Annotated in this window: 53 protein-coding genes and 1 other RNA gene (2 of these 54 running past the window's edge); 25 read left to right on the forward strand and 29 right to left on the reverse strand. The window is 60.2% G+C overall.

Annotated features, from left to right (window positions below):
- On the forward strand, positions 1–42 hold the end of the coding sequence (locus tag CCGE525_RS12465; RefSeq protein WP_120704534.1) for an anti-sigma factor family protein. Its footprint begins 756 nt before the window's first position; the window shows 42 of its 798 coding nt (coding positions 757–798); its start codon lies beyond the left edge, outside the window; its stop codon occupies positions 40–42.
- Between the two features lie 5 nt (positions 43–47).
- Here the strand turns inward: CCGE525_RS12465 and CCGE525_RS12470 are convergent, their stop codons facing one another.
- The 3 genes from CCGE525_RS12470 to nthA are packed head-to-tail and all read right to left on the reverse strand — an operon-like array spanning position 48 to position 1,691.
- Positions 48–404, reverse strand: coding sequence for a nitrile hydratase accessory protein (locus tag CCGE525_RS12470; protein WP_120704535.1), 357 nt, complete (start codon positions 402–404; stop codon positions 48–50).
- A 1-nt stretch (position 405) separates the two neighbouring features.
- A complete protein-coding gene (nthB, locus tag CCGE525_RS12475) occupies positions 406–1,065 on the reverse strand; it encodes a nitrile hydratase subunit beta (protein ID WP_120704536.1) in 660 nt (219 codons plus the stop codon).
- Positions 1,062–1,691 (reverse strand): nitrile hydratase subunit alpha, encoded by a 630-nt coding sequence (nthA, locus tag CCGE525_RS12480; RefSeq protein ID WP_120704537.1) that lies wholly within the window; start codon positions 1,689–1,691, stop codon positions 1,062–1,064. Before nthA ends, nthB begins: the two co-directional genes overlap by 4 nt.
- A gap of 137 nt (positions 1,692–1,828) precedes the next feature.
- Here nthA and CCGE525_RS12485 point away from each other — a divergent pair, with 137 nt between their 5' ends.
- Positions 1,829–3,118 carry an SDR family oxidoreductase gene (locus CCGE525_RS12485; protein ID WP_120704538.1) on the forward strand — a complete coding sequence of 430 codons (1,290 nt, stop codon included), beginning with the start codon at positions 1,829–1,831 and terminating at the stop codon, positions 3,116–3,118.
- Positions 3,118–3,597 carry a DUF2269 family protein gene (locus CCGE525_RS12490; protein WP_120704539.1) on the forward strand — a complete coding sequence of 160 codons (480 nt, stop codon included), beginning with the start codon at positions 3,118–3,120 and terminating at the stop codon, positions 3,595–3,597. The genes CCGE525_RS12485 and CCGE525_RS12490 overlap by 1 nt, the downstream gene beginning before the upstream one ends.
- Here the strand turns inward: CCGE525_RS12490 and CCGE525_RS12495 are convergent.
- Positions 3,589–4,182 (reverse strand): LysE family translocator, encoded by a 594-nt coding sequence (locus tag CCGE525_RS12495; RefSeq protein ID WP_120704540.1) that lies wholly within the window; start codon positions 4,180–4,182, stop codon positions 3,589–3,591. The two genes, CCGE525_RS12490 and CCGE525_RS12495, sit on opposite strands and share 9 nt — an antisense overlap.
- A gap of 207 nt (positions 4,183–4,389) precedes the next feature.
- On the opposite strand from CCGE525_RS12495, the gene CCGE525_RS12500 reads away from it, so the two are divergent.
- Entirely contained in the window at positions 4,390–5,235 is an 846-nt protein-coding gene (locus tag CCGE525_RS12500) for an aldo/keto reductase (RefSeq protein WP_120704541.1), read from the forward strand.
- On the opposite strand, the gene CCGE525_RS12505 is transcribed toward CCGE525_RS12500, so the two are convergent.
- The 3 genes from CCGE525_RS12505 to CCGE525_RS12515 all read right to left on the reverse strand — a co-directional run bounded on the left by CCGE525_RS12505 (position 5,232) and on the right by CCGE525_RS12515 (position 8,953).
- Entirely contained in the window at positions 5,232–6,206 is a 975-nt protein-coding gene (locus CCGE525_RS12505) for a capsular polysaccharide export protein, LipB/KpsS family (RefSeq protein WP_120704542.1), read from the reverse strand. The genes CCGE525_RS12500 and CCGE525_RS12505 overlap by 4 nt on opposite strands.
- A 263-nt stretch (positions 6,207–6,469) precedes the next feature.
- Entirely contained in the window at positions 6,470–7,042 is a 573-nt protein-coding gene (ilvN, locus tag CCGE525_RS12510) for an acetolactate synthase small subunit (RefSeq protein ID WP_120704543.1), read from the reverse strand.
- A 117-nt stretch (positions 7,043–7,159) separates the two neighbouring features.
- Positions 7,160–8,953: an acetolactate synthase 3 large subunit gene (locus tag CCGE525_RS12515; RefSeq protein WP_120704544.1), complete on the reverse strand. Its 1,794-nt coding sequence runs from the start codon at positions 8,951–8,953 to the stop codon at positions 7,160–7,162.
- A gap of 327 nt (positions 8,954–9,280) precedes the next feature.
- Between CCGE525_RS12515 and CCGE525_RS12520 the strand changes: the two genes are divergently transcribed.
- The gene (locus CCGE525_RS12520; RefSeq protein WP_120704545.1) at positions 9,281–11,323 is read left to right on the forward strand and encodes an ATP-binding protein; all 2,043 of its coding nucleotides are present in this window, start codon (positions 9,281–9,283) and stop codon (positions 11,321–11,323) included.
- Positions 11,324–11,329: 6 nt separating this feature from the next.
- Here CCGE525_RS12520 and miaA read toward each other — a convergent pair whose 3' ends face one another.
- Entirely contained in the window at positions 11,330–12,226 is an 897-nt protein-coding gene (gene miaA / locus CCGE525_RS12525) for a tRNA (adenosine(37)-N6)-dimethylallyltransferase MiaA (RefSeq protein ID WP_120704546.1), read from the reverse strand.
- On the opposite strand from miaA, the gene serB reads away from it, so the two are divergent.
- Genes serB through CCGE525_RS12540 form a run of 3 tightly spaced genes read left to right on the forward strand, consistent with a single transcriptional unit; the run spans position 12,225 to position 14,293 of the window.
- Positions 12,225–13,115: a phosphoserine phosphatase SerB gene (serB, locus tag CCGE525_RS12530; protein ID WP_120704547.1), complete on the forward strand. Its 891-nt coding sequence runs from the start codon at positions 12,225–12,227 to the stop codon at positions 13,113–13,115. The genes miaA and serB overlap by 2 nt on opposite strands.
- A gap of 36 nt (positions 13,116–13,151) precedes the next feature.
- Positions 13,152–13,718 (forward strand): GNAT family N-acetyltransferase, encoded by a 567-nt coding sequence (locus tag CCGE525_RS12535; RefSeq protein WP_120704548.1) that lies wholly within the window; start codon positions 13,152–13,154, stop codon positions 13,716–13,718.
- Complete coding sequence (locus tag CCGE525_RS12540; protein WP_120704549.1) at positions 13,715–14,293, forward strand: GNAT family N-acetyltransferase; 579 nt, start codon at positions 13,715–13,717, stop codon at positions 14,291–14,293. The genes CCGE525_RS12535 and CCGE525_RS12540 overlap by 4 nt, the downstream gene beginning before the upstream one ends.
- A 6-nt stretch (positions 14,294–14,299) precedes the next feature.
- Here the strand turns inward: CCGE525_RS12540 and CCGE525_RS12545 are convergent, their stop codons facing one another.
- From CCGE525_RS12545 to CCGE525_RS12575, 7 genes are all read right to left on the reverse strand, one after another.
- A complete protein-coding gene (locus CCGE525_RS12545) occupies positions 14,300–16,390 on the reverse strand; it encodes a DegQ family serine endoprotease (RefSeq protein ID WP_245472010.1) in 2,091 nt (696 codons plus the stop codon).
- A 215-nt stretch (positions 16,391–16,605) separates the two neighbouring features.
- On the reverse strand, positions 16,606–17,040 hold the full coding sequence (tnpA, locus tag CCGE525_RS12550) for an IS200/IS605 family transposase (protein WP_120663694.1): 435 nt from the start codon (positions 17,038–17,040) through the stop codon (positions 16,606–16,608).
- Positions 17,041–17,209: 169 nt separating this feature from the next.
- Positions 17,210–18,154 (reverse strand): protease modulator HflC, encoded by a 945-nt coding sequence (gene hflC, locus CCGE525_RS12555; RefSeq protein ID WP_120704550.1) that lies wholly within the window; start codon positions 18,152–18,154, stop codon positions 17,210–17,212.
- Positions 18,154–19,287 (reverse strand): FtsH protease activity modulator HflK, encoded by a 1,134-nt coding sequence (gene hflK, locus CCGE525_RS12560; protein WP_120704551.1) that lies wholly within the window; start codon positions 19,285–19,287, stop codon positions 18,154–18,156. The genes hflC and hflK overlap by 1 nt, the downstream gene beginning before the upstream one ends.
- Before the next feature lie 161 nt (positions 19,288–19,448).
- Entirely contained in the window at positions 19,449–19,967 is a 519-nt protein-coding gene (locus tag CCGE525_RS12565) for a dihydrofolate reductase (RefSeq protein ID WP_120704552.1), read from the reverse strand.
- 103 nt (positions 19,968–20,070) lie between these two features.
- Complete coding sequence (locus tag CCGE525_RS12570; RefSeq protein WP_120706390.1) at positions 20,071–20,907, reverse strand: NAD(P)-dependent oxidoreductase; 837 nt, start codon at positions 20,905–20,907, stop codon at positions 20,071–20,073.
- A 100-nt stretch (positions 20,908–21,007) separates the two neighbouring features.
- Positions 21,008–21,574: a helix-turn-helix domain-containing protein gene (locus CCGE525_RS12575; RefSeq protein ID WP_120704553.1), complete on the reverse strand. Its 567-nt coding sequence runs from the start codon at positions 21,572–21,574 to the stop codon at positions 21,008–21,010.
- Between the two features lie 283 nt (positions 21,575–21,857).
- On the opposite strand from CCGE525_RS12575, the gene CCGE525_RS12580 reads away from it, so the two are divergent.
- On the forward strand, positions 21,858–22,385 hold the full coding sequence (locus tag CCGE525_RS12580; protein WP_120704554.1) for a GNAT family N-acetyltransferase: 528 nt from the start codon (positions 21,858–21,860) through the stop codon (positions 22,383–22,385).
- Between the two features lie 13 nt (positions 22,386–22,398).
- Positions 22,399–22,845, forward strand: coding sequence for a DMT family transporter (locus CCGE525_RS12585; protein WP_120704555.1), 447 nt, complete (start codon positions 22,399–22,401; stop codon positions 22,843–22,845).
- Here CCGE525_RS12585 and CCGE525_RS12590 read toward each other — a convergent pair.
- The gene (locus CCGE525_RS12590) at positions 22,842–23,762 is read right to left on the reverse strand and encodes a thymidylate synthase (RefSeq protein ID WP_120704556.1); all 921 of its coding nucleotides are present in this window, start codon (positions 23,760–23,762) and stop codon (positions 22,842–22,844) included. The genes CCGE525_RS12585 and CCGE525_RS12590 overlap by 4 nt on opposite strands.
- Positions 23,763–23,953: 191 nt before the next feature.
- Between CCGE525_RS12590 and ssrA the strand changes: the two genes are divergently transcribed.
- From ssrA to CCGE525_RS12610, 4 genes are all read left to right on the forward strand, one after another.
- Positions 23,954–24,325: a transfer-messenger RNA gene (ssrA, locus tag CCGE525_RS12595) on the forward strand.
- 119 nt (positions 24,326–24,444) lie between these two features.
- Positions 24,445–24,951 carry an SspB family protein gene (locus CCGE525_RS12600; RefSeq protein WP_120704557.1) on the forward strand — a complete coding sequence of 169 codons (507 nt, stop codon included), beginning with the start codon at positions 24,445–24,447 and terminating at the stop codon, positions 24,949–24,951.
- Between the two features lie 51 nt (positions 24,952–25,002).
- On the forward strand, positions 25,003–25,197 hold the full coding sequence (locus CCGE525_RS12605; protein WP_120704558.1) for a DUF4169 family protein: 195 nt from the start codon (positions 25,003–25,005) through the stop codon (positions 25,195–25,197).
- A 108-nt stretch (positions 25,198–25,305) separates the two neighbouring features.
- Entirely contained in the window at positions 25,306–25,518 is a 213-nt protein-coding gene (locus CCGE525_RS12610; RefSeq protein WP_120706391.1) for a ribbon-helix-helix domain-containing protein, read from the forward strand.
- 117 nt (positions 25,519–25,635) lie between these two features.
- Here CCGE525_RS12610 and CCGE525_RS12615 read toward each other — a convergent pair whose 3' ends face one another.
- The 4 genes from CCGE525_RS12615 to CCGE525_RS12630 all read right to left on the reverse strand — a co-directional run bounded on the left by CCGE525_RS12615 (position 25,636) and on the right by CCGE525_RS12630 (position 32,995).
- Entirely contained in the window at positions 25,636–29,343 is a 3,708-nt protein-coding gene (locus tag CCGE525_RS12615) for an AsmA family protein (protein ID WP_120704559.1), read from the reverse strand.
- A 253-nt stretch (positions 29,344–29,596) separates the two neighbouring features.
- Positions 29,597–31,009 (reverse strand): FAD-binding oxidoreductase, encoded by a 1,413-nt coding sequence (locus CCGE525_RS12620; RefSeq protein ID WP_120704560.1) that lies wholly within the window; start codon positions 31,007–31,009, stop codon positions 29,597–29,599.
- A 145-nt stretch (positions 31,010–31,154) separates the two neighbouring features.
- On the reverse strand, positions 31,155–31,934 hold the full coding sequence (locus CCGE525_RS12625) for a hypothetical protein (protein WP_162950161.1): 780 nt from the start codon (positions 31,932–31,934) through the stop codon (positions 31,155–31,157).
- Positions 31,935–32,092: 158 nt separating this feature from the next.
- Positions 32,093–32,995: an AraC family transcriptional regulator gene (locus CCGE525_RS12630; protein ID WP_414128820.1), complete on the reverse strand. Its 903-nt coding sequence runs from the start codon at positions 32,993–32,995 to the stop codon at positions 32,093–32,095.
- Between the two features lie 14 nt (positions 32,996–33,009).
- Between CCGE525_RS12630 and CCGE525_RS12635 the strand changes: the two genes are divergently transcribed.
- Positions 33,010–33,417 carry a DUF2000 family protein gene (locus tag CCGE525_RS12635; protein WP_120704563.1) on the forward strand — a complete coding sequence of 136 codons (408 nt, stop codon included), beginning with the start codon at positions 33,010–33,012 and terminating at the stop codon, positions 33,415–33,417.
- A gap of 69 nt (positions 33,418–33,486) precedes the next feature.
- Here the strand turns inward: CCGE525_RS12635 and CCGE525_RS12640 are convergent, their stop codons facing one another.
- The 4 genes from CCGE525_RS12640 to CCGE525_RS12655 all read right to left on the reverse strand — a co-directional run bounded on the left by CCGE525_RS12640 (position 33,487) and on the right by CCGE525_RS12655 (position 39,944).
- On the reverse strand, positions 33,487–34,155 hold the full coding sequence (locus CCGE525_RS12640; RefSeq protein WP_120706392.1) for a YiaD family glycine zipper/OmpA-like lipoprotein: 669 nt from the start codon (positions 34,153–34,155) through the stop codon (positions 33,487–33,489).
- 202 nt (positions 34,156–34,357) lie between these two features.
- On the reverse strand, positions 34,358–35,371 hold the full coding sequence (locus CCGE525_RS12645) for a flagellin N-terminal helical domain-containing protein (RefSeq protein WP_245472011.1): 1,014 nt from the start codon (positions 35,369–35,371) through the stop codon (positions 34,358–34,360).
- 248 nt (positions 35,372–35,619) lie between these two features.
- A complete protein-coding gene (locus tag CCGE525_RS12650; RefSeq protein ID WP_120704565.1) occupies positions 35,620–38,778 on the reverse strand; it encodes an efflux RND transporter permease subunit in 3,159 nt (1,052 codons plus the stop codon).
- Positions 38,775–39,944 (reverse strand): efflux RND transporter periplasmic adaptor subunit, encoded by a 1,170-nt coding sequence (locus tag CCGE525_RS12655; RefSeq protein ID WP_120704566.1) that lies wholly within the window; start codon positions 39,942–39,944, stop codon positions 38,775–38,777. Before CCGE525_RS12655 ends, CCGE525_RS12650 begins: the two co-directional genes overlap by 4 nt.
- A gap of 367 nt (positions 39,945–40,311) precedes the next feature.
- On the opposite strand from CCGE525_RS12655, the gene CCGE525_RS12660 reads away from it, so the two are divergent.
- Positions 40,312–42,789, forward strand: a complete 2,478-nt coding sequence (locus CCGE525_RS12660; protein WP_120704567.1) for an ATP-dependent helicase — start codon at positions 40,312–40,314, stop codon at positions 42,787–42,789.
- Positions 42,790–42,940: 151 nt separating this feature from the next.
- A complete protein-coding gene (locus CCGE525_RS12665) occupies positions 42,941–43,414 on the forward strand; it encodes a VOC family protein (RefSeq protein WP_120704568.1) in 474 nt (157 codons plus the stop codon).
- Between the two features lie 24 nt (positions 43,415–43,438).
- Here CCGE525_RS12665 and CCGE525_RS12670 read toward each other — a convergent pair whose 3' ends face one another.
- A complete protein-coding gene (locus tag CCGE525_RS12670; protein WP_120704569.1) occupies positions 43,439–44,320 on the reverse strand; it encodes an amino acid ABC transporter substrate-binding protein in 882 nt (293 codons plus the stop codon).
- A gap of 194 nt (positions 44,321–44,514) precedes the next feature.
- Positions 44,515–44,712, reverse strand: coding sequence for a hypothetical protein (locus CCGE525_RS12675; protein ID WP_162950162.1), 198 nt, complete (start codon positions 44,710–44,712; stop codon positions 44,515–44,517).
- A gap of 224 nt (positions 44,713–44,936) precedes the next feature.
- On the opposite strand from CCGE525_RS12675, the gene CCGE525_RS12680 reads away from it, so the two are divergent.
- On the forward strand, positions 44,937–46,730 hold the full coding sequence (locus CCGE525_RS12680; RefSeq protein WP_120704571.1) for a hypothetical protein: 1,794 nt from the start codon (positions 44,937–44,939) through the stop codon (positions 46,728–46,730).
- A gap of 232 nt (positions 46,731–46,962) precedes the next feature.
- Here the strand turns inward: CCGE525_RS12680 and CCGE525_RS12685 are convergent, their stop codons facing one another.
- Complete coding sequence (locus CCGE525_RS12685; protein WP_205587466.1) at positions 46,963–47,451, reverse strand: SRPBCC family protein; 489 nt, start codon at positions 47,449–47,451, stop codon at positions 46,963–46,965.
- Complete coding sequence (locus tag CCGE525_RS12690; protein ID WP_120704573.1) at positions 47,426–47,782, reverse strand: ArsR/SmtB family transcription factor; 357 nt, start codon at positions 47,780–47,782, stop codon at positions 47,426–47,428. The genes CCGE525_RS12685 and CCGE525_RS12690 overlap by 26 nt, the downstream gene beginning before the upstream one ends.
- Before the next feature lie 266 nt (positions 47,783–48,048).
- Here CCGE525_RS12690 and istA point away from each other — a divergent pair, with 266 nt between their 5' ends.
- The 6 genes from istA (at position 48,049) to CCGE525_RS12720 (ending at position 54,697) form a co-directional block, all read left to right on the forward strand.
- Positions 48,049–49,578: an IS21 family transposase gene (gene istA / locus CCGE525_RS12695; RefSeq protein WP_120703235.1), complete on the forward strand. Its 1,530-nt coding sequence runs from the start codon at positions 48,049–48,051 to the stop codon at positions 49,576–49,578.
- A 12-nt stretch (positions 49,579–49,590) separates the two neighbouring features.
- Complete coding sequence (istB, locus tag CCGE525_RS12700; RefSeq protein WP_120702904.1) at positions 49,591–50,328, forward strand: IS21-like element helper ATPase IstB; 738 nt, start codon at positions 49,591–49,593, stop codon at positions 50,326–50,328.
- A gap of 172 nt (positions 50,329–50,500) precedes the next feature.
- Positions 50,501–51,142, forward strand: coding sequence for a dihydrofolate reductase family protein (locus CCGE525_RS12705; protein WP_120704574.1), 642 nt, complete (start codon positions 50,501–50,503; stop codon positions 51,140–51,142).
- A gap of 369 nt (positions 51,143–51,511) precedes the next feature.
- Positions 51,512–52,795 (forward strand): L-fucose:H+ symporter permease, encoded by a 1,284-nt coding sequence (fucP, locus tag CCGE525_RS12710; protein ID WP_120704575.1) that lies wholly within the window; start codon positions 51,512–51,514, stop codon positions 52,793–52,795.
- A gap of 111 nt (positions 52,796–52,906) precedes the next feature.
- Positions 52,907–53,530, forward strand: coding sequence for a bifunctional nicotinamidase/pyrazinamidase (gene pncA / locus CCGE525_RS12715; protein WP_120704576.1), 624 nt, complete (start codon positions 52,907–52,909; stop codon positions 53,528–53,530).
- Positions 53,531–53,611: 81 nt separating this feature from the next.
- Entirely contained in the window at positions 53,612–54,697 is a 1,086-nt protein-coding gene (locus CCGE525_RS12720) for a glycosyltransferase family 4 protein (RefSeq protein ID WP_120704577.1), read from the forward strand.
- A gap of 1 nt (position 54,698) precedes the next feature.
- Here CCGE525_RS12720 and CCGE525_RS12725 read toward each other — a convergent pair whose 3' ends face one another.
- Complete coding sequence (locus CCGE525_RS12725; protein ID WP_120704578.1) at positions 54,699–56,096, reverse strand: hypothetical protein; 1,398 nt, start codon at positions 56,094–56,096, stop codon at positions 54,699–54,701.
- Between the two features lie 187 nt (positions 56,097–56,283).
- On the opposite strand from CCGE525_RS12725, the gene panC reads away from it, so the two are divergent.
- On the forward strand, positions 56,284–56,982 hold the 5' portion of the coding sequence (gene panC, locus CCGE525_RS12730) for a pantoate--beta-alanine ligase (RefSeq protein ID WP_120704579.1). The gene runs 177 nt beyond the window's last position; 699 of the gene's 876 nt are visible here — the first part of the coding sequence; its start codon is at positions 56,284–56,286; its stop codon lies off the right edge, out of view.

The following is a 56,982-nucleotide window of genomic DNA, read 5'->3' on the forward strand; positions in this document are numbered from 1 at the left end:
AGGCAGGTGGCAGACGAATGCTACAAGCAGTTTTCGTCCTAACCCCCTCAGCGTTCCGGATCGTTCTCCAGCAAGATCGGCTTGCCGTGCGGCGTCGCTTCCGCCGCGCGCTGCCAGCTTCTTTGCACGTCGAGGATCGCACCGGCATCGGCGATGCCGCGGCTGATCAGCAGGCCGGACAATGCCGCCACCCAGCAGTCAAAATAATCGCTGCCGTCTTCAGCCCGGCCGGGCCTGTGCAATTCGACAGAAAGCTGCTCCGCCCATTCGCCCCAGCTGAACAAGCCCTTCTCGTGCAAATGCACAGTCATGGCGAAAGCCTCCGCCGCCCAAGGTTCGGGGAAGACCGGTTCGCCATCGGCGGATCTTGGCAGTTGCGGCGATTGCGCCAGCGGCGATACCATCTCAGACGCGCTCAAGATAGCTCTCCCAGGCATCGATAGAGACGGTCAGCGCCGAATCGGCGCCCTCGCCCCAGATCTCCGGTGCGCCGAAGACGACCGTATAGATCCATTGCGGGTTCTCGCCCTTGCCATGGGCATTGTCGTCCGGGAAGACGAACGAGCCCTGCACGGCTTCCACCACGCCCGTCTTGGCTCGCGCGTAGCGTGGCAGACGGGTATGTCCGGTCGGATTGATATTCTTCGTGCGCACCCAATCGCCGACGGCAAAAAGCGGCGCAGCATCGACCGGCCGATCACAGGGGCCGCCCTTGGCGAGAGCGCCGGCAACCATATCGGCCTTCAGGACCCGCTTCGGCACGGATCCTTGCTGTAGCGAATGGCCGGATCGCAGCTCCTCGTCCGTCGCAAAACCATGCCGTTCCAGCAGCATCTCGAGCCCGCGCGTCCAGATCTCATAGTAGCTGGCGGCAAGGTAGTCGGCCGGGGCGATGTTTTCGCGCGCATGCCGGCTCTCATCGATGCTCCAGGCGCCGAACGCGCCGCAGGAGAGCGTGATGCCGAGCGCCCGCTTTTCCCATTCTGCATGAAAGACCGGTTCGTTCGGTTCCGGCGCCACCGGCCCAAAGCCCATCTGCCCGCCGAGATCGTGCGGCCCATTCATATCGCCTCCTCCGGAGCCCTGGCGATCGCGGTGCCGATCATAGCGTCACGGCTGACGAGATCGGCAAGAGCCGTCTCATTCATGCCTTCCGTGCCAACCGGACGTTCTGGGATGACGAGATAGCGCAGCTCCGCCGTCGAATCCCAGACGCGAATCTTCTTCTCCTCAGGCAGCGTCAGGCCGAACTCGGCTAGCACGCCGCGTGGATCGATGACGGCACGGGAACGATAGGCCGGCGCCTTGTACCAGACCGGCGGCAGGCCGAGCACCGACCAAGGATAGCAGGAGCAGAGCGTGCAAACGATCAGATTATGCGTCTCCGGCGTATTGAATACCGCCCGCATATGTTCGCCTTGCCGCCCGGTGAAGCCGAGGCTGGCAATCGCCGCAGTCGCATCACGCTTCAACCATTCGGCAAATTCCGGATCGCTCCAGGCTTTCGCCACCACTTGCGCGCCGTTGCGCGGCCCGACTTTCGTCTCATAAGTCTCGACAATGACATCGATCGCCGCCGGATCGATCAGGCCCTTTTCCGTCAGCAGCGTTTCCAGCGCTTTCACGCGAGCCTGCATATCGGAATAGTGGTTGTCTGGATCATGGTGATGATGGTCGTCATGATCGTCCATAATGTATCTCCCCGCCGGACAAGCCTCAAATCTAAGCTTTTGCCATATTGCAGCCAAGTGCCTTCTTCAACGGTTGCAACCCGATCAGATGCTGCAACCCCCTGCCATTCTTAGCGCTTTTGGGTAGTCTGCCCAGCATGAAGATTTTGATTCTCGGCGCAACTGGTTTCATTGGCTCTGTGATCGCGGCGCGACTATGCAAAGACGGGCACATGGTCACCGGCCTTGCCCGCAATCCTGATCGGGTGCGCGTAAAACACCTTTCGATTCACTGGATCAAAGCGGATCTAGCCGAAATGACCCATCCATCAAACTGGGATGCGGTGCTAAGCGGCTATCAGATCGTCATCAACTGTGCTGGTGCCCTTCAAGACGGACTTTCCGACGATCTTGCCGCAATACAGGAAAAAGCGATGCTGGCGCTCTATGCCGCAGCCGCGCAGTCGGCAATCGAGTTCGTCGTGCAGATTTCCGCGCGCACGAAAGGTGCGGGCCAAGATCAGCCGTTCCTGGCAACAAAGCGTCATGCTGACAAGGCACTGGTGGCAAGCGGTCTCAACCATATCATCCTGAGGCCGGCGCTCGTCCTTGGCCGCAACGCGCATGGCGGTACGGCATTGTTGCGTGCGCTCGCCGCCTTACCTTATCTCCTGCCTCTCATCCATGCGCAAAGCCCTGTCGAAACTGTCTCGGTCGATGATGTCGCTTCGATCGTTTCGGCGGCAGTTGCCGGCGAACTCCAATCCGGCACCGACATCGATCTTGCCGCGAGCGAGATACTGACACTCCGGGAACTGGTGATACTTCATCGAAGTTGGCTCGGCCTCCCGCCGGCGCGGGTCGTGCCGATGCCGGCCGGCTTGGCAAAGCCGGTGACATGGGCCGCGGATATCGCCGGCAGGCTCGGATGGCGTTCGCCGCTCCGGTCGACTGCGATGGCCGTGATGTCCGAAGGCGTTCTCAGCCGAAGGGATGCGCAATACCTCCGAGGCGAATGCTTGGCAACGGCCGTCGAAACGCTGGGTGCCAACCCTTCCGGTGTTCAGGATCTGTGGTTTGCCCGCCTCTACTTGTTAAAGCCCTTGATGATCGGCGGGCTGGCGCTCTTCTGGATGCTGTCGGGCATCATCCCGATGCTGGCTCCAATGGCCGCAAGCCGGCACTTCCTGCCTTTTATGTCCGGCGGTATGGCAATGGCTTTGACCCTGACCACCTGTTTCCTTGACATAGCCCTTGGCGCCTTCGTTGTTGTGCGGCCTTTTGCGCGGTCGGCATTGTTCGGAATGCTCGCAGTCACCCTCGCTTATCTTGTCGGTGGCACGTTGCTCGAACCATCGCTTTGGCTCGATCCTCTCGGGCCGCTCGTCAAAGTGCTGCCGTCGATGCTGTTGACACTTGCCGCGCTCGCGGTGTTGGAGGAACGCTGATGCTAACAGAGGAGTTTCTTCGCCTCGTTCATGTTATCGGCGCCACGGTGCTTTTCGGTACCGGCGCAGGCATCGCTTTCTTCATGGTCATGGCGCATCGCACGGGTGATCCCAAGCTGATCGCACATGTTGCCGGCACGGTCGTCATCGCCGATACGATCTTTACGGCAACGGCCGTCATCCTACAGCCGGTCACCGGCTATCTGCTCGCACGATCGATCGGCTGGTCGCTTGATGAAGGATGGATCGCTCTGTCCTTGCTGCTCTATGTGTTGACCGGTGTTTTCTGGCTGCCGGTCGTCTGGATACAACTCCGCCTGCGCGATCTCGCCCGCATAGCATCCGAGACCGAAGCGCCGCTGCCGGCAGCCTACCACCATCTCTATCGCATCTGGTTTGCTTGCGGATTCCCCGCTTTTTTCGCGGTGATCGGCATCCTCTGGCTGATGCTCAACAAGCCATCCATACCGCTATTTTAACATCGGCCAGAGGCTGAGCACCAGCAGAACGGCCATGGTGATGTTGAACCATTTGAGGCGAACGGGATCGGAAAGCCAGTCGCGCAGGGCCGAGCCGAAGCCCGCCCAGGTCGAAACGCTGGGAATGTTGACCGCCGCAAAGGCAAGGCCGACCAACAGCACGCTGACCAGATACAGCTGCGGATTGGTGTAGGTCGCCATGGCGGTGACCGCCATGACCCAGGCCTTGGGATTGACCCATTGAAAGGCCGCAGCGCTCAGGAAACTCATCGGCTCCACGCCGCTTTCTTTCTCGCTGAGACTGCGGGAGGTGGCGATCTTCCAGGCGATCCAGACAAGATAGGCCCCACCAGCGAACTTCAGCGCAGTGTAGAGCAGCGGCACAGTATGCAGCAGCGCGCCAAGCCCTAGGCCGACGCCGAGCAACAACGACAGAAAACCGGCGCCAATGCCGAACATATGCGGGATCGTGCGGCGGAAACCGAAATTCACGCCAGATGCGAACAGCATCATATTGTTAGGCCCCGGCGTGATCGATGTCGTGAACGCAAATAATAATAGAGCCAGGAATGTATTCAGCGCCATAAAATCTCTCCGGACGCCGTTCTTTGAGAGAACGCAGGCGTCTATTCCTCGTGACGCGCATCTCTTGAAGCGGCACCGGTGTAACACAACCCTAATTCGCCTTAGATTTTAGTGCCATAACATGATTGTCACGGTGACATGAAAGGCGTCGATTGAAATCGCCATGAATGCACTTATCCTTCGCCTCTCCAGCAGCGAGGACAGGCCATGCACGACCCCATTCCGACCGTCACTCTTCCCTCCGGCATCACGGTTCCCGCGCTCGGCCAAGGTACATGGAACATGGGCGAAAAGGCCACCCGCGCCAAGGAAGAGATCGCCAGCCTGAAGGCCGGGCTCGATCTCGGCATGACGCTGATTGACACCGCCGAAATGTACGGTGAAGGCGGTGCGGAGGAAATCGTCGGCAAGGCGATCGCGGGACGGCGCGACGAGGTGTTCCTCGTCAGCAAGGTCTATCCTCATAACGCAAGCAGCAAGGGCGCGATCGAGGCCTGCGACCGCAGCCTGAAACGGCTGAAAATCGACTGCATCGACCTCTATCTGCTGCACTGGCGCGGAGAATATCCGCTGGCGGAAACGGTGGCTGCCTTCGAAGCCCTGAAAGCCGCAGGCAAGATCGGCGCTTGGGGTGTTTCGAATTTCGATCTGGACGACATGGAGGAACTGCTCGCCGTTCCCGACGGGGGAAAGGTGGCCGCCAACCAGGTGCTTTACAATCTCGGCCGGCGCGGCATCGAATATGATTTGCTGCCTTGGTGCCAGGAACGCAATATCCCGATCATGGCCTATTCGCCGATCGAGCAGGGCCAGCTGGCGCATCATCCGGAGCTGATCCACATCGCCAAGACCTATCAGGCAACGCCGGCGCAGGTGGCGCTTGCCTTTCTGCTGGAACGCGATGGCGTGATCGCTATTCCTAAGACCTCCAATCTGCAACGTGTCGCTGAAAATCGCGACGCCGTCTCACTCGACATCACCGATGAGGATTGGGCCACCCTCGATGCCGCATTTCCACCGCCCGCTCGAGAAAAGCCGCTGGAGATGCTCTAACTGCGGGTCTCCGCGCGCTGCTGCGCAACGATAAGTTCGATCGCTCGGAAGATATCGATTTGCCGCCAGCCCGCCGGATCGCGATAGGTCGGATAAAGCGACAAGGCAGCGGCCGCAATTTGATCGACAGTCCGCCGCTTCGTTCGACGCCCGGCGAGCGAGGCCTTTGCATAGACACCGAATTGATCTTCCGTCACACCCCAGCCGGCATAGAAAGGCGCAGCATAACAACGGACAGGAATGCCGCGCAGCAGTGCATCGAAGCCGAACTGGCTGGAGACGGTCCAGACCTCATCCACGACATCAAGAACCGATGCTACTGATATCGCATCGTTGAGGAATATGACGTCGCTCTTACCGGCAATTTCCTTGGTCAAATATCCCTTCCGGTGGCCGGCCATGACATCCGGATGTGTCCGGATCACACATTGCGCGCCGCTCGCCAACGCGTCGCTTAGCATCCGCTCAAACGAGGCGTGCGAGCCGAGCGCCTTGCCGACGGAGACATCACCGACAACCTGATCGACCAGCAGGATGCGGCGCTTCGTCGTCCGCTCGATCACGGGCGCCCTATGCGGCAGGTGATTGTACTTGGAGAGCCGATTGCGCACGATCTGTTCGCGGATGGCCTTGCCCAGATCTCCGGCATCCTCCGCGCCGGCGATCAGGCGTTCGAGGCGCGAGGGCCGGCTTGCATCCACGGGCAGGCCCAGATCGTCGACCACGATGGAAAGAGGGACGGCGCCGGCCTTCCCGAGGCCGACCGAACGCAGAAAACCGTCTTCGAGATTCCAGCGCGGCAATCCACGCAACCGCGAGATCGCCGCAGCCGTCTTTGCGGGCATGCGGCCACCCCAGGAAAGCACGCCGCCGATGCCGGGCGACAGCGTAGATGCAATCTTCTGCCCGCCGAAATGTTGGCCAAGCCAGGGAAAGGCATTGCGAACATAAAACGTAGCGCCGAGACGCATTCCTGCGGGAGGATGCCAGCTCTTCCCGCCGATATCAGTCGCAGCCTCTCCGGTCGAAAACCCCAATTTGCCACCCTGCGTGAAACGGGGTGCGCCCTGCGCGTTCCCCGAGAGCGCCGTGCGTTCATTTGAACGCACAAAGGTCGCTCTAGTCTTTTGAATCTAGAGCATCTTATCCGCTTCAGGTGGCTCCACCTGAAGCGGGATGCTCTAGCGCCGCGAACCTACGCGAGGCCCGAAAACCGGTCAACGGAGGAGGTTCGTCACATCCCCTGCGGGCCGCGGTTCATCGCGGCGATGCCGGTGCGGCAGACTTCGATCAGGCCGAGCGGCTTGATGATGGCGATGAACTGATCGATCTTCGATGACTTCCCGGTGATCTCGAGAATGAAATGCTCGACGGTCGCATCGACCACTTTGGCATGGAAGGCATCGGCCAGCCGCAGTGTTTCGGCGCGGGTCTCGCCGCTTCCGGCAACCTTCAGCAGCGCCACTTCGCGCTCGATCGGCCGCTCCTGGCCGAGATCGCGGGCGCGCACCGTCAGGTCGACGACGCGATGAACCGGCACGATGCGCTCAAGCTGCGCCTTGATCTGCTCCAACACCTGCGGCGTGCCGCGCGTGACGATCGTAATGCGCGAGAGATGCGCCTGATGCTCAGTCTCGGAAACGGTCAGACTTTCGATATTATAGCCCCGACCTGAAAAGAGGCCGATGACGCGGGCGAGAACGCCGGGCTCGTTGTCGACCAGCACCGAAAGCGTATGGCTCTCGGCTGCTGCGGTTTCCGGCGAAATGAAATAGGCGGAGCCCGTGGGTTGAAGGTGTGCGGTCATTGTCCTTGTTCCGTTTCCTCGGTTCTTATGCTCAGGATGCCAGCGCGATCCTGATTTGAATGGTGATTGGTCCAGCGGCCCGGGACACGGCAAGCCTACCGTGTCCCGGCGTCCCGATCAAACGAGCTGCCGGCCCTTGGCGTCGATGGCGTTGGCGACGGCTTCGTCGGTGGCTTCGTCCGGCAGCAGCATCTCGTTATGCGCCTTGCCCGAGGGGATCATCGGGAAGCAGTTGGCGAGATTGGCAACGCGGCAATCGAAAATGACGGGCTTCTTCACGTCGATCATTTCCTGGATCGCGGCATCGAGATTGCCAGGCTTTTCACAACGCAGGCCGACGGCGCCATAGGCTTCCGCCAGCTTGACGAAATCAGGCATTGCCTCGGTATAGGAGTGCGACAGGCGGTTGCCGTGCAGCAACTGCTGCCATTGGCGCACCATGCCCATATATTGGTTATTCAGGATGAAAATCTTGATCGGCGCATTGTGCTGGATCGCCGCCGACATTTCCTGAATGCACATCTGGATCGAGGCATCGCCGGCAATGTCGATGACCAGGCTTTCCGGATGGGCGATCTGTACGCCGAGAGCAGCCGGCAGGCCGTAACCCATGGTGCCGAGGCCGCCCGAGGTCATCCAGCGGTTCGGTTGCTCGAAGCCGTAGAACTGCGCCGCCCACATCTGGTGCTGACCGACTTCGGTGGTGATGTAGGTGTCGCGGTCCTTGGTCAGCTCGTAGAGACGCTGGATCGCATATTGCGGCATGATGACATCGTCATGCGGCCTGTAGGCGAAGGAATTGCGTGCACGCCAATGGGCGATATTCGTCCACCAATCGCCAAGACGATCCGCCGCCGGCTTGTGCGGCAGGGCCCGCCACAGGCGAACCATGTCTTCGAGAACATTGCCGACATCACCGAGGATGCCGATATCGACGTGAACGTTCTTGTTGATAGAGGACGGATCGATGTCGATGTGGATCTTCTTCGAATTCGGCGAAAAAGCATTCAGGCGGCCGGTAATGCGATCGTCGAAGCGCGCGCCGATGCAGACCATGACGTCGCAATCATGCATGGCCATATTGGCTTCGTAGGAACCGTGCATGCCGAGCATGCCGAGCCAGTTCTTGCCGGATGCGGGATAGGCGCCGAGACCCATCAGCGTCGAGGTGATCGGGAAGCTCGTCAGCTCGACGAGCTCACGCAGCAGTTTCGAGGCTTCCGGACCGGAGTTGACGACGCCGCCACCGGAATAGATGATCGGCCGCTGCGCGCTGGCCATCAGTTCGATAGCCTGTTTGATCCTGTTGAGATCACCCTGAACCTTCGGCTGGTAGCTCTTCTGGACATCGTGCGCTTCCGGCGGCGTATAGGTGCCGGTGGCGAACTGAACATCCTTCGGAATATCGACGACGACGGGACCCGGACGACCAGACTGGGCGATGCGGAAGGCCTCATGAATGACCGCGGCAAGTTTGTTGACGTCCTTGACCAGCCAATTGTGTTTGGTGCAGGGCCGCGTGATGCCGACCGTATCGCATTCCTGGAATGCGTCCGAGCCGATCAGCGTCGTCGGAACCTGGCCGCTCAAGCAGACCAGCGGGATCGAATCCATCAGCGCATCCTGCAGCGGCGTAACGGCATTGGTTGCGCCCGGACCGGAGGTGACCAGCATGACGCCGACCTTGCCGGTCGAGCGGGCGTAGCCTTCCGCCGCATGGCCGGCGCCCTGTTCGTGGCGCACGAGGATGTGCTGGATGTCGTCCTGCTGGAAAATTTCGTCATAGATCGGCAAAACCGCGCCGCCCGGATAACCGAAAATGTGCTCGACGCCATTGTCCCTGAGCGCCTGCAGCACGATCTCCGCGCCTGTCATCTGATTGCTGCTCGCCTGATTGTCTGTGCCGGTCATACGTTTGTTCCGCTATCTGCTGAGGGTTTGGAAAGATGAAATCTCGATTTCGGGCATAAAAAAAGGCTCCCTGGGAGCCTGTCGTCTAGCGCATGGGTGGCTATCGCCGGATGGTTACACCATCCTGCCCATGCGCCGTCCCACCACGATAAGAACCATCGATTTTTTCATGGGGCGAAGTGATAGACAGAAAATTTTAAAGCGTCAACGCATTCCGCAATAAAAAATCGCGGCCTTTCTCGATCCTCTTAAAATGTTGAGGGTCTCGAAAGGGTTTTGTTAAGGCGCCCTCCCTATGCTCCACCTCCTAACGCTGGGAGTAGCCGTTTGCTCAACAATGATTTGCAGACGTCCAGCAAAGCTGGGGACCTTGATCGTCGTGACAATCTGAAGCCGGGAAATCGCTTCCTCGGCCGCGTTGTTGCGTGCGGCGGTTCCCGGGCAACCATCGCTGCGGTCGCCGAGGACGGCGGCACCGATCTGACGGAGCTTTGGTCCGTCGGCAAATTGATCTCGATCAGCGTCGGCACCAATCGCGTTGCCGCCCTCGTCTACGCCATGAACACAGGCAACACCGGCTGGGGCGAAGGGCAGGACAATCTTTTCCGCATCGAGGTGGAATTGCTGGGCGAAGTCCGCGTCGGACCAAACGGCCGCGAGGAATTTTCGAGCGGCATCTCCACCTATCCCTATCTGGGCGCCATCGCTCACCGCATCCGCGCCACCGACCTGATGCGCATTTTCGATGCGGGCAAGGACAGTAGCTGCGTCATCGGCAAGCTGACGCAGGATGAGAGCATCGACGCCGCCATTCATATCCCTTCGATGCTGGCGAAGCATTTCGCCGTGGTCGGCTCCACCGGCGTCGGCAAATCCACCGCCGTCTCGTTGCTACTGCACAAGGCGATCGTCTCCGATCCCAAGCTGCGCGTGCTGATCCTCGATCCGCATAATGAGTTCGCCGCCGCCTTTCCCAAACATTCAGTCGTCGTCGATACCGATACGCTCGACCTGCCCTTCTGGTTGATGCGCCTCGACGAATTCGCCGAAGTCATCTTCCGCGGTCGGACGCCGATCCCCGACGAACTGGACATGCTACGCGACATTATTCCCGAGGCGAAACGGGCTTTTCGCGGCAGCGACTCGCCGCTGATGCGCCGCCAGACGGAAAAGAGCTCGGTGACTGCAGATACGCCGGTTCCCTACCGCATGGCCGATCTGTTGGCCCTGATCGACGAGCGCATCGGCCGGCTCGAAGGGCGGCAGGAAAAGCCGCATCTGCGTTCGCTCAAAATGCGCGTCATCTCGGCAATCAACGATCCGCGTTATCATTTCATGTTCTCCAACAACACGATCAGCGACACGATCATGGAGACAATCGCGCAGATCTTCCGTATTCCGGGCGACGACAAACCGATCTGCACCTTCCAGCTTGCCGGCATCCCTTCCGAAGTCGTCAATTCCGTCGCCTCCGTCCTTTGTCGCATGGCCTTTGAACTGGCGCTCTGGAGCGAGGGCGCGATCCATATGCTTGTCGTCTGCGAGGAGGCGCACCGTTATATCCCCGCCGACTCGACCCTCGGCTTCTTCCCGACCCGGCAGGCGATTGCCCGAATCGCCAAGGAGGGCCGCAAATACGGCGTGTCGCTTGGCATCATCACGCAGCGTCCGGGCGAACTCGACCAGACAATCCTGTCGCAATGCTCGACGCTATTTGCCATGCGCCTTGCCAACGACCGCGACCAGGAGATCATCCGTTCGGCAATCCCGAATTCCTCGATTTCGACGACGAGCTTCCTGTCGTCGATCGGCAACGGCGAAGCCATTGCTTTCGGTGAAGCCATCGCAGTCCCCATGCGCATGCGCTTTTCCCGCGTCGAAGAACACCTGCTGCCGAAGGCCAGCGGCAGCATCGCAAGAACCAGCGAGGATTCGCCCGATACCGTTGATCTGCGCACCATCGTCAGCCGCATGCGCTCGGTCTCCGGTCCCGATATCTCCGCCTTCCAACAGAGCTACGCGGCTTTGAGCGATGCGGCGAAAGCTTTCGACGAAGATATCGGCGATGACGATATCGATCAGCCTGGCTCAATATCCGAGCCGCAACCGGCGCGAATGGACGCGCCGCCGATAGAGCCTTATCGGCCCGACATGCTGCCGCGCGCGACGGCGGCTTCAGCTTTTGGCGCAGCGCCCCAGACGTCGATCGATAGCCGGCTTGCCGAGCTGCGTCGCGAGTTCCGAGGCGGCGACGACGCAAGCAGTCAATCCCCAATGACGAAGGAGCCGTCTGCGCGGCGCGAAGCCGGCCTCTCCTTGCGCGACAGCATCCTGAAGAAACCGCTGAGCAGCCTCTACAACAAGGACTGACGCTGGCTATGGGCTGATGCGCTCCCAGCTTTCGTCCATCTGGTTGCGAAACCAGGTCATCTGCCGTTTGGCATATTGCCGCGTCGCGGCTGCACCGGTTTCGAGAACCTCCTCGCGCGTCATTTCGCCCCGCAGCATCGCGGCAATTTGCGATACTCCAATCGCCTTCATGACCGGCATCGCTTCCGGCAGTTTCAATGCCAGCAGAGCCCGCACTTCATCTTCAGCGCCCATGGCGAGCATCTTCTCGAAACGGCCGTTGATGCGCTGATGCAAAACGGCGCGATCGGGCAGCACGACGATCTTTCGCGCGCGATCGGCATCGACGATGACAGGCCCGTTCCTGCCCTGAAAAGCGGCTATGGACTGCCCCGTCGCTTCGATCACTTCGAGCGCACGCACGGTACGCTGGCCGTCCTGAGGATTGAGGCTTTCCGCCACGGCGGGATCGCGAATGACCAGGTCCCGGTGCAGTGCCTCCGCGCCCTCCGTGAGCAGCCGCCCCCGCAAACGGTTACGGATCTCCGTGGGAATATCAGGCATGTCGGAAAGTCCGCCGGTTAGAGCCTTGAAATAGAGCCCGGTTCCCCCGACAAAAACGGGCATTCGTCCTTCACTGCCCAATTGCGCCGCCAACGCTGCTGCCTCGCGCAGCCATGCGCCGGTGGAATAGGCTTGCCTCGCCGGCACATGACCGTAAAGATGATGTGGGATGCCCTGCATATCCTCTTCGGATGGCCGAGCCGTCAGCACGCGCAGCGTGTCGTAGACCTGCATGCTGTCGGCGTTGACGACCACACCGCCATGCGCGCGCGCCAATTCTACCGCAAGCCCGGACTTGCCGCTGGCGGTCGGCCCGGTTATCAGGATCGCGTCGATGTCGCTTATAGGATTTCCGATCATGGCCTTCGTTGCCACGCTTATTGCCAATCCGTCAAACCCTGTTCTCGTTCCGGCAATCGCCGAGCAAGCGGCTGATGTCGTCAAGGCGGCGGGACTCTATTGGCTGGCCGACGGCATCGCCTGCGATATTGCGCTGCGCGACGGCACCGACCTGCAGGCGGCAGAAGCCAACATTCTCGCCATCATTGCCGGCGCTCCGATCGATCTGGTCATCCAGGAAGCGGAGACACGCCGAAAGAAATTGCTGATCGCCGACATGGATTCCACGATGATCGGCCAGGAATGCATCGACGAACTGGCGGCCGAGGTCGGACTGAAGGAAAAGGTCGCCGACATCACCGCCCGCGCCATGAACGGTGAGATCTCTTTCGAGCCCGCCTTGCGCGAGCGCGTGGCGCTGTTGAAGGGCTTGCCGATCGCCGTTGTCGATGACGTCATCGCCAAACGCATCACCCTGACCCCCGGCGGGCCGGAACTGATCGCCACCATGAAAGCCAAGGGCTACTACACCGCCCTCGTCTCCGGCGGTTTCACCGTCTTTACGAGCCGCATCGCGGCCACACTGGATTTCGACGAGAACCGCGCCAACATCCTGCTGGAAGACAACGGCATCCTGACCGGCCTTGTTGCTGAACCCATTCTCGGCATGCAAGCCAAGGTCGATGCGCTCACCGACATTGCGGAAAAGCTCGGCATTTCCACCGATGACGCGATTGCCGTTGGCGATGGCGCCAACGATCTTGGCATGCTTCAACTCGCTGGCTCCGGAGTCGCCCTGCATGCCAAACCAACCGTGTCCGCTCAGGCAAAAATGCGCATCGACCATGGCGACCTGACTGCGCTGCTTTACATCCAGGGCTATCGCAAGACGGATTTCATCAGAGCGTAGTATCAACCGCAAAACGCAGACGATTGGATGTCATCGATGATCATTGCCGAAACCGAACGTCTAATCATCCGCAACTGGCGCGATGCGGATCGTGATCTGGTCTTCGAGATCAATTCCGACGATGCAGTTATGAAGTTCTTTCCCTTTCGCCGCAGTCGGGCGGAAGCGGATGCGTTTTTCGATCGGGTCCAAGCCATGATCGCCGAGACCGGGCTTGGCTTCTATGCGTTGGAACTCAGAGGCAGCGGCGAGGCGATCGGCTTTTGCGGGCTGGCGCGGACGGATCATCTGGAGCCGTTCGTACCGGCAGGCACCGTCGAAATCGGATGGCGGCTGGCGACGCGGCACTGGGGCAAGGGGCTGGTCAGCGAGGCGGCGCGAGCACTCCTTGCCTACGGTTTCGAAACGCTCGATCTTGACCAGATCGTTTCCTTCGCAGTTCATAACAATGTCAGGTCGACGTCGGTGATGGAGCGGATCGGCATGCATAGGGTGGACGGCGGGGATTTCGATCATCCGGGTGTCCCCGATACCTACCCTCACCTGCAGCGCCACGTGCTCTATCGTCTAACGGCGGCCGCGTGGCGCGCCGCCCGTCAATGACGATCATCGAGACACAGCGGCTAATCCTGCGCCCATGCGAGGAGAGCGATCGCGATCTCTTCTGTGAACTCAGTTCCGACCCTGTCGTCCTCGAATTCTTTCCTTTTAGCCGTAGCCGTGAAGACGCCGATGCCGTCTTCGACATCATCATCAGACTCATGCCGGAAAACGGTTTCGATCTTCTTGTGCTGGTGCTGAAACAGAGCGGTGAGCCGATCGGTTTCTCCGGACTTTCGAAGCCGAAGCTCGCACCGTTCCTGCCCCAAAATGCTGTCGAAATCGGCTGGCGACTTTCAGCCCGCCATTGGCGTCAGGGCTATGCGAGCGAGGCCGGTGCCGCCTTGTTGCGCCATGGTTTCGAGAGGCTGGAACTCGACGAAATCGTGTCCCTTGCCGTATACAACAACCATCGTGCTTTTGCTGTCATGCAAAGGATCGGCATGCGCCCGGATCCAGCCGGCGATTTCGATCATCCGGATATTCCCGCCACCCATCCGCAGCTAAGGCGCCATTTGCTCTATCGCCTGAGCGCCGCAGAATGGCGCCGGCAACAGATGCAAGCGGCAAAGAGTTGAAGCAGCTTACTCCAGCGCCACGGCGATGAAACGCAGATCGCCATTCGGAGAGGCGATCATCATCTGCGCATTGCGGCGGCCTTCCCGCTTCAGCGATGCAACCTTTTCCGCGGCTGCGGTCGGCGTCTGCACGAATTCCTGCGCCACTTCGACGACGACTTCACCGGGCTTCAGTCCCTTGTCCGCCGCGGCCGAACCAGGTGAGACTTGCGTGATCACCACACCGTCGACGCTATCGGCAATGCCGAAGCTCTTGCGGTTTTCGGCGTTCAGCGTCGCGAGTTTCATACCGAGCACGTCCTGGCTGGCCTGCGGCTGCGGCGCTTGCTGTTGCTGACCGTCGTCCGGTTCCTGCCCATCCGCTCCATCATCGTTACCATCTCCCTCATCGGGATTGATGACGCCGTCGCGTCCGCCATTGTTGCCGCCGTCGTTGTTATGGTCGTGGGGCGCGAGCTGCGGCGGCTTATCTTTGTCGCCGCCGCCCTTATCGCCCTGATTGCTGTCGCCGCCGCTTGCTACGGCGGCAGCCTGATCGCTATCCTCGAGTCGACCGAGCGTGACCTTGACCGTCTGCTGCTTGCCGTCGCGCATGATCACGACGTCGACTTCCTTGCCGACAGGGCTCTCGGCCACGACGCGCGGCAGGTCGCGCATCTCGTCAACGTCCTTGCCATCGAATTTCAAGATGACATCGCCGGCCTTGATCGAACCGTTATCCACCGGCCCGCCCTTGATGACGCCGGCCACCAGCGCGCCTTTGGCGCTGTCGAGGCCGAGGCTGTTGGCAACGTCGTCGGTTACCGGCTGGATGCGGACGCCGAGCCAGCCGCGACGGGTCTCGCCGAAGTCCATGAGCTGCTTGACGACACCTTCGGCCAGTTCAGAAGGCACCGCGAAGCCAATGCCGATGGAGCCGCCGCTCGGCGATATGATGGCCGTGTTAATGCCGATCACCTCGCCCTTCATATTGAAGAGCGGCCCGCCGGAATTGCCTTTGTTGATCGCCGCGTCGGTCTGGATGAAATTGTCATACGGACCGGCATTGATGTTGCGGCCACGGGCCGAGACGATGCCGACAGTCACCGAGCCGCCCAGGCCGAAGGGATTGCCGATCGCCATGACCCAGTCGCCAATTCGCATTCTGGAGGAATCGCCAAATTTCACCGCTATCAACGGATGCTTCGGCTCCACCTTGAGCACGGAAAGGTCGGTCTTGGTGTCGGTGCCGATCAACCTTGCCTTCAGCTTGGTGCCGTTCGGGAAGATCGCCTCGATATCGTCAGCACCTTCGATGACGTGATTGTTGGTGACGATATAACCGGATGGATCGATGACGAAGCCAGAGCCAAGCGAGCTGACCTTGCGGTTGCTGTTGTCGCTGTTCCGGTTCTTGAAGAAGTCGTTGAAGAACTCCTGGAATGGCGAATTGTCCGGGACCTTGGGGGTCGCCGGGCCATCGCCTTCATCCTTGACCTTTTGGGAGGTGGAAATGTTGACCACCGCGTCCAGCAAACCGGATGCGAGATCGGCAACCGAGGCCGGACCGGCATTCATTGCCGGGTTGCCTGTGACCGGCGGCAGCGTGTTGGGCACCACGGCCGGATTCTCGCTCGGCGCTGTAAGCGTGCCGCCCAGCGGAGCCTGGGCCGGATTGGTCGCTGTGGCTGGGGTCTGGCTGTTGGATGCTGCAGGCGCAGGTGTGCCTGACGCGGCATTGCCGTTGGGTGCACTCGTCGAGCTCGCTGCAGGAGCTTGACCCGTTTCGCCGGCCGCTGCAGGCGCTGTTGTTCCGGAGGTGGCGGGCGCCTGTGTCCCTGTCGCCGCTTCGCCGCTCGGCGCGGCGGTCGAGCCGGCCGCTGGCGCCGGTGTGGCGGCCGAGCCGGTCGCGGGCACGTCCGTCGCGGTATTCGAATTAGCCGGAAGTTGCGTGCCTGTCGTTGCACCGCCATTCGCCACCGGCGCGCCAGTGGCGGGCGTCTGTGCCGTCTGCGCATACGCCCGGTCGATACCGCCCAGCGTTGGACCGGCAATCAGCGCCACACTGGCCAGAAGAGCGAACGAACGTCTGAAAGGCAGGCGATTGGTCGAGGCCATCAGGCATCCTCATCGAGAAAGTAAGTCTTGTATAAGCATCAACATAAGGCGGAATGATGAAGCGCGAAATCACCTTTTTGCGAAATCCCCGCGCGTCTGGCCAGCCTTCGGGACTACATCGAAAATGACGCGAGGCATCATAAAGTCATAACCTCCACCAAAGGTGGAGGTTTGAAACGCTGCGCTTGAACCGCTAGAAGCGGTTTTGTTAGCGCTTAGTAGCTACGATTGAAGAGGTCGGCAAAGTCGGAAGCTTTGTCGGCCTTTTCCTGATTACGGATATATTGTCTGACGACCTGCTCGTTGTAGCCCGTCGTCGATACGAAATACCCGCGCGCCCAAAAGTGATAACCCTTGTAGCGGCGCTTGCGCGCATATTTGTTGGCAACGTAAAGGGCTGTCTTGCCCTTCAAAAAGCCGACAATATGCGCAACCGAGTATTTCGGCGGGATCGATATCAACATATGCACATGGTCGGGCATCAAATGACCCTCTTCGATCTGGCAGCCTTTCTGCTGTGCCAGCCGACGTAAGAGTTCTCCCAACTCACGCCGTACGTCCCCGTAGAGTCTTTTCGTTCGGTATTTGCTGCCAAAAACAACGTGATACTTGCAGTCCCACGTCGCATGCGAGAGCGTTTGCTCATCCATAGAACCTCCTTGTTCGAAGTCTGGGCCGCGCCAGCGGTTCAAGCAGGAGGTCTCTCAACTACCGTGTAGAACTCGTCCAGTCCTCCACCATAGGTGGAGGTTTATTTATGGGTATAAAACAAGAGGCCGCCGATGGGCAGCCCCTTGGATTTCAGCAGGTTGCCGCGCGTTATTTCGCGGGCGGCGTAGTCGATGGCGCAGCCGGCGCCGGTGTACCCAGCGCCGGAGCCGCGCCCACGGGACTCTCGAAATATTTGAAGAAGTCCGACTGGTTCGGCGGCAGGACCAGCGTCTTGCCGCCCGAGGCGAGCGACGCACGGTAGGCGGCCATCGAGCGATAGAATTCGTAGAAGTTCGGATCGCGCGAGGATGCATCGGCGAAGATGCGGTTGCGCTCGGCCTCGCCCTGACCGCGCAGGATTTCCGAGTCCTTCTGTGCGTCGGCCACGATCTCGACCACCTGACGATCGGCAATGGCGCGGCGGCGCTGGCCTTCTTCGTTGCCTCTGGCGCGGATCAGCTCGGCTTCCGCCAGACGCTCGGCCTTCATGCGATCGTAAGTCTGCTGCGACACTTCCTGGGTGAGATCGGTACGACGAATGCGGACATCCTCGATATTGAGGCCAAGGGACTCGGCATCGCGATGCAGATCGTCGCGCACCTCCGTCATCATCGAGGCGCGCTCGTTAGACAGCGCGGCTTCGAAGCCTCGCAGGCCGTAAACGCGACGCAGCGATGCATCGAGGCGGGTCCTGAGGCGCGCTTCCGCTGAATCGCGATCGCCCGATACGGTCTCGCGGAATTTCCGCGCATCGGTGATCCTGTAGACGACGAAAGCATCGACCTCGTAGAACTTGCCGCCCGAAACCTGAACGCGGATATTATCCAGATCGAAGCGTAGCGCCTGATCCTGGATATATTGCACCCGATCGGCATCCATGAAGGCAAAGGGCAGCTTGAAGTAAAGGCCGGGCTCGGTCTTGACGGCGCGGATCTGGCCGAAGCGCAGAACGATCGCCTGTTCGCGGGCGTTGACCACGAACACCGAGGAATAAACGATCAGCAGCAGCACCGCGAGCGCGATGAGAATGGCTGGCAAACGGCTGGACGTCATTATTTGGCCTCCGGCTGAAGTGCGGTCGCAGGCTTGTCGGACTGGCCGCCAGTCTGGGTCGTGGACTGCTTGCCGAGATCATTCAACGGCAGATACGGGACGACGCCCTGCTTGTTGTCGATGATGATGCTATTCGAATTGCCGATAACGGACTCCATGGTTTCGAGGAACAGCCGCTTGCGGGTCACTTCCGGCGCCTTGACGTATTCGTCAAAGATCGAGATGAAGCGCTGCGCCTCGCCTTGGGCCTCCTTGACGACACGGTCCTTGTAGGCAGCCGCGTCTTCACGGATTTGCGCTGCACGGCCACGCGCCTGACCCAGCTTCTGGTTGGCGTATTGATTGGCCTCCTGCACCTGCTGGTCTTCGTTCTGCTCGGCGCGCTGTACCTCGTCGAACGCATCGGCCACTTCGCGGGGCGGTGACACATCCTCGATCGGCACGGCATTGATGGATATGCCCGAACCATAGCGGTCCATCGTATCCTGAATGATGTTCCTGACCTCGACAGCGATTTCCTGGCGATTGTCGCGATAGATATCCTGCGCCGGACGGCGGCCGACAACTTCGCGCATGGCGCTCTCAGCAACCTGCTGCAGCGTCTCGTCGGGAGTTTCAAGGTTGAAGAGATAAGCTTGCGGATTGGTGATCGTGTAGAGCACCGAGAACTGCACATTGACGATGTTCTGGTCGCCCGTCAGCATCAGGCCGGCGTTCGAACTCGAGCTCGAACGGCCGCCAATATTGCGCTGCTGTTCGGTAACCTTGACGAACTCGACGCGATCCATCGGCCAGAAATGGAAATGCAGGCCGGGCATGGAGACTTCGGCGCGCGGCTGGCCAAAACGCGACTCGACGCCGCGTTCGTCCGGCTGAACCGTATAGAGACACTGGATAAGCCAGAAAATACCGATGACCGCCGCGATGATTACAAAGGCGCCGCCATTGAAGCCGCCGGGAACAAGCCTCTTCAGCCGATCCTGACCGCGGCGAATGATATCCTCAAGATCCGGCGGTCCACCGCTGCCGCTTCCCCGCGACCGGTTCGGTCCCTGCCCCCAAGGCCCCTGATTATTTCCGCCGCCACCGCCGCCCCATGGGCCGCCGCCGCCATTCTGATTGCTCCAGGGCATCAAAACCTCTTTGTTTATGGACTCCCAGTATCGCGCAGACTTTGAAATTCGCAGGCGGCGGCGATTGTCTCCCGTTATAGGTATCGGCGCATCTGCTTTCAACGCAACTTCAGGAAGTTCGTCGGATTTATTGGAAAATAGTTGATTTTTGGGCGCAGCTTTTATGCTTTTCGCCTGAAATAGCTGACGAAACGCGTCGGATAACTGTCCTTTTCGCCTGCCGGAACGGCAAGTTCGCTTTCAACCTGCCATAGGGCCGGATCGATCGCCGGAAAGGATGTGTCGCCATCCACCTCGGCTTCGACATGCGTGATCAACAGCCGATCGGCAAGGCCGATCGCCTGCCGATAGATCTCGCCACCGCCGAGGATGCAGATTTCGCCGACACCGCTCTCCGCCGCAAGACCGGTCGCAACATCGATGGCTTCGCCGAGTGAATGCGCCATCCTGACGCCTTCGGCGGAATAACCGGGATCGCGGCTGATCACTATGTTCGGGCGGCCTGGGAGCGGCTTGCCAATGGATTGAAACGTCTTGCGCCCCATGATGACGGGCTTGCCGAGCGTCATGGCTTTGAACCGCTTGAGATCGGACGACAGCCGCCACGGCATATCTCCGTCACGGCCGATGATGCCGTTGCGCGAGACGGCAACGAGAATAGTCTTGATCGGCTGTGTCATGCGTTTCCCTCAGTCCATGTTACCGACACCAACGCGAGTCGGCGCGATGACTTTATATCAGGATGGCGCCGGCGGGAGATGGAAGACACCTCGCGATCCTGTCTCAGACATCATTATTCAGTTTGTCGAGCTGGCCGGCCAGAAGACCTCCGCCTTCCCGATCCTCAGCCATCTTTCGGTAGAGCCCGGCCATGCCCTTGAATATCAAGGCGGCGGGATCGTCCTCGCCGAGGAAATCCGAAATCTCCTCCATCTCAGCGACCCAGCGATAGGCCTTGGGATACATGTCCGGAATGCCGTGAACCAGCTTTGCGTCGAGGTCCGGCAGGCTCTCCTGCATTTCGCGTTTCAGGGCGGCATCTGCGCCGGAACGGATCGCCGCAAGCAGCATGGCGGTGCCGAGGCCGGTCACGCCCTTGTTGATGCCGGCATAACACATCTTCAAAGCCGAAGCCGCGCCGATCGCGCCATCGATGCGGCGGACCTGAAGCCCATGATCCGCAAGCACGCCGCTATTGTTGGTTGCATCGCCGCTGACATAGAGCCTCGGTCCCTTCTGGCCGGGCTTCGGCGGTCCGCCGATAATGGAGCCATCGAGAACCACGCCGCAGTCGCTGCCGAAGATCGCGGCGACTTCGGCCATGGTCCTCGGTGAAATCGCATTGCAGTCCATGAATGTCGTCTTGCTGCCACGCCGGCGCAGCTCGCCGGCAATTTGTTTGGCGACGGCAATGGCCTCAGCAGGCGGAACGATGGAAAGAATGAGAGGTGACGCAGCGAGAGCGTCCAGGCCGACAGGCTCCATGCCGACTGCCTTCGCCCGCTCGACGGTCGAAGGCGAGCGGCCCTCGAGATAGGTGACGACCCTCGCCCCATTTTCGACCAAACGCCGGGCAATGGCGCTGCCCATCGCACCGGCTCCGATGACTGCGATCTCCACGAACATTCTCCTTCTCCGCATAGGCAGACGGTAGCATATCGTCTATTGCCCAGCCGGACGAGCGCAATGCCGTGCGGTAACGCTAAGTTTAGGGTCCCGCTCACGCGTTGCGGAGCACGAGAACGGCATAGGTGCAGGGCTCGCCGCTTTCATTCTTGAAGACGCAATCCGTCGGCGGCCCAAGCTCGAGGCAATCGCCTGCCGCCATCGAATGCGTCGCATCTCCCTCGACAAAGATAAGCCGCCCCTCCAGCACCCAGATAAGCTGCCGGATGAAGGCGAAAGCCGATCCGGGCATGGGAACTTCTGCACCTGCGGGCAACTCGATGCGGACGAGATCCAGCGGCAGGTCCGACTTCGGCGAGACATGCCGCCGCTCGTACCCCGTTTGCGGATCGACCCAGACGGGCTGCTCTCCCTTGCGAAGAAATCGTCCCTGCTGCATCTCCGCACGCGCCATCAAGGTCGACATACTCAAGCTGAAGGCGCCGGAGAGCTTGCCGAGCAGCGTCGCCGTCGGGCTGCTCTCGCCGCGCTCGATCTTGTGGATCATGGCGCGGGACACGGTCGAACGCTCCGCCAGCTCCGTCAACGACCAGCCGCGGCTTTCTCGTTCGATGCGAATGCGAGCGCCGATGCGCCTGTCGATATCATCAAGCTGGGACATGCGTTTTACTATATTGGACTTTCATGGTGATGACAATCGCCATGCGCAGCCCTTCAGCTCGCGGCCTGCGCAACGTCATCGATTGCCAAAAACGCAGCTAAACATCCGTCAGGAAGTTCTGATCAGCTACTGAGGCGTCACCAATTTCGTCCAAGCCACAATCTATCGAACTTAGTCGATTGCGAGATTTTCGTAATAATATAGTAGACAGATATCGAAATCGGTGTATGACAACATGAACTACACGATCATCCAATTTAGTGGATAGCCCACGGAGCCGCCGATGCAAATTCGCGATGCGAGAGACGAGGATCTCGCGGGAATAACCGCGATCTACAATGACGCCGTCGCCAATACCACCGCGATCTGGAACGAGACGCAAGTCGATATCACCAACCGCAGGCAATGGCTGCAGGATCGGCACAAGCTGGGTTATCCGGTGCTGGTGGCAACCAACGATCGCAGCGACGTGATCGGCTATGCTTCGTTTGGCGACTGGCGCGCCTTCGACGGCTATCGCCACACGGTCGAGCACTCCGTCTACGTCCGCAACGATCAATATCGTGGCGGCATCGGCAAGGCACTCATGATCGAGTTGATCGAGCGCGCCCGGGCGATCGGCAAGCATGCGATGATCGCGGGCATCGAAGCCGGCAACGAGGCCTCGATCCGGCTGCACGAAAAGCTCGGCTTCCAGCAGGTCGGCCTTCTCCCGCAGGTTGGCACCAAGTTCGGGCGCTGGCTCGATCTGGCGTTCCTGCAACTCCTGCTCGATGAGCGTACCGATCCCGACTCCAAGCCGGCGACCTGAGGGCGTAAGCACCATGCCGATCACAACGGTGGCAACGCTGATTCTCGCCGGCATATCGCTGGTTCTGCAGAACGCATTGATGGTGCGGATCACCCAGTCGGTATCGACCGTGCTCATCGCCCTCGTGATCAACTCCTCGGTCGGGCTGACGGCGCTGCTTGTGATCCTGATTTCGCGCAACGGCTTCGCCGGCCTTGCGGAAACGGCCGGAGCCATCAGGTCATGGGCCCTGCTTCCGGGCCTGCTCGGCTCGTTCTTCGTTTTTGCCGGCATCCTGGGATATCAGCGTCTCGGCGCGGCACCCACCATCGCCGTCCTCGTCGCCAGCCAATTATTGGCCGGCCTGGCCTTCGACGCCGCCATCTCCGGACAGAAACTGGCCGGTTTCAGCATATGGCAGCTTGTCGGAGCATTGCTGCTTGTTAGCGGAGCCGTTCTCATCGCCGGACGAAACGCCTAGACAGCAACCTCGGCCGCAATCGCGGCATGCGGCTCATAATCCGTGACCTCGAAATCCTCGATTCGATAACCATCGATGCCGTCGGGCCGGCGCAGGAGGCGCAAGGTCGGGAATGGCTTCGGCTCACGGCTGAGCTGCTCCCGGATCGCATCCAAATGGTTGAGATAGAGGTGAACGTCGCCACCCGACCAGACCAACTCGCCCACATCCATGTCGACCTGCTGCGCGACCATGGCCAGCAAAGCCGCCTGCTGGCAGATGTTGAAGGGATTGCCCAAGAACAGGTCGCATGAGCGCTGGAAGACCATCAGGCTAAGGCGCGGCCGCTTGCCGCCCTCAGCCGAGATATTCGATACGTGGAATTGATAAACCATGTGGCACGGATGTAGCGCCATATCGGCAAGCTCGCCGACATTCCATGCATGGAAAATCATGCGGCGGCTGCTGGGATTGGCCTTCAGCTCCTGGATAACCGAAGCGACCTGGTCATGCACCCGACCTTCCGCATCGCGCCATTGCCGCCACTGCTTGCCATAGACCGGACCGAGATCGCCCCATTGCAGAGCAAAGGCTTCATCCTCGATAATCCGCTTCTCAAAGCCGAGCTGATCGATGTTCTCGCCGGTGGCTTTCCGATATTTCGCCAGCGGCCAGTCGGTCCAGATCCGCACATTCTCCTTGAGGAGATTGCGGATATTGGTGTCGCCGGTCAGGAACCAGAGCATTTCCTTGATGGCCAGCTTCCAATAGACGCGCTTCGTCGTGAAGATCGGAATCTGCCCTTTCGAAAGATCAAAGCGCATCATCGCGCCGAGGCCGCTCAAGGTGCCTACGCCCGTGCGGTCGATCCGGCGATCACCATGCTCGAGCAGGTGCTCCATCAGGTCGAGATACTGATACTCCGGGTGACGAGCCATCTTCCGCTCCGAAATCGCTTGAATCTTAAGTAGGCACGGACGCCATCAGCGGCCAGTTGCCGCCGGGCCGATTCCTTTCTTACGATTTTAGTGACAAGCCGAGGCGAAACCAACCACGGCCGAACGTAATTCAGACAAATCTCACCCGCGCCGACGCAAAGCGATGTTTCGGCGAAGCATTTGTGACAAATCCCCTTCCCTTCGCCTGAGGAAAACACTATATCAGCCTTGCCGGTCTTCGGGCCGGCTATGGCGATAAACGAGCGGTGTAATAAACCTATTGGACCCGGGGGCGGTACCCGGCGCCTCCACCAAAAACCGGCCGGGTCAGATTGGCTTCAGACCGGCTTTTGATGGGGGCGAAACAGGATCGACAAGGGTGTAAAGATCGACTTTTTGCTCGGCATTGTACCACCGTTATCGGGCTAAAATTGTAGTTGCAAACGACAACTATGCGGAAGCTCGTCTCGCTGCTTAATCGCAGTGTGGCACTTCAAATAAAGTCCTAAGGGGTCGCACTCTTAGGCGGGGTTCGAAGGCACCTGGCAACAGAAGCCTTCACCTTCTCCCTCTCTTCGATATTATGTATGATCGGGTCATGACTCGCGCGCGGGGGTTTCCCGTCGGCGCTCGCCGTGGCATAAGCCTTAGAAAAAACATGGCCAACGAAAGACAGGAAAGTATGGGGCAGGATCATATCCGCTACGACATTTTGGCACAGGACGCTCTGCGTGGGGTCATCCGCAAGGTGTTGACCGAAGTCGGCGCCACCGGCCGTCTGCCCGGTGACCATCATTTCTTCATCACCTTTCTGACGGGTGCCGCCGGCGTGCGCATTTCCCAGCACCTGAAGTCGAAATATCCGGAGCAGATGACCATCGTCATCCAGCATCAATTCTGGGATCTGAAGGTCACCGAGAGCCAGTTCGAGATCGGCCTTTCCTTTTCCGACGTTCCGGAAAAGCTGGTCATCCCGTTCAACGCGATCCGGGGCTTCTACGATCCGTCGGTGAATTTCGAGCTCGAATTCGATGTACCGCTCGCCGACGATGAGGAAATGCCCTCCGGCGAGATCACCGCCTATCCGGTATCGGCGGAGAACGGCGAAGAGCCCGCGCCCGCCAAGGACGGCGAGGAGAAGAAGCCAGGATCGGTCGTCTCCCTCGATGCATTCCGCAAGAAGCAGTAGCATGCGGGAAGCGTAAGCTTCCCCTTTCGCATCGACAGTGGGGAGACATCGATGAGCGCCGAAGTCGTCAATCTACGCCAGTTCCGCAAAAAGCAGGCCCGCGCCGAAAAAGAAAAGCAGGCGGAACAGAATCGTATTACCTTCGGTCGCAGTAAGACGGAGAAGCACTTGACCAAGGCGCTCAACGACAAGGCCGCGAAAGCGCACGAGGCAGGCCACATCGAACCGTCCAAGACCGACGATTAATTGCCGAATGAAGATCGAAGTCCTTCCGAAATCAGCCACTTATCACAGCATTTTGAATCATTCTTAGAATTACCTCTCCTGTTTTCCAAACTTTTGATCGATCCGCCGATGATCCGCAAACATTCCGCGACGCTCCATGGCCATCGCACGAGCTTTTCCCTTGAAGACGCCTTCTGGACCGAACTGAAGGCGATCGCCAATGCCCGCGGCACATCGCTTGCTGCATTGATCTCCGAAATCGACGACGGGCGCGATCCGGCAAGCAACCTTTCCTCGGCGCTCCGGCTCTATGTGCTGAAATGGCTGAAGGATCGCGGCTAAGCGGCCGCGTCGGAACGAACGCGATCGATCTTTTATTCTTTCACTAAAGAGCCCCTCCCGCTTCGACAATTCCATCTGAAAACGGAGGGTGGTTCCTGCATCGCCGGGGGACGGACTCTACCGGGCGATGCCAGGCAGACTATTGAAGTTCAGCGGTGCTCCCGTCTGCGGCGCCTGTCCGTTGAGCAATGGCACCTGCTGCGCTTCCGCCTTCGCGCGGGCGTCCGCGTCAGCCTTCGCCCTGGCGGCGGCTTCCGCCTGCCTTTCCGCTTCCGCCTGACGTGCGAGTTCCCTCAGGCGCTTCTCTTCAGTACTGCGCTGCTGCTCGATTGCGGCATCGCGCTGACGCTGGACCTCGCGTGCAGCGGCGGTATATTTGTAAAGCGCCACCTCGCGCCGCAACCGCTGTTTTTCCAACACGCTGGACTGGAGCCGCTCGACACGCCGGCGCTCGCGTTCGAAGGCGCGCAACGACAGGAAGCTGGTAATGTCGGTGACATCCATCGTCCGGCCCGGCGTCGCCAAGGGACCGGCGAAATTGAGGCGCAGAGCTGGTTCGGCACCGTTCAGCGCCTCGTTGCCGGCGTTGAAATCGATGCCGAGCGAGCCGCGCATGCGCTGATCCGGCAGGCTGATCTCAGCATTGCCCGAAAGCCTGGCCAGATCGTTGCCGGCATTGATATTGGTGGCGCGGATGACGCCCGTCGATATGTTGAAAGGTATGCTCATCGCCGGCAGCGCCGCCTCGCCGTTGTTGACCAACGTCTGTACGATCGGCAGCACCTTGTCGGCCGTGATGTCACCCTGGATCTGGTCCGTGGCCGACAACAGCGGCGGCAACACAGCGAGATTGAGGCCGCGCACATGTATGTCGCCAAGCTTGATCTCACCCGAACCGCTGGCATTGGCGGCCAGTTCCCCCAGGCTCTTGCCGCTGGCCTCCATGCTCAGCCCCAAACCGAAGCGGCCATTGGCAAGCGGCGCACCATCGCGCTGCCATGCGACGGCGGTGAGGTCGCCGTTGGCGATATCGAGCTTCGTCTGCATCAGGCCCGTGCCGTCGGAATTCGCAAACATCAGACTGCCGCCAAGCGTGCCGCCATTCCAGGCGCCGGCGATGTCGTTCAGTCGCAGCTCCTCGCCCTTATAGGCAGCATTCGTGCTGAAATTCGAGATCGGACCGAAGATGCCCGGCCACAACTGTTTGGCCGAAAGCTTGATGTTGAGATCGAGCCCGCTGAACATCGGCAGCCCAAGCTTGGCTTTGGTAAGGTTGCCCGTTGCCGCGTCCATCATCGGCCCGTAGATCGCCTCGCCGAACCAGCCGAGATCGGCCTTGTCGAGCGCCAGTTGGCCGGTCGCTTTGACATTCGGTGCCTTGCGATCGAAGGTCAGCGCACCCGAAACATTGTTGTCGGCGAGCTGGCCCTTCATATCCGATAGCACAATCTTGTCGGGATCGAGCGCAGCGTTCGCCTGAAATTTGACTGGCAAGCCCGTCCCCATCTGCGGCACGCCAATACCATTCATGACGAAATAGGGATCGAGATCGGCACTCTCCAGCGACAGCGCGATCTTGCCGTTGAGGAAGCTGTTGGGGCGCACGTCCACCTTGCCGTTGGCAGTAAACGAGGTCTTGTCGGTGGCAAAGGTCAGCGCCGCATCCGCCGGATCGGTGCCGTTTGCCGTTACCTTCAGCGTCAGGCGGCCGTTGGCATCGGCCTCGACGGGCAGCGGATCGAGCCCCGCCTGTCCGAACAGGATCGAGGTCACCGAATTCTCGAGCGTCGCTTCCAGCGTCGTCGTCCCCTTGCCCGTCAGCGCCAGCAGGTCGGACATGCGGTAATCGAGATTGACGCGGCTGCCGTTGGAAACGCCGGCAAGCGTCACCGTCAGCCCATCGCCCTGATCGCCGCCAAGCGTCAGCGCGCCGCGCAGTGCAGTATTTCCATACCAGGCGGCGTTACGCACCAGCCGATCCATAGCCGGGTGATGAGGCAGATGTTGGCTCAACATTTCGAAGAACGGCCCGGGATCGCCCGCTTTGAAGGTGATTTCGCCTGAACCCTTGTAGTCCAGCAGCGAACCCTCGGCACGACCCGTCGCGGTAATTTCGGCGCCGGCGACGTTGCGCACCGCAAGCTTGTCGAGCGTCAGCGCGCCATCGGCAATCGAAAACGACGTCTCGACATTGTCGGCCTGCACGCCGAAAGCGGCAAATTTATCCGCTCTCAGATGTGCCGTAATCCGATGGTCGAGCAGGGTCTCGCCGGCGTCCTGGCCGGTGAATAAGCTTGTGAGCGCCCTCAGAGCATCGAGATCGAGCGCATCGCCACTAAGATCGACGGCGAGCTTCGGCGCCTGGTTGTCAACCGGTGCCAGCCGGTCGAGCTGGCCTTTGAGCGTTGCCGAACCGACGGCGATTTCAAGATTTTCGAAGCGTTGCTCCTCATGACGCAGGCTGACATCGGCTGAGAAGCCTGCCTGTCGCAATTGCCGGATCGCGGGGTCGACCGAACCCACCAGCCAGGACGCCAAGCCCGATGGCTGGTTGGAGGCGACGACGAGATTGCCGATGAAATTCGGCTCTCCCTGCAGCATCAAGTTGCCCCTGGCCTCGACCTGTGTGCGGCCCGGCAGCGTGCCGATCGCATGGTCGACCTTCCAGCCGGTTCCGGCAGGCTCCAGGTCGAGTTGTACATCACGGATAGTCGTATCGCCGGCAACAATAGCCGGTAGGCGGAAAGTTGCCTTGCCAGGCACCTGCGGCACCGGGATTTCGGCTGCGATCGCAATCAGGCTGTTCAACCGCTGGCGGGCCGAAATGGTGGGATTGCGGTTGGTCTTGCCGTTTGTACCCTGAGTGTTGCCGAGGCGATTGACGTCGATCTGCTGGCCGTCGGCGGTCAACAGGAATTCCGGCTTGGTCCCGGTGTCCAGCGTCGCCTCCCCCGTCACGACATAGGGATCGTCCGCCGCACCCACTTCGAGACGATATTCAGGAACCCGTATGCGTTCGTTAGTCAGCTCGAAGCGACCTTTGACGCGAGGCTGAACCTGTTCGTCGGTAGGTTTATGCGTCTGCTTGTCTTCAATCCCCGCGGTGAACAGGCCGCTATAATTCGGCTTGCTGTCGACCAGCTTCAGCTCGCCGTCGAGATCGACATTGAGTGGATGGCGGTCCGGCAGCAATCGGGTGCGGACACGCAATACGCCATTATCGTCAGGCTGGCTGCTGGCAATGGTGAAATTGCCGTGCTCGCCGTCGAGCGCTGCATCGCCATCGATTCGCCATGGGCCTGCGAGCGACCGCGCGGACATTTGCGCGTTGAGGCCGGTGATGTGCCGGGTGCGGCCGGATTGCTCGTCGATGAACTGGATATCGCCGCCGTCGACGTGCACGCCTTCAAGCACGACCGACTTTGCGGGAATTTCCGGTTGGCTGCCGCGCATCCAGTCAAGCGTGCCGTCCTTCAATAGTCGAAGGCGCACTTTCGGCTCGGAAACGCGCATGTCGAAGATCAGGGCTTCGCCGGACAGGAATGGCGCCAACTCGGCGTCCATGGAGAATTGTGCGATCTGCACCAACGGCGTTCCGTCGGCGTCCTGTCCGACACGGACGTCATGCAATGTGACGGAAGGGAAAGGCAAAAGACGAGCGTCAACGGTGCCATGAACAGTCACCTTCTTGCCGATGATCCGACTCGCCTGATCCTCGAAATTCTTCCGAAAATCGGTCCAGTCTATGAAGAGCGGAGCAAGCAGCGCCACGAATAGCACTACGACGAGTACTCCCCCTAGGAAAACCAGGACCTTACCTAACAATGCGCACCGTCTCCATTCTGCATTCCAATTACGATATCAAAGCGCCATGTATCCAATCGGACACGTAAAAAACGCCCTGGATCGTCCGCTTAAGCTTGCTCCCAATTCAAAACCGCATCGCAATTCTTGGGACCATACTGCAGAGATCTAGGGCACCTTAGCCGCTTTCCATGACGACATCTGAAAACGGGATGCTCTAGCCTAACGCCATTCACGCCGGGAGCAAGCCAAGATCATGGCAATATTCCATTTTTCAGTTGGTGTGGAAGATCTTGCCGGGGTTGAAAATCGCATCGGGATCCAATGCCTGTTTGACCTGGCGCATCAGATCGACGGCGCCGCCGAGCTCCTGTTCGAGAAACGACATCTTGCCCTGCCCTACGCCATGTTCGCCGGTGCAGGTCCCGTCCATCGCAAGTGCGCGCGCATTCAGTCGGGCAACGAAGGCCTCGACGACGGCGATGCCCTCCGTGGTCTTGTCGTCGAACAGCACCAGGACGTGGAAATTACCGTCGCCGGCATGACCGACGATTGGGGCCAGCAATCCATGCTCTTCGATATCGGCCTGAGTGGCGGCAACGCATTCGGCAAGCCTTGAGATCGGCACACAGACATCCGTCGATAGCGCCGCCAGTTCCGGCGCCAAAGCCCGCGCCGCCCAGTAAGCATCATGGCGCGCCTTCCAGAGCTTGTTGCGCTCTTCGAGGTTGCTGGTCCAAAGGAATTCCCCGCCGCCGCATTCGGCCGCGATCTCGCCGAATTGGGCGGATTGCAGCGCGACGGTCTCGTCCGTGCCGTGAAACTCCAGGAATAGCGTCGGCTGCTCTTCGTAGGTCAGGCCGGAATAGAGATTGCAGGCCCGCATCTGGACGGAGTCCAGAAGTTCGATGCGAGCGACCGGAATGCCCATCTGGATGGTCATGATGACAGCGTCGCAAGCCGCCTTGACGCTCGGAAAGGCGCAGGCGCCCCCCGCGATCTTCTGCGGAATGCCTTGCAGACGCAGCGTCACCGACGTCAGAACGCCGAGCGTTCCCTCGGCACCGACAAAGAGCCGGGTCAGATCGTAGCCGGCAGACGATTTCTTGGCGCGACGGGCGGTGCGGATCTCCTCGCCATTGGCGGTGACTGCGGTTACGGCCAGGACATTATCCTTCATCGTGCCGTAGCGCACCGCATTGGTACCCGAAGCACGCGTCGATGCCATGCCGCCGATCGAGGCGTTGGCGCCGGGATCGATCGGGAAGAACAGGCCGGTATCGCGCAGATAGGTATTGAGCTGCTCGCGGGTGACGCCAGGCTCGACGGTGCAGTCGAGATCCTCGGCATTCACTTCAAGCACCCGATTCATCCGGCTGAAATCGATGGAAATTCCGCCCTGCGGAGCGTTCACCTGCCCCTCGAGCGAAGAACCGGTGCCGAAAGCGATGATCGGCACCTTATATTCGGCACAGGCCCTGACGACCGCTTGTACATCCTCCCGCGTCTCGGCAAAAACAACCCCGTCCGGAAGCTGCGCCGGAATATAGGTGGTCGTGTGAGTATGCTGGGCGCGAAAGCTCTCGCCAGTCTGGAAACGCTCGCCGAACGCCTGCTTCAGGATACCGAGAACGGCGGCAATACCTGCCTCGTTGCGCCTCCCCGCCTTCGCGTCAGCCAAAGCCATCTTTCCGATCTCCCATCACAAGTGCGGCAAAAGGTGTTAACCCTTTTTTCGGTTCTATGAGACATCGGCGCGACGCTGTCCAGTCATGAAAATAGCCTGCGGCTTCCGTCCAACGGCTGCATCGGCCGCTCCCAATCGCACTGCTTCAATTGCTCCCGGCAAGCGGCCGCACCTGCAGATCGAAACTCGACTTCACCACATTGTTGGAGATGATCGCCAGCGTGCTTTTTCCCTGCCTGCAAAGGTCGCTCGAAAGACGATATTCGTAGCCGTTGTTGAGAAAGGAAAACTGTCCGGCCATCACGCCGGTCTTGCACAGATCAGCACCTCCCGCCGGCGATGCAGCCAAGGATGCGTAGTGACCGCCAATCTGGATTGCATTCGACGTCTTCTTGTCGACGCCGATATAGTTCAGATCGCAAGCGGTCGTGATGCCGGCGACGCTGGTCGCCCCATCGGCATTGCAGGTGCTGTAGACATAGACGTAGTTCTTGTCCGATTCGAACGCGACGCCATTGTTGAACTTCACCTCCGTCGCCTTGCCATTGAGCTGCGACGGCGTGCCGTCCTGGGATATGCTGAGATTGCCGCCGTTGTATTTGAACGCATAACCGGAGACATGGCTCGGCGTGCCATCCGCCTCATGGCCGTTGAGTTCATTGCCACTATAGATATCCGCTTTGTCGTGCTTGTCGTTGAGCACCACCAGCTTCACATCCTTGCAATCATAGTCGCCACCGCAGCGATCGACGATGAAGGCTTCACGTCCTTCGACCTGCAGGGCAAAGGCGGGACTACTTGCAAGAAGAACGGCTGGCAAGGCGGCAGCAGCGAGCACATGGCGCGACCTTAAACCAATGGAAGAAATTCGTGGTGCAATACCGGCCCCGCGACCCATACCCGCCCCGATATCCGCTATAGCCATCGCCCCGATCTCCCTCGCCTTCAAGGGTTGTATGGGCAACAAGGCCAGTCTGTCCAGCCAGGATATCCAAGGAACAAAAAAAGCAGCGATGTATCGCCAATGCGCAAATGCCGAAGCTCAAACAGTCCACATTGAGGGCCTGCCGAAAGGGTTGCTGGTTAATCTCGCACCGGCGCGCGTGCGGTTTCGAGCATTCCACCCCACGCGCCCGGCGCCATGCCGAATGCCTTCTTGAAATGCCGCGTCAGATGGCTTTGGTCCGCGAAACCGGTGGCCGCAGCAACTTCGGCGATCGGCTCGCCGTCGGCAATCATCGCCTTGGCCCGCTGCAGCCGCCGCATCAGCAGGAAGCGATGCGGGCTGGTTGCGAAAGCGGCGCGGAAGTGACGAGAGAGCGCAAAGCGGTCGAGGCCAGTAATACGCTCCAGTTCTTCCGAACGGACACCGCGCATGGCATGCGCCTCCAGATAATCGCGCGCCGTTTTCACCTGACTCCAGGCAACGCTTCCCAACGGCTTTTGCGGCAGGCGCGCATGAGAAGCGAGCCCGGTTGCCACCCGCGAGACGAAATCATCGACGAAGAGTTCATCCAATTCCCGGTCGAGTTCGCCGAGTGCCGCCAATAGCAGGCAGGCGAGGCGATCGTCGTCGACGACAGGCTCATCGACAAAGGGCAGCCCGATACGCGCCGATTCCAGGCACTGCATCAGCATCGACGGCTCAAGATAGAGCATGCGGTAGAGCAACCCATCGTCGGTCGCGGCGCCGCCGTCATGCAGCTCGTCCGGATGAAGGACGATCACCCGGCCCGGCAGGCTATAACGCCGCTCGCCTCGATAGCTGAAGGCCTGCACACCGCGGATGGTGACGCCGAGCGCATAGGTATCGTGCCGGTGCGGTTCGAAGGCATCACCATGAAATTGCGCTTGGATTCGCTCGATACCGGGGTAAGCGGGTGCGGATACGATGCGGTTTGCTTCCGGCATCGTGCACAAACGTTCAAGACCTTCGAAGATCTGGCCGGCTACATCCTCGCGCAACGGCTCATTCCCAGACTGCATGAAAGTGACTACCGATGTTTGATACCAAAATCGCGATCGTTGTGCGAAACAATCTTCAATCCTGGCAGAAACTGAACGTAACTGCCTTCCTGTCGAGCGGCATTGTCGGGCAATTTCCCGATGTCATCGGCGAACCTTATCGTGATCGCGCCGGCAACACGTACAACGCGCTGTCGATCCAGCCGATGATCGTGCTATCCGCCGACGAAACGACGATTGCCGCGATCCACCGCCGCTCCCTGGAGCGCGGCGTCATCTCCTCGATCTTTATCGAGGAAATGTTCTCGACGGGCCACGATGTCGCCAATCGCGCCGTCTTCTCCGAATTTGCGCCCGAGGACGCCAAGGTGGTCGGGATTGCGCTACGCGCCGACAAAAAGATTGTCGACAAGATCACCAGGGGCGCAACGATGCATTCGTGAATTGGCTGCAGTCAAACGAAACGGCCGGGTCGCAAACCCGGCCGTCTCCGTTTGACTATTGATATCAGATCAGCCGTTTTGGGTAATCGGCGCGATCTGGATTTCGACGCGGCGGTTCTGCGCCCGGCCGGCTTCGGTGGCGTTGGTGGCAACCGGCTGGCTCGGGCCGAAGCCAACTGCAGACATGCGGCGCTGGTCGATGCCCTGGCTGCCGAGATAGTTGGCAACCGAACCGGCTCGGCGCTCGGACAGATCCTGGTTATGCTGCAGGCTGCCGGTCGAATCCGTATGGCCGTTGACGTCGATCAGTGTGCGGTTGAACTTGCGAAGCACGATCGCGACCGAATTCAGCGTCGGATCGAATTCCGGCTTGATCGCATCCTGATCGATGTCGAAGGTGATGGCCGACGGCATATTGAGGATGATGCGGTCCCCGACGCGTGTCACCGAAACGCCGGTGCCCTGCAACTGCGCACGCAGCTCGGACTCCTGCTGGTCCATATAATTGCCGATGCCTGCACCCGCGAGCGCGCCGACACCGGCGCCGATCAGCGCTGCATTGCGGCGCGAGGCCGGTGAATGGCCGATGAGGAGGCCGGCAACCGCGCCGACGCCGGCGCCGATCGCAGCGCCGCCGGCCGTGTTGGATACTTTCTGCTCGCCCGTATAGGGGTCAGTCGTCGTGCATGCATTGAGAAAAGCTGCCGAGACGGCAAGGATGGCAAATTTTTTGATCATGGAATCGTCGCTCTCCGGTTCGATGGCCCGCAGGAGATATGAAGCATTGCGGCAATATGATGAAGCGGAATTTTCATCCATCTGCCGCCGACATCCGCGGCCAATGCTCCGGAGTAAATTCCCCGAAACCAGCCGCTTCGAGGACATAGCGCGCGCTCCGTCGGCCTCCGCCTATTTCCCTTGAAATCCAGTCCCTTACCGCTCACAGATTCTGGAAAAGCTGTCTTACCGTATCGTAGCTTGCATTGGCAATCGACAGCGACTGCAGCCCCAGTTGCTCCTGAGTCTGCAGCGCCAACACCCTGCTTGATTGCTTCTCCATGTCGGCATCGACCAGCTTGCCGACGCCACTAGTGAGCGAATCACTGAGATTGCTGGCGAATTGGTTTTGCAGGCTGACACGCGTCTCCAGCGAACCGAAGGCCGATCCTATCGTGTTCAGTTGATGCAGCATGGCGGTGACGGTATTGATCATATCTGTCACGCCACCCTGTGTCGTATTGGCATCGAGCGAGATTTCCACCTGTCCGCTCGTGTCGCCGTTTTTGCTGCTGATCAGCACATAATTCTTGGCCGCTCCCGCCTCCGTCGCAAAGGCGGTGGAGGTGAGCACACCATAGCCGCCGGTGCCGCTCGATTGATCGTCGATCAGGTATCGTGCATCCGTCGATACGATAGGGCCGCTAGTCGAGCTAACACCCTCGTAGTTCAGCATGCCGATCGAAACCGTGCCGTCGTTATGGCGGATGAGGGAGCCTGGGATCTCGTGCGGCTCCGTCGGGTCCTCACCGTCCTGGAGCATGACCCAGTTGACGCCATTGAAGCTTGTCGATTCACCGACGCTGCGAAGCTGGTCCTTGAGTTCGCTGATTTCGTCGTTGAGTTTGGTCTTGTCGACGCTGCCCTCATAAGCGGTTACCAATTTCGACCTGATCTGCGTTACGATGTCGATGGCGCTATTGATGCCCGTGGAAGCGGTACTGACCGTGGCCGCGGCTAGCCCAAGCGCATCCTGCACCGCCGAAACGGCGCCGATATCAGTGCGTGTCAATGTCGAGATCGTCCAATAGGTGGCGTTGTCCTTAGCGGTCTGCACGCGCAGGCCGGACGACATCTGACGCTGCGCAACATTCAGATCCGCCTGGGTGTTTCTAAGGACTTCAAGGGCTGTGGTGACAGGGGAACTAACCCTTATGAAGGTCGAAAAAATACTCACGACACATGAACTCCGAACACAACAATACGCAACAAGTACAAGGAGACATTGGAACCATGCCGCGGGCATTCATGCGCGCAGGCCGACCGTGTCGGCGGACGATGAGTCCGGCAAAAACAACGCCTGAACTCGAGCGGTTACAGGCACCTATGATTATCAAGCATGCTTAATAAAGGGATAATTGAAACGTACGATTCACCACAAATCTTCGTTGAACCCAGAAATGATCCATCGTGCTGCGATTGTAGTTATTCCGCTGCCCTAAGTTTGGCCACCTTCGTGCGCAACGCCGCCTGTGACATTTCCTCATGCAGCCGCAGCTCCCCATGTGCCTGGGGTTTAGCGAAACGAGCTATCAGAAGATAAGCGACCGGGGTGATGTAAAGCGTCACCAATGTCGCGAAGCCGAGGCCGCCGACGATCACCCAGCCGAGCGCGATGCGCGCTTCCGCGCCCGCTCCATGGGCGAATACCAAGGGCACGCCGCCGAGGATGGTGGCGATCATCGTCATCATCACCGGACGTAAACGCAGCGCACAGGCTCTTTCGATCGCCGCCCGCACGCTCTCGCCCTTGTCGCGGAGCTGGTTGGCGAACTCCACGATCAGGATGCCGTTCTTCGCCATCACACCGACAAGCAGCACCAGACCGATCTGGCTATAGATATTCAGGCTGGAACCGGTGATGACGAGCGCGAAGACAGCGCAGGCGAGGCCTAGCGGCACCGTCGACATGATGATCAACGACGACAGCACGCTTTCGAACTGTGCGGCAAGCACCAGGAAGATGATGCCGATGGCAAAACCGAAGGTCAGCGCCATGCCGCTGGAATTCTCCTCCAGTGTTGCTGCCTCCGCGAGAGGGATCAGCCGCGCACCGGTCGGCAAGAGCGGCGCGGCGATCGCCGTCACCTGCTCCACCGCCTGGCCGAGTGACATGCCGGGCTTTAAGCCGGCGGTAATGGCAACGGAGGCGAGTTGTTGCTCGCGGGTGAGCTGCGGCGCAACCGCCCCCTCCTTCAGGCTGGCGATGACGGACATCGGTACGATCTTGCCGTCGCCCGTCTTCAGGAAGACGTTTTCGAGATCGGTCGGATCGTCGATCGGCCGCATGGTCGACGTCAGAAGCACCGGATAGGCCTCGCCCGCAACGAAGACATCGACGACGGAACACCCTTCGAGCAGCGATTGCAATGCCGTCGACAGGCCGGTGATGTCGACGCCGAGATCGGAGGCACGCTCGCGGTCGATCGCGACGGAAACCTGCGCTTGCGTCGGTTCGTTGTTGAGACGCGGCGTATCGAACTGCCCGGTGGCATCCAGGGCCTGGACCAGCTTCAGTGCCGCCTGCGTCAGCGCCTCATGGTCGTTGCCCGTTAGTGCCATTTGCACGCCATTGCCGGCACCACGGATGCGCAGGCTGTTCGATTGGATGACATTGCCGCGCAGCGCCGGGACGCGGGCCATCACCCTGTTGATATCGGCAACGATTTCAGTCTGCGTGCGATGGCGCTCGCTCCAGGGCGCCAGCGTCAACACCATGAAGCCGCTATTGGCTGCGCCATTCTGGCCGGAAATCGCATAGATATTGCGGATATCGCCGCTATCCATCAATGGCTGCAGGTTCTCTTCCACACGCTGCAACTGGTCCCTGGTGTAATCCAGGCTAGCGCCCTGCGGCGTGGTCAGCCTGAGCGTCACCATGGCACGATCCTCGTTCGGCGTCAGCTCGCTCTTGACGCTCATGAAGGCTAGGACCGCGGCAGCGGAAAAGATCGCGCAGAAAACCATGACCACCGGCGGCGTATTCAGGCAGGCCCGGAGCGTGCGGCGATAGACGCCGGAAAACAGCTCGCCGAAGCGGCCGAGCATGCCGTGATCTTCGCGCATCTCCTTGGTCAGCATGCGCGAGGCCAGCATCGGGCAAAGCGTCAGCGCCACGATCGACGAAAGGCCGACCGAGAACGCGAGAACGAAGCCGAATTCACGGAACAGACCGCCCACCTGCCCCGGCAGGAAGGAAAGCGGAATGAAGACGGCGGCAAGGGTAGCAGTCGTCGCGATGACCGCGAAGAAGACCTCGCGCGTGCCAAGAACGGCAGCCGCCCGCGGCCCCATCTTTTCCGACCTGCGCCGGACAATGTTTTCGAGAACGACAATAGCGTCATCGACCACGAGACCGGTTGCGAGCACGATCGCCAGCAGTGTTAGGATATTGACGGAGAAACCGACCATATAAAGTGCCGCCAGCGTGCCCGTCAGCGCAACCGGCATGGTGACGGCAGGGATCAATGTGGCGCGCCAATCACGAAGGAACAGGTAGATTACCACCGTGACGATCAGCGCCGACAGCACCAGCGCCAGCACCACCTCATGGATCGCGCCCTGGATGAACACGGCGTCGTCGCTGGTGATGGCGATTCGTGTGCCTTCCGGCAGCGACTTCGACAGTTGCGCTACCACGGCCTTCACGCCGTTGGAGATGTTGAGCGTGTTCGACTGCGCTTGGCGGATGATGCCGAGGCCGACACCCTGCACGCCGTTCGAGCGCAGAGCCGTCGTGCCGTCGCGCGGCCCCAATGTTACGGTGGCGACATCGGCGAGCCGGATGCGATCCTTGATGATCAGCCGTGAGAAATCCTCGGGCGTCTGCAGCGCGGCCGTGGCACGCACGACGATATCCTGCCGTGTGCTCTTCAGCGATCCCGCCGGCACATCGAGCGCCGCCGTCGCGAGTGCCGTGGTCAGATCACCGATCGTCAGCCCTCGTCCGGCAAGCGCAGCCTGATCGACATCGATGCGGAAAACTTTCTCCTGGTCACCGTAGAGCTCCACGTCTGCAACGCCATCGACGGAGGCCAGCCGGTCGGTGATCTCGTTGTCGACCAGTTGCGTCAGGTCGTCCATGGTCAGCGTATTGGAGGTGACGGCAAGGCGCATGATCGGTTGCGAATCCGAATCCGCCTTGACGATCTGCGGCGCGTCCGCCTCATCAGGCAATTGTTCTGTGATACGGCCGACGGCGTCGCGGACATCGTTTGCTGCGACGGAAAGATCGGTGGCATCGGAAAACTCCAGCGTCACGCGACTCTGGCCGAAAGAGGAGCTCGAGGACACCGATTTCAGGCCGCTGACGCGGGCGACCGCGCCTTCGATGACCTTGGTCAGTTCCTGGTCCACCGTCTGCGGCGCAGCGCCGTCGAACATGGTCCGCACGGTCACCACGGGGCGGTCGACGTCGGGCAGTTCACGCACCTCGACGCCGAAATAGGCGGCAAGGCCAGCAACGACCATCAACGTATTGAAGACCAGCGCCAGGATCGGCCTGCGCACGAAGAGAGCGGTGAAAGTCTGTTTGCCGGCACCGGCTTCGGCAGCATCGCCGGCGTCGTTGTCGTGCCCTGTCATTGCGTGGCGACCTCCGCCGCTTCGGCAACATCGCGGGCAAAACGCACGGCACCGCCCTCGGTCACACGCTGCAATCCTTCGGTGACGACCAGGTCGCCATCCCTGAGATCGGCCTTGACCAGCACCGCATCCGGATTGCGCTGCACGACATTGACACGCACCTTGGACGATTTGGCGTCAACGATGCGCCAGACATAGGAGCCCTCTCCGTCCCATTGCACGGACAGCGGATCGACGGAAGGATAGGTCTCACCGGCAAAACGCATGCCGACATTGAAAGACATGCCGGCGCGCAGTTCATCGGATGCATTGTCCATGCCTGCGCGGATGCGCAGTGTCCGGCTCGCGCCATCGACACGATTATCGACTGCCTCCACCACGCCCGAGAACAGCCGCCCCGGCAGCGCCACCGATGTCGCCTCCACCGGCTGATCGACCTTGATCGTATTGGCGAAACGCTCCGGTACCCAATAATCGACCAGGATTTGCGAGCGGTCGTCGAGCGTAACGATGCTGGTCGTCGTAGTGACATTGTCGCCGATGACCACGGGTACGATGCCGACAATGCCGTCGATCGGCGCGACGATATCCCGGCGCTTCAGCGCCAGCTCGGCCGATTGCAGCGCCAGCCTTGCGCCTTGCTCGGCGATCTCGGCGTCGAAGACATCCATGCGCGACACGCTGGATTTGATGGTGTGATAGAGCTGCGATTTCTCGGCAGCACTCTTCAGCGTCACTTCCGCCTGGCCGCGAGCGATGATCTGCTCGTCATTGTCGAGGCGGGCAAGGACCTGGCCCTGCTTTACCCGGTCGCCAGACTTGATGAGAATTTCCCTGATCATCCCCGCCGCCTGCGGCGTAACGACGACGGAGCGGATGGCTTCGCCGGTACCGATTGCGCTGAGACGATCGTTGACCACGCCATTCACCACTGCCTCGGTCACCACCAGCGGCGTATTGGTGCCACGCCGTCTGTTGCCGGCCGTAGCGGCATCGCCCTCTCCGGCATCGTTCCTGCCATCGGCCGGCACAAGCACCGCCACCCATGCCTGAGGAACGCCGATTTTCGTCAGCGATCCAGCCGTGCCGGGCACGAAAACTAACGCCGCGGCGCATCCGGCCACGACTACGATGAGGGATAGGAAAAGCTGCTTCCAGGCGGTCATGCACGTCTCCGGCTCGGATTGTCAGAGGCGATGAAATCGCGTCGTAAATTCAACATGGCCTCTCCGAGAATCTTGCAAGTTTCTCGAGACCAGGTTGCGGGGCGAAGCGGTGATAGGTCGCGCGATTCTGCCCCATTTTCAGCAATATCGATCTTTTGCTGTTCTGCAGCAAGATTTGCACGGCATTATGACGAAGTTGTAATCTTGTCCGGGGACAACGACACGTTTCGAAGCCCGTCAGTAAACGGCCGCAAATATGTGCGATGCGCACAGTTCAAAGGCTTGCGCACGACAGAATGTGCACTTTTTGTTCTATTTTCCGGCCGTTTCTTTTGCCTTTCGGGGCAGAATCATTACATTGAGCCGCATGACCATCGGACATGACGACATTCCCTTCTTTGACGAGGAGCCGGAGCACCTTGCTCCGCATCCGGCAACGCGCCGGCCTGCGCCCGCACCGGGCCCCGCCGGCGGCGGTATTGCGGCCCGCGCGATGGCAGCGCGCGATAGCGGCCGCCGGCCCGACTATCTCGCCGGCCTCAATCCGGAACAGGCAGAAGCGGTCGAGACGCTGGATGGACCAGTTCTCGTGCTCGCCGGCGCCGGCACCGGCAAGACACGTGTGCTGACGACCCGCATCGCCCATATCCTGTCCACCAACCGCGCTTTCCCCTCGCAGATCCTCGCTGTTACCTTCACCAACAAGGCCGCGCGCGAGATGAAGGAGCGCGTTGCGCTGCTCGTCGGCGGCGCTGTCGAGGGTATGCCCTGGCTCGGCACTTTCCACTCGATCGGCGTCAAGCTGCTGCGCCGTCACTCCGAGTTGGTCGGCCTCTCCTCGAGTTTCACCATTCTCGACACCGATGATGTTGTGCGTCTGATCAAGCAGTTGATCCAGGCCGAAGGCCTGGACGACAAGCGCTGGCCGGCCAAGCAATTCGCCGGGATGATCGACACCTGGAAGAACAAGGGCCTCGGCCCGGCGGATATTCCCGAGGGCGATGCCCGCGCCTTCGCCAACGGCAAGGGCCGCGAACTCTATACCGCCTATCAGGCCCGCCTGAAGACGCTGAACGCCTGCGACTTCGGCGACCTTTTGCTGCATCCGATCAATATGTTCCGACAAAACCCGGATGTATTGAAGGAATACCATCAGCGTTTCCGCTATATCCTCGTCGACGAGTATCAGGACACAAACACCGCGCAATATATGTGGCTGCGTCTGCTGGCGCAGCGGCCGAAGGGCGAACTGCAGAATGTCTGCTGCGTCGGCGACGACGACCAGTCGATCTATGGCTGGCGCGGCGCCGAAGTGGACAACATCCTGCGCTTCGAAAAGGATTTTCCCGGCGCCAAGGTGATCAAGCTGGAGCGCAACTACCGCTCCACCGAGCATATTCTCGGTGCAGCAGCACACCTCATCGCGCATAATGAGGGCCGGCTCGGCAAGACGCTGTTCACCGACCGCGCCGATCCGGACGACATCAAGGTGCAAGTGCACGCCTCCTGGGATTCCGAGGAGGAAGCGCGTGCGATCGGCGAGGAGATCGAACAGCTTCAGCGAAGCAAGCACAATCTCAATGACATGGCGATCCTAGTGCGCGCCTCCTTCCAGATGCGCGAATTCGAAGATCGTTTCGTCACGCTCGGCCTCAATTATCGCGTCGTCGGCGGCCCGCGCTTCTACGAGCGCCTCGAAATCCGCGATGCCATGGCCTATTTCCGCCTCGTCTGCCAGCCGGCCGACGATCTTGCCTTCGAGCGCATCATCAACACGCCGAAGCGTGGCCTCGGCGATACCACCGTGCGCGCCCTGCATGACTATGCCCGCGTCCGCGATATCCCGATGCTGGCGGCGGCCGCCGATATCATCGAGACGGACGAGATGAAGCCGAAGGCGCGTAAGGCGCTGTTCGACGTCGTACAATCCTTCCGCCGCTGGCAGGGTCTGCTCGAAAACACCCCGCATACAGAGCTTGCCGAACAGATTCTTGAAGAGTCCGGCTATACCGACATGTGGAAGAACGACAAATCGGCGGAAGCGCCGGGTCGCCTGGAAAACCTCAAGGAACTCATCCGCTCCATGGATAGTTTCGAATCCATGCGCGGCTTCCTCGAACACGTCGCCCTCGTCATGGACGCCGAGCAGAACGAGGATCTGGACGCTGTCTCGATCATGACGCTGCACTCTGCCAAGGGCTTGGAATTCGACACAGTCTTCCTGCCCGGTTGGGAGGAAGGTCTTTTCCCGCACCAGCGCTCTCTCGATGAATCCGGCCGCGCCGGCTTAGAGGAAGAACGCCGCCTCGCCTATGTCGGCCTCACCCGCGCCAAGCGCCGCTGCCACATCTGGTTCGTCTCCAACCGCCGCATCCACGGCCTCTGGCAATCGACCATTCCTTCACGCTTCCTCGACGAACTGCCGGAGACCCATGTCGAAGTTGCGGAAATGGAGCAGTCCTATGGCGGTTACGGTCGCGGCGGCTATGGCCAGTCGCGCTTCGACAAGGCCGATCCCTTCGCCAACTCCTATTCCACCCCCGGCTGGAAACGCGCCCAGGCCAACAAGACCGACGCCACCCGCGACAACTGGGGCTCTCGCTCCGGCCACGCGGTCGAACGCATCGGCTACGGCGAAAGCGGCCCCAAAACCCGCACCATCGACGGCGAGCTGGTCGCCAAATCCACCTCCTCCGAACCCTCCCGCTTCTCAGTCGGCGACCGTGTCTTCCACATCAAGTTCGGCAACGGCAATGTTTCGGAGATCGAAGGCAATAAACTGACGATCGAATTCGATCGGGCCGGGCAAAAGCGTGTGCTGGATGGGTTTGTGGAGCGGGCGTGAGGGGTGCCAATAGCACCGCTCGGCTCAAGGCGGGATACCTCGACCAACAGCGACGCCTGGCTGTCCAACGAGCAAAATGCTCGCAGGGGCTGGAGAAAAACGGTTTGCCTCTTAGTTCAAGGAAGGAAACGAACAGCGAAAGGACGACGCGATGGCAAAGAACACGATCTGCGTGTGGTACGACAAAGACGCTGAAGCTGCCGCTCGCTTTTATGCCGAAACCTTTCCCGACAGCGCAGTCGGTGCGATCATGCGTGCACCTGGAGATTATCCAGATGGTAAGCAGGGAGACGTATTGGTTGTTGAATTCACCGTTGCGGGCATCCCTTGTATCGGCCTGAACGGCGGTCCCGCATTTAAGCAAAGCGAAGCGTTCTCATTTCAGATCGCAACGGACGATCAAGAAGAAACCGACCGCTACTGGAACGCCATCGTCGGCAACGGCGGCCAGGAAAGCGCGTGTGGCTGGTGCAAGGACAAGTGGGGTGTCTCCTGGCAGATCACACCGCGCGTATTGATGGAAGCGCTCGCTATAGGCGGCGATCAAGCCAAGCGTGCTTTTGATGCGATGATGACCATGCGGAAGATCGACGTCAGGGCCATCGAAGCGGCGCGGCGTGGCTGAGGCATCGTCGCGCTTGCGTGGACTTTAGGGCACATGCTCCATCATGATTTGCGTGTGCAGCATCGGTGCGTCGCTTCCGAAATAGGTTTGGAGCAGCGGCAGAAAACCGTCCGACAGATAGAAATCCGTCAACGCGCGGTCGACCACCAGGCGGAAATCACCGTCGTCGCGCCTTAGGGCGATTGCATAGGGTTCGTGCGTGAACAGACGATCGCCGACTTCGAGCGAGGATGGATCGCGCGCCCGCTTGGCAAGGCCCATAAGCAGCGCCTGATCGGCGAAATAAGCGTCGATCTTGTGTTCCTCCAGCGCCTTGAGCCCGTCCTCATGCGTGTCGAAATCCGCGATCCGAGTTTTCGAAATCTCAGTGCTCTGCGCCTTGCGCAAAATTGCGTCCGTCGTTGTGTTGGCGCGCACGCCGATGACGCCGGTGGATGCGAGATGCTGGCTAACGGAATGAGCAGCGGATCTGTCGATAAAAAGCGCCTGCAAGTAGTCAGGCGAATCCTTGCGAAGCAGCGCACTCGCTCCGGTCAGGAAGATTGGTTGCGAGAAGTCGACGATTTCCCGCCTCTCCAGATTGACGGTAATCGCGCCGCAAAGCAGGTCCACCTGACCGTTCTTGACCCCATCGAAGCCATTCGCGAGCGTCATCTCGACATATTCGCGCTTTAGCTGCGGGACCACATGTTCGATTTCGTCAGCGACCTTGCCGCAGAGATCGACGGCATATCCCATCGGTTTTGCGTCGGGTTTACTGGAGGAGAACGGTGCCTCGTCGACGACGTAGCCGATGCGCAGGGTTCCGCGCTGGTGAAGCATGTCGAGTGTGCCGGCGCTCGCCGCGGAGGCCGATATGCAAACGACAAGACTGGCGAGCAGCAACCATCTCATGCGCTTGGCCATTTCTGCATGCAGGACGACGGCACCAGCATATTCTCGTCTCCGAAAAGCGGACGATCACAAGGGCTCACCGCAGATTATGGTCTCGCCGCCATTTGTCAATCGTAGATTGCTTAACAAAGGAGCTGACGGCCACAGCGGAACCCAGTTCGATCTTCCGCCATTGGCCGCTTTCGAGACGCCGCGGGCGTACGGAATTAAAGAGCCGGCACGGCGCGGATTCTCGCCGATGCGAGATGTTGCGTGATGGCGCGACGGATGTCGGTCACCGTATCGAACAGCCTGTCATCCAGATCGATGACGTGGAACCGAACGGCAATGAATTTCAGGCGGTTGCCGACGGGAACCGCAATCCCGACTTCCTCACCATTAAAGACGACAGCCTGCTTTTTCACGACATCCCCCCTGCGCGGGCGCACTATTAGTATATTAGAATGAAAGTTTCACGACGATTTATAGTTGCATAGATCTGCATGACCTGCATCGCATATATATTTCCCCTAAAACGTGAAATGACTTACCAAGAATGTTCTCAGAAACCCATAGCCGTAGAGCATTGGAGCAGATATGGTTCGAGCTGAGGCTGAGGAGTGTGCTTTAGTTGTGATCGAGGGGTCCGATGACAAGTGCAGGCATAGACAAGATCGGGCCGGTCGAACCGACACCGGAAGACATTCAGGTACAACTCAAGCGTATTTTAGCAAGCCAAGAGTTTCGGTCGCCGACGCGAGCGCGAAAGTTCCTCGAGTTCGTGGTCAACGAAACGCTCGAAGGGCGGCGCGACCACTTGAAGGCATTCACCATCGCTCAGGCCGTATTCGGACGAGACGTGAATTTCGACGCCCAGAATGATCCATGCGTTCGCATCGAGACAGGGCGTCTGCGAAGAGAGCTTGAGCGATACTATCTTGTGGTCGGTGGCAACGACCCGGTCGTCATTACTGTCCCCAAGGGCGGCTATGTGCCGTTCTTCGAGCTCAACTCAGCGATCGAGCCTGAAGTTTCTGTCCTGAGCGAGGAGTTGTCGACCGCCGATGAACATACCGAGTTGGATACTCCGCAGCCGGCCATCATTGCAGACAACGCGAACACGCCCTCGAGGCGCCCTATGCATTGGCTCGTCGCAGGCGTCGCGTCGATCGCCTTCCTGGCATTGCTGGCGGCAATGCTTCCGGGTTTGAGGTCACCCGACATGAAAGAGGCAATGGCAACCGCCGTCGGGAGCCGACCGACTGTCGTCGTCGAACGCTTCGATACCGTCTCGGATGGAACGCTCGCGTCCAACATCTCCGAAGGCATAACCGACGAGATCATCGACAAGCTGGTACCCTTCAAGGATGTCGTTGTCGTAACTGATATGCCACCGCGGCAAGCAGAGACGGCCCAAACCAGGCCGCCGTCGTTTGCCCTTCAGGGCAGCGTCAGACTGGAAGGTGACAAACTCCGATCCTCGGCACGGCTGATCCGGCGCGCGGACGGAGCGGTCATCTGGGCAAACAATTACGACTCCGACCTGCGGGCCCAAGGCATTCTCGAGACGGAGGCCGTCGTTGCCAAATCCATCGTATCGGCTGTAGCGCGCCCGGCCGGCGTCATGTTCCAGACGGGCGCCCCCAACATGGCCGCAAGCTGGGACGCCTATTCCTGCACTCCTTCCTACGACAGCTATCGCGACGAAATGACCGTTCAGGCCCATGATGCGGTGAAGTCCTGCCTCCAACAGGCAACCGAACGGAGCCCGGCGGACGCCAATGCTGCCGCTCTCCTTTCGCTGACGCTTCTCGATGAATTCCGGTTTCGCTTCAAGCTCAACACGAAGCCAACGGCTGCCACCCTCAAAACCGCCAAGGAACTTGCCGAACGGGCGGTGAAGCTCGATCCGCGGAATGCCAGAGCCTTCCTGGCCCTGATGCTAGCCAACTTCCTTGGCAACGACATCGTTGCGGCGCTGCAGGCCGGACAGTCCGCCTATGCCATCAATCCGAAGGACATCGAGGTCGCCAGCGAATATGGCCTGCGCCTTTCCATGTCCGGGAAGTGGGATTCGGGCTGCGAACTCATCTCGGCGGCGGTGAGCAAGAATGCTGGCCCCGGCGGGTACTATGAGATGGAAATGGCGCTCTGTGCCTTTATGGGAGGCGACGCGCAGGCAGCCGAACTGTGGGCGCGCATGTCGAACCTCGACTACAACCCGCTGCGCCGCCTCATCCTGCTGGCCATTCTCGGCGGGCTGGGGAAGGAGGAGCAAGCCAGGGAGCAGCTCGATTGGCTCAAACTCAAAAGTCCCGAGTTGGTCCGGAACGTCAGGCGGGAGGTCATCTGGCGGTTTGCGAGACCCGAAGACCAGGAGCTGTTCTTCGCCGGGCTGCGTGCTGGCGGCATGCAGGTTGACGAGCAGCCGGCCGTGAATTGACCGCAGAACAGGCACCTTGAGATCATCGGGCTAAATATGGTGTCGAGTAGCTGAAGTTCGTTCCTGGCGGCCCCATACCGTCGTACAGATCAATATAGTGGCTGCCCGAAAGCAGACATCGTGTGTGGCCATCCTGTTCCGTCAAGCTCTGACCTGCGCGATCAAGCGCAGCTCGATCTGTACGCCACGTCGGCCATCGCTAACTGGTGCGCGCGGCTGATTGGCCAAGCGCTCAGCCGTCCAGCCAGGCAGCGAGGCCATCCAGTGTCTGAAGCCCGTATTCGACTGCGCCGAAGCCGATGACCACCTGACGCCGCTCGCGGCTGGGGTGGAGCTGGCGCATGGTCAGCACCGTCTTGCCGTCGGCCTGCTCATCGAAGGTCACCGTGGTGCGGAAACGGTCGGGGTCGTTGGGGTCGGGCGTGCCATGGTCCATCACGATCCGCTCGTTCGGCACGATCTCCAGAAAGCGCATGAGGTTCGGGAAGCGCTGCTCCTTGCCCTCGAACACGCCCACCATGTCGAACCGCCAGACCCCACCCTCGCGGATATCGGCCTCGTGGCTCTCGATTTTAAGGCTGGCTGGACCGTACCATTGGGCCAGTGCCTTGGGGTCCATCCAGGCGGCAAAGACCTTATCGCGTGGGTGGCTCAGCAGCTTGACCAGCACGATTTCGCGATCGAGCGACCAGGTCTCAAACAGGTTTGCCATGTCCTTCATCATCCTCTTGCGTCTTGTCCAGGTAGGCTCCCAGCCGATCCAACCGCTCGTTCCAGCGCCGGCGCTCCGCGATCATCCAATCCGCCGCCTCATCGAAGCGCGCCTGCACCAGCCGGCACCAGCGGCTTCGCCCGCGCTTCTCGCTGGCGATCAGCCCGCAATCTTCCAGCACCTTGAGATGCTGGGCGAAGGAGGGCAGCGCCATGTCGAAAGGCTCGGCCAGGACGCTCACCGGCACCTCGCCCTCGGCGAGCCGCGATACCACCGCGCGGCGAGTCGGGTCGCTGAGTGCATGAAAAGCAAGGTCGAGGGGGGTCGAATGGTAAGGCATGTGACCTATTAAAACGAGTTGGGGCGCGGGTCAACAATAATAAGGCACTTGCCTTAGTATTTAGCTCGATTAAGTGCAAATTCCGAGGCAATCCGCCCCCTGATTCCGAAATGATGTCGCCCCCCAATTCCGAGAATTAGTCGCCCCCTTGTTCCGAGATGATGCCGCCCCCTACGGAGGGATGTGGCAAGGGTGTTCTGCCGGTGTGAAGTTCCTTCCGTCAATGATGACAAGGAAGGAACGGGATGCCTGCGGAGAGACTGGAGATGCGGCGTGTCCGCGAGATACTGAGATATCGGTCCGAGCAAGGGCTGGGCCACAAATCGATTGCGGTTCGGGTCGGAGCAGCAGCCTCGACGGTGCGCGAGACGCTGCGACGGGCGGCGGCTGCGGGGCTTTCGTGGCCGTTGGATGATGACGTGAGTGATGCCGTCCTGGAGGCGGCGCTCTACCGTGCGGCTGGGACGAAGACGGGTCATCGTCGCGCACCGGAGCCTGACTGGGTGCAAGTCCATCGCGAGCTCAAGCGCAAGCACGTGACGCTGCAAATTCTCTGGGACGAATACATAAGCCGTTATCCCGATGGTTACCGCTACAGCCGATATTGTGACCTCTATCGCGGCTGGGCGTTGAAGCTGCCGGTGACGATGCGGCAGGATCATATGGCGGGCGACAAATTGTTCGTCGACTACGCCGGCGACACGGTCACTGTTGTCGTTGATCGGCTGTCGGGCAAAACACGGCAGGCCCATTTATTTGTCGCTGTCCTGGGGGCATCCAGTCTTTCGTTCGCGCAGGCGCGCTGGACCGAGACGCTTCCGGACTGGGTCGAATGCCATGTTCAGGCGCTGGAGTTCTTCGGCGGTGCGCCGGCGTTGCTGGTTCCCGACAATGCCAAGGTGGCGATCATCAAGGCGTGCCACTTCGATCCCCAGGTCAACCGGACGTATTGCGCGATGGCAGCGCATTATGGCAGCGCCGTCCTGCCGACGAGGCCGAGACGCCCCCGCGACAAGGCGAAAGTCGAGGCTGCGGTTCGTATCGTCGAGCGTTGGCTGCTGGGCCGCCTCCGCCATCGCACCTTCTACAGTCTGGCCGAAGTCAATGCGGCGATTGCCGACTTGCTATATGATTTGAACGACAGGCGTGTCCTTCGCCGGGTTGGCGTCACGCGCCGCCAATTGTTCGAAGAGCTCGACCGGCCCGCTTTAAGGCCATTGCCCGTTGAACGCTATGTCTTTGCGGAATGGCGTATCCGGCGTGCTGGATTGGATTACCACGTCGAGATCGAGCGGCATTATTACTCCGTTCCCTATCGCTTTGCTCGCGAGCAAGTCGAGGCGCGCATCACCGCCAATACGATCGAGATATTCCACAAAGGCGAGCGAATAGCCGCTCATCGCCGCTCCAGCGGTAACGGCAAGCACACCACAATCCCCGATCACATGCCCTCGGCCCACCGCCGCTTTGCCGACTGGACGATCGAACGCATTCAACGCGAGGCCTCTTCCATCGGGCCGGAGGTTGCATTGCTGTGTGAGAAGATCCTCGCCGACAGGCCGCACCCGGAGCAGGGCTTTCGAGCCTGCATGGGAATTATCCGCCTGAACAAAAGCTTTGGCCGCGACAGAGTGAACGCTGCTTGCAGCCGTGCGCTTGAGATCGGGGCCCGGACCTACGGTTCGGTGCGCTCCATCCTCGACAATCATCTCGATCGAGCCGCCTCCACCAATGGACCACCTTCGCATGAGCCTATCCAACACGAAAACATCCGTGGACCTCGCTATTACCACTAAGGAGAACAAAGAATGCTTGCCCATCCAACACTCGACAAACTCAATTCCATGGGCCTGGCCGGCATGGCAAAGGCCTTCGGGGAGCTCGTCACCAACGGCGAAGCCGAACATCTCTCGCATGCCGAGTGGCTAGGACTGCTGCTCGAACGGGAGTGGAGTTCCCGCTACGATCGTAAGCTTGCCGCACGCCTCAGGTTTGCCAAGCTTCGCCACCAGGCCACCCCGGAAGATGTCGACTACCGCAGCGAGCGCGGCCTTGATCGCGCGCTCTTCATGAAGCTGCTCGGCGGCGACTGGATCAACGCTCATGACAATCTGGCCATTTGCGGACCCTCGGGTGTCGGAAAAAGCTGGTTAGCCTGCGCTCTCGGCCACAAGGCTTGCCGTGACGATCGTTCCGTTCTCTATCAGCGTGTCCCACGACTGTTTGCTCAGCTCGCACTTGCTCGCGGCGACGGCAGGTATGCTCGGCTGCAACGTACCCTGGGCCATGTTCAAGTCCTGATCCTCGACGACTGGGGTCTCGAACCGCTCAACGAACAGGCCCGGCACGACCTCCTCGAAATCCTGGAAGATCGCTACGGCCGCAGATCAACCATCATTACCAGCCAACTTCCGGTGTCGGCATGGCACGACGTCATAGGAAACCCGACTTATGCTGATGCCATCCTGGATCGCCTCGTTCACAACGCCCATCGCATCGAATTGAGCGGCGATAGCCTACGCCGAAACCTGCCCCGAAAAGCTTGACACCCCGCCTAAATGGACTGACAACAATCATCGCCTGCAGACCCCACTAAACAGGGGGCGAGATCATCCCGGAATCAAGGGGCGCAATCATCTCGGAACAAAGGGGCGGCTTCATCGGAATCGGCAGATTAAGATTGCGGCGGTTATGCAGCCACTCGCAAGGAGAGCTCCAATGGCAGTTCGTGTCGATCTCATGATCTCGCTCGACGGTTTCGCGACAACGACGGACCAGACGCCCGAAGTCCCGTTTGGCGACGACTGGCCGCGTCTCGTCGGCGCATATGCAGCAACGCGAACGTTCCGTGAGCGCGTGCTCAAGGATACCAGCGGGGCTGGGACCACAGGCGTCGATGACAATTACGCGGGGGAGTACTTCGAAAATGTGGGTGCCGAGATCATGGGCGCTGGCATGTTCGGACTCCACAACTTTCCCGACGATCCGAATTGGCGTGGTTGGTGGGGCGACGAGCCGCCATTCCGGGTTCCGGTCTTCGTCCTCACCCACAAGCCGCGGCCCTCCCTGGAAATGGCCGGTGGGACGACTTTCCATTTCCTCAACACCACGCCTGTTGATGCGCTGCAGCAGGCTGTTGCCGTGGCGGGCGGCAAAGATGTGCGGGTTGGCGGTGGTCCTACTATTGTTCGCGACTTCCTCAAGGCGGGCCTTGTGGATCGTCTTCATGTTGCTATCACTCCGATTTTGCTTGGGCGCGGCATACGCCTGTGGGACGATCTGCGCGGCTTGGAAGCTGGCTGTACAGTCAAGGCCGAGACAGCATCGAGCGGCACCATCCACCTCACATTCCAACGCTAGCCTCTAGCCTGTGACTTTGGGCGATCATGGACTGTCCACCGGTGGTCCATGATGTCGGCTTCTCGAGTTACGGGCCTAGGTGCTGGCAGTCTGCTTTCGGCCGCAAGGCCAACACCGAATTACCTACGGAAACGCAAATGGAAATGATCTGGTTTTGCTTGACCTTCCCGCCCTCAACACCCCAGCCCTGCACAATCGGCATTGCTAGCACGCTACCAATCTCGGACCAATCGCCTATATCGGGTAGCGCGGATTCGAGTTAGAGTGCCTCCCGCGCACTCTCAGCAAGCCGCTGCCAGCCTGCGGTTCGGCACACCCAAAGGGAACTCCACCCTTGCCTGGCAAAATTAGAGTTCGAGGATAAAAATAATGGCTGGCATAGCAACAAGCTCTGCGCCCGCTAGCGGTCGTGCCTCCACGCACCAGGGCCAGGGCAACTATCAATTCGCGCTCGTCGCACTCACCTCGCTCTTTTTCATGTGGGGTTTCATCACCTGTCTGAACGACATTCTCGTCCCGCATCTAAAGAGCGTCTTTCACCTCAACTACACCCAATCGATGCTGATCCAGCTGTGCTTTTTCGGCTCATATTTCATCGTCTCGCTGCCAGCGGGCGCGCTGGTCAAGCGCATCAGCTATAAATGGGGCATTGTCGTCGGCCTCGTCATCGCCGCCGTCGGCTGCGCCCTGTTCATCCCGGCCGCCAGCTACCGCGTCTATGCCCTCTTCCTCGGCGCCCTCTTCGTGCTCGCTGCCGGCATCACCGTCCTGCAGGTCGCGGCCAACCCCTATGTCACAGTGCTTGGCCCTCCGGACACCGCCGCAAGCCGCCTGAATCTGACCCAGGCCTTCAATTCGCTCGGCACCACCCTCGCTCCGCTCCTCGGCGCGATGCTGATCCTCTCGGCCGCAACCATCGCCACCACCAACACGACGCCGGAGCAGCTCGACGCGTTGCGGCTTGCCGATGCTGGCGCGGTGAAATTCCCCTATCTGCTGCTTGCTTTAGCCTTCCTTATACTTGCCGCCGTTTTCGCCGCACTGAAACTGCCGGAGGTCGAAGACGAGGAAACGATCGAGCCCATGCGCGGCGGCGGATCGGCATTGCAATATCGCCACCTCGTGCTCGGAGCGGTCGGGATATTTCTCTATGTCGGCGCCGAAGTCAGCGTCGGCAGCTTCCTCGTCAATTTCCTGAGCCAGCCGGACATCGCCCAACTGTCCGAAGCCGACGCCGCCCATTACGTCTCCTATTTTTGGGGCGGCGCCATGATCGGACGCTTCATCGGCTCGCTGGTCATGCGCCATATCGACGATGGCAAGGCGCTTGCCTTCAATGCGGCGATCGCGGCCATTCTGCTGCTGGTAACCGTGCTCTCGACCGGCCATGTCGCCATGTGGTCGGTGCTGGCGATCGGCCTTTTCAACTCCATTATGTTCCCGACGATCTTCAGTCTCGCTCTGCACGGTCTCGGCAAATATACCAGCCAGGGCTCGAGCATCCTCGTCCTCGCCATCGTCGGCGGCGCCATCTTGCCGGTCATCCAGGGTACGCTTGCCGATACCATCGGCATCCACCTCGCCTTCCTGATGCCGATCCTCTGCTATGCCTACATCGCGTTCTACGGCCTCAAGGGCCACAAGCCTGCGTAACCTTTAGAAAACCATTGCGCCCCGTCTGGCCGTAAGGCGGGGCGCAAAAGGCTTGATCCGGAGCACAACGCTTGGCATCGTTGCAATGCAACAGAGATGGAAGGACAAGCCATGAAAGCGCTGCTGCTCATCGACATCCAGAATGGTTTCTGCCCCGGCGGCAATCTGCCAGTGCCCGATGGGGATCAGGTGGTGCCTGTCGCCAACAGGCTGATCGACAGCGGCAAATACGACATGGTGCTCGCCTCCCAGGATTGGCATCCCGCCGGCCACGGCAGCTTCGCCTCATCCCATCCCGGCAAGAAGCCCTTCGAAATGGGCATGCTTTCCGGCAAGCCCCAGATGATGTGGCCGGATCACTGCGTCCAAAATACCGAAGACGCCATGCTTCATCCTGATCTGAATGTCGATGGTATCGACTTCATTCAGCAGAAGGGCCAGAACCCAGCCGTCGACAGCTATTCCGCCTTCCGCGACAATGATCAGGCCGCCCTTACCGGCCTTGCCGCACATTTGCGGGCCGAGGGCATTACCCAACTCGACCTCTGTGGGCTGGCAACGGATTATTGCGTGAAATTCTCGGCTCTGGATGCTATTGAAATGCTGCAGGGCGTCACCGTACGCTTCATCGAGGACGCTAGCCGCGGCATCGACCCTGCCGGCGTCAAAGCAGCGATCAACGAAATGCGGACACGCGGCGTCGGCATCATCGACAGCAAAGAAGCGCTTGCCTAAAATTCCTCCTATCAAGCTAAACCTTCCCTAAAGAAAATAACGCAAGCTGTTCCCGGTATTGAAGATATTGGGACAATTCGCGTGCAGTCGATCACCATCAACGGCCGTTTCCTCAGTCAGCCTTTGTCGGGCGTGCAGCGCTTCGCCCGTGAGTTGACATTGGCGCTCGACCGCAAGATCGCCTCCGGCGCCGTGCCAGCGGCGCTGAAGGGGATCAACTGGCGGCTGGCCGTGCCGCGCGACACACAGGTAGATATCGGGCTCTCGGCCATATCGGTCGATGCCTTCAGCTCCGGTCCTGGCCATGTATGGGAGCAGACGGCGCTGCTTGCCCATTCCCGTGGTGGCCGGCTGATCGGCTTCGGCGGCAGCGGCCCGCTGCTGCATCGCCGCCAGGCCGTGGTCATCCATGACGTGACGATCTTCCGTCATCCTCAATCCTTCAAGCGCAGCTATCGCCTGCTACACGGCGCGCTCGGCTCGGTGCTGACCCGCACGGCGAAGATCGGCACCGTGTCGGAATTCTCGCGCAAGGAACTGGCCTCCGTCTTCCATGTTCCTACCGACGGCATCGATGTCGTCTACAACGCCGTCGATCATTTCGCCGCCATCGAGCCGGATGAGACGATCATCCGGCGCCTGGGCCTCAAAACGAATGGCTTCTTCCTGCTGGTCGGCACCATGAAGCCGAACAAGAACCTCGATTTCGCCATCCGTGCCTTTGAAGCGCTAGGCGACCCCGATCAGAAGCTGGTGGTCGTCGGCGGCACCGCGCCGACCGTGTTCAAATCGGATGGCCCCGAATCGAATGATCACATGCTCTTTCCCGGGCGGCTAAGCGATGCGGAAATCGCAGCGCTCGAGCGCCACGCTACCGCTTTCGTCTTCCCAAGCCTCTATGAAGGTTTCGGCATTCCGCCGCTGGAAGCGATGACGCAGGGCTGCCCGGTGCTTGCCGCCGACATCCCCGCCGTACGCGAAGCCTCCGGCACCGCCGCGCTATATTTCGATCCGACGCAACAGGATGAACTGGTTGCTGCCATGCGCCGGATAGCTGGCGACGAAACGCTGCGCGAGGACCTGCGCGAAAGGGGCCGAGAGAATGTCGCCCGTTTCTCCTGGGACCACAGCGCCGACCGCGTGCTCACCATGCTGGAAGGTCTCTAATTCAGGACACGGCCGGCCGGCGGAACATCCTGACGAAATAGCTGTGGAGGCCAAGCAGACAGAAGACCGCGCCACCGACGATGCCAGCACCGACCGATATCCACAGCGAATAATCGAAGCCGACGGTCGCGAACACCGGTGCGGCAAGCCCGGCCGCGGAAAGCACAACCGGCGGCCAGATGAATTCAAAGCGCAGCGCCCTGAGCACTTTCACGCCGATCACCATGGCGATCAGCGCCCCGACCATACCGCCCGCCATCAGCGCGCCATCGCTGAACGACACAAGATAACCGCCCGCAAGTGCGCCTGCATTGAGCAGCGCGCAATCCACCACCGCCAGCAGAAAGATCGCCAGCAGCCGATGGCGCAGATGTGCCGGCGTCGGCAGCATATTGAGCGTCAAGGCTCGGCAGACCGACAGACCGGTGACGAAAGGGGCCGCACTCAGAAAACCATCGCGCAGACCCTGTGCAATGACGAAATGACCGACCGGCTGCAGCAGCGCGAAGATCCCTGCCGCCGTCATCAACGTGAAACCCGTAAGCAGCGAATAATAAGCGCCAAGCTGCCGCCTGAACGCCGGTGTCGCACCCTCGCGATCGTAAGTTGCAACCACATCGGGATACTGGATCGCCTGCAGAGCCGAGACAATGAGCACGAAAGGCCTCTGCAGCAGGTCGAGTGCCAGCAACGCTCCCGCTGCCCCGCCCGCCCCCAACGCCGCAGTCAGGATCGACTTCAACCCCAGTGGCGCCAATAGCCCGATCACCGACGCGCCGGCCGCGACACTGCCATAGACGAAATGTTTTCGCACCAACGGCAATTCGATACCGGCCGCCTCGCGCAGGCTGTTGCGGGTCAGGAACATTGCCAGCGCACCATAGGCGACATAGCCGACGAGCAGGCCAGCCACCGCATAGGTGAAATTCGGCATGATCGCCGCGCCGGCCAAAGTCCCGACCGCCAGAATGGTGGCCCGCGATCCCTGTAGCCGCGAGAAGGCACGGAACTCCTGTCGAAAACGCAGCATGGTCAGATGCAGGTCGCTGCCACCCTGAAAGATCGCCACCAGACCGCCGAGTACAGCGATCTCTGACGGCACGGCGAAAAGGGTCGATGCAACCGCAGCCAGAAGGCAGATCACGGAGCAAGCAGCAAATTCTGCAGTCAATGCTGTACGCTCCGCTGCCTCGCTGCCCGGCGCTTGGCCTGGATAGAAGCGGCTGCAGGCGAAACGCACCCATTCGAAACAAAAGATCGCCGCGAACTGGCTGATGGAGATGAACAGCGAATAGCCCGCATAATCCGCCGGTGACAGCAAATGCGCGACCGCGATCAGCAGCCCGAAGGCCACCGCCGCCTGATAAAAATATGCCGCCAACGCTATGATCTTCGCCATGCAGGCAGCTAACAGCAAAAGATTGAGAAAAGCGCTAAGCTATATGCGCAACATATAATGGACTGGACCAGTTGATGTCCGCCTTGAATTGCCTTTTTGCACCGCACACGTTAGAAGGACCCGCCAAATCAAAGGGGCGGGAGACGGAGAGGCGTTGGGCGGCGTCAGTCCGTGGAGGAGTGTCAGCATGGAAACGATCAGCACGATAGCCGCGTTGCGCGAACATCTTGCTTCCCACCGCAGGGCCGGCAAAAGCATCGGCCTGGTGCCGACCATGGGCTATCTGCATGCCGGCCACCTGGAGCTGGTTGCCCGCGCCAGGGCTGAAAACGACATTGTTGTCGTGTCGATCTTCGTCAATCCGCTGCAGTTTGGCGCCAACGAGGATCTTGCAAAATATCCGCGCGATCTCGAGCGCGACAGCGCCTTGCTTCGTGATGGCAAAGTCGATTTTCTCTTCGCTCCAACTGTGGCCGACATGTATCCGCGGCCGATGGCGACGCTCGTCGATGTGCCTAAGCTTGGGATGGAATTGGAGGGCGCGGTTCGCCCCGGCCATTTCTCCGGCGTCGCCACGGTCGTTACCAAGCTTTTCAACATCGTCCAGCCCGACAGCGCCTATTTCGGCGAGAAAGACTATCAGCAGGTGGCGATCATCCGCCGCATGGTGGACGATCTGGCTCAGCCAGTCCGCATCGTCCCGGTTCCGACCGTGCGCGATGCTGATGGCTTGGCGTTGTCCTCGCGCAATGTCTATCTCTCGAAAGAAGAACGCGCCGCAGCCGTCATCGTGCCGAAGGCGCTGGCCGAGGCTGAACGGCTCTATGCTGAAGGTGCCGACGATCCAGCGGCGTTCGAGGCGGCGCTTGGCTCATTCATTGCCAGG

This window comes from Rhizobium jaguaris (genome assembly GCF_003627755.1).
Classification (GTDB): domain Bacteria; phylum Pseudomonadota; class Alphaproteobacteria; order Rhizobiales; family Rhizobiaceae; genus Rhizobium; species Rhizobium jaguaris.

Excerpts from the sequence above, each read along its gene's own strand:
- CCGE525_RS12470 (WP_120704535.1), bottom strand. The coding sequence starts at position 404 with ATGGTATCGCCGCTGGCGCAATCGCCGCAACTGCCAAGATCCGCCGAT.
- CCGE525_RS12540 (WP_120704549.1), top strand. The coding sequence starts at position 13,715 with ATGACGATCATCGAGACACAGCGGCTAATCCTGCGCCCATGCGAGGAG.
- pncA (WP_120704576.1), top strand. The coding sequence starts at position 52,907 with ATGAAAGCGCTGCTGCTCATCGACATCCAGAATGGTTTCTGCCCCGGC.
- CCGE525_RS12490 (WP_120704539.1), top strand. The coding sequence starts at position 3,118 with ATGCTAACAGAGGAGTTTCTTCGCCTCGTTCATGTTATCGGCGCCACG.
- CCGE525_RS12635 (WP_120704563.1), top strand. The coding sequence starts at position 33,010 with ATGTTTGATACCAAAATCGCGATCGTTGTGCGAAACAATCTTCAATCC.
- CCGE525_RS12685 (WP_205587466.1), bottom strand. The coding sequence starts at position 47,451 with ATGAAGGACATGGCAAACCTGTTTGAGACCTGGTCGCTCGATCGCGAA.
- CCGE525_RS12590 (WP_120704556.1), bottom strand. The coding sequence starts at position 23,762 with ATGGCTCGTCACCCGGAGTATCAGTATCTCGACCTGATGGAGCACCTG.
- CCGE525_RS12725 (WP_120704578.1), bottom strand. The coding sequence starts at position 56,096 with ATGGCGAAGATCATAGCGTTGGCGGCATATTTTTATCAGGCGGCGGTG.
- CCGE525_RS12500 (WP_120704541.1), top strand. The coding sequence starts at position 4,390 with ATGCACGACCCCATTCCGACCGTCACTCTTCCCTCCGGCATCACGGTT.
- miaA (WP_120704546.1), bottom strand. The coding sequence starts at position 12,226 with ATGATCGGAAATCCTATAAGCGACATCGACGCGATCCTGATAACCGGG.
- CCGE525_RS12705 (WP_120704574.1), top strand. The coding sequence starts at position 50,501 with ATGGCAGTTCGTGTCGATCTCATGATCTCGCTCGACGGTTTCGCGACA.
- istA (WP_120703235.1), top strand. The coding sequence starts at position 48,049 with ATGCGGCGTGTCCGCGAGATACTGAGATATCGGTCCGAGCAAGGGCTG.
- CCGE525_RS12640 (WP_120706392.1), bottom strand. The coding sequence starts at position 34,155 with ATGATCAAAAAATTTGCCATCCTTGCCGTCTCGGCAGCTTTTCTCAAT.
- nthB (WP_120704536.1), bottom strand. The coding sequence starts at position 1,065 with ATGAATGGGCCGCACGATCTCGGCGGGCAGATGGGCTTTGGGCCGGTG.
- istB (WP_120702904.1), top strand. The coding sequence starts at position 49,591 with ATGCTTGCCCATCCAACACTCGACAAACTCAATTCCATGGGCCTGGCC.
- CCGE525_RS12495 (WP_120704540.1), bottom strand. The coding sequence starts at position 4,182 with ATGGCGCTGAATACATTCCTGGCTCTATTATTATTTGCGTTCACGACA.
- CCGE525_RS12485 (WP_120704538.1), top strand. The coding sequence starts at position 1,829 with ATGAAGATTTTGATTCTCGGCGCAACTGGTTTCATTGGCTCTGTGATC.
- CCGE525_RS12665 (WP_120704568.1), top strand. The coding sequence starts at position 42,941 with ATGGCAAAGAACACGATCTGCGTGTGGTACGACAAAGACGCTGAAGCT.
- CCGE525_RS12650 (WP_120704565.1), bottom strand. The coding sequence starts at position 38,778 with ATGACAGGGCACGACAACGACGCCGGCGATGCTGCCGAAGCCGGTGCC.
- CCGE525_RS12620 (WP_120704560.1), bottom strand. The coding sequence starts at position 31,009 with ATGGCTTTGGCTGACGCGAAGGCGGGGAGGCGCAACGAGGCAGGTATT.
- hflK (WP_120704551.1), bottom strand. The coding sequence starts at position 19,287 with ATGCCCTGGAGCAATCAGAATGGCGGCGGCGGCCCATGGGGCGGCGGT.
- ilvN (WP_120704543.1), bottom strand. The coding sequence starts at position 7,042 with ATGACCGCACACCTTCAACCCACGGGCTCCGCCTATTTCATTTCGCCG.
- CCGE525_RS12535 (WP_120704548.1), top strand. The coding sequence starts at position 13,152 with ATGATCATTGCCGAAACCGAACGTCTAATCATCCGCAACTGGCGCGAT.
- CCGE525_RS12585 (WP_120704555.1), top strand. The coding sequence starts at position 22,399 with ATGCCGATCACAACGGTGGCAACGCTGATTCTCGCCGGCATATCGCTG.
- hflC (WP_120704550.1), bottom strand. The coding sequence starts at position 18,154 with ATGACGTCCAGCCGTTTGCCAGCCATTCTCATCGCGCTCGCGGTGCTG.
- CCGE525_RS12630 (WP_414128820.1), bottom strand. The coding sequence starts at position 32,995 with ATGCAGTCTGGGAATGAGCCGTTGCGCGAGGATGTAGCCGGCCAGATC.
- tnpA (WP_120663694.1), bottom strand. The coding sequence starts at position 17,040 with ATGGATGAGCAAACGCTCTCGCATGCGACGTGGGACTGCAAGTATCAC.
- CCGE525_RS12670 (WP_120704569.1), bottom strand. The coding sequence starts at position 44,320 with ATGGCCAAGCGCATGAGATGGTTGCTGCTCGCCAGTCTTGTCGTTTGC.
- CCGE525_RS12545 (WP_245472010.1), bottom strand. The coding sequence starts at position 16,390 with ATGGCCTCGACCAATCGCCTGCCTTTCAGACGTTCGTTCGCTCTTCTG.
- CCGE525_RS12575 (WP_120704553.1), bottom strand. The coding sequence starts at position 21,574 with ATGTCCCAGCTTGATGATATCGACAGGCGCATCGGCGCTCGCATTCGC.
- CCGE525_RS12605 (WP_120704558.1), top strand. The coding sequence starts at position 25,003 with ATGAGCGCCGAAGTCGTCAATCTACGCCAGTTCCGCAAAAAGCAGGCC.
- CCGE525_RS12515 (WP_120704544.1), bottom strand. The coding sequence starts at position 8,953 with ATGACCGGCACAGACAATCAGGCGAGCAGCAATCAGATGACAGGCGCG.
- CCGE525_RS12600 (WP_120704557.1), top strand. The coding sequence starts at position 24,445 with ATGGGGCAGGATCATATCCGCTACGACATTTTGGCACAGGACGCTCTG.
- CCGE525_RS12660 (WP_120704567.1), top strand. The coding sequence starts at position 40,312 with ATGACCATCGGACATGACGACATTCCCTTCTTTGACGAGGAGCCGGAG.
- fucP (WP_120704575.1), top strand. The coding sequence starts at position 51,512 with ATGGCTGGCATAGCAACAAGCTCTGCGCCCGCTAGCGGTCGTGCCTCC.
- CCGE525_RS12565 (WP_120704552.1), bottom strand. The coding sequence starts at position 19,967 with ATGACACAGCCGATCAAGACTATTCTCGTTGCCGTCTCGCGCAACGGC.
- CCGE525_RS12610 (WP_120706391.1), top strand. The coding sequence starts at position 25,306 with ATGATCCGCAAACATTCCGCGACGCTCCATGGCCATCGCACGAGCTTT.
- CCGE525_RS12625 (WP_162950161.1), bottom strand. The coding sequence starts at position 31,934 with ATGGCTATAGCGGATATCGGGGCGGGTATGGGTCGCGGGGCCGGTATT.
- CCGE525_RS12680 (WP_120704571.1), top strand. The coding sequence starts at position 44,937 with ATGACAAGTGCAGGCATAGACAAGATCGGGCCGGTCGAACCGACACCG.
- CCGE525_RS12505 (WP_120704542.1), bottom strand. The coding sequence starts at position 6,206 with ATGCGTCTCGGCGCTACGTTTTATGTTCGCAATGCCTTTCCCTGGCTT.
- serB (WP_120704547.1), top strand. The coding sequence starts at position 12,225 with ATGGCCTTCGTTGCCACGCTTATTGCCAATCCGTCAAACCCTGTTCTC.
- CCGE525_RS12580 (WP_120704554.1), top strand. The coding sequence starts at position 21,858 with ATGCAAATTCGCGATGCGAGAGACGAGGATCTCGCGGGAATAACCGCG.
- CCGE525_RS12655 (WP_120704566.1), bottom strand. The coding sequence starts at position 39,944 with ATGACCGCCTGGAAGCAGCTTTTCCTATCCCTCATCGTAGTCGTGGCC.
- nthA (WP_120704537.1), bottom strand. The coding sequence starts at position 1,691 with ATGGACGATCATGACGACCATCATCACCATGATCCAGACAACCACTAT.
- CCGE525_RS12690 (WP_120704573.1), bottom strand. The coding sequence starts at position 47,782 with ATGCCTTACCATTCGACCCCCCTCGACCTTGCTTTTCATGCACTCAGC.